The 57,671-nt window shown below is 35.7% G+C and carries 58 protein-coding genes, 1 pseudogene, 1 riboswitch and 1 other annotated feature (1 of these 61 running past the window's edge); of the genes and pseudogenes, 34 read left to right on the top strand and 25 right to left on the bottom strand.

All coding sequences use genetic code 11. The annotated features are described in order from the left end of the window. The 5 genes from B5V89_RS12980 to B5V89_RS12960 form a co-directional block, all read left to right on the top strand. On the top strand, positions 1-758 hold the 3' portion of the coding sequence (locus B5V89_RS12980) for an NAD-dependent succinate-semialdehyde dehydrogenase (RefSeq protein WP_108072365.1). 694 nt of this gene lie to the left of the window's left edge; 758 of the gene's 1,452 nt are visible here — the last part of the coding sequence; its start codon lies off the left edge, out of view; it ends in the stop codon at positions 756-758. 117 nt (positions 759-875) lie between these two features. Beyond that, positions 876-1,736, top strand: a complete 861-nt coding sequence (locus tag B5V89_RS12975) for an AraC family transcriptional regulator (protein ID WP_066228017.1) — start codon at positions 876-878, stop codon at positions 1,734-1,736. 112 nt (positions 1,737-1,848) lie between these two features. Beyond that, complete coding sequence (locus tag B5V89_RS12970; RefSeq protein WP_066228020.1) at positions 1,849-2,331, top strand: MarR family winged helix-turn-helix transcriptional regulator; 483 nt, start codon at positions 1,849-1,851, stop codon at positions 2,329-2,331. A gap of 4 nt (positions 2,332-2,335) precedes the next feature. Continuing rightward, complete coding sequence (locus B5V89_RS12965; protein ID WP_108072361.1) at positions 2,336-4,060, top strand: ABC transporter ATP-binding protein; 1,725 nt, start codon at positions 2,336-2,338, stop codon at positions 4,058-4,060. Beyond that, positions 4,057-5,913: an ABC transporter ATP-binding protein gene (locus tag B5V89_RS12960; protein ID WP_108072359.1), complete on the top strand. Its 1,857-nt coding sequence runs from the start codon at positions 4,057-4,059 to the stop codon at positions 5,911-5,913. The genes B5V89_RS12965 and B5V89_RS12960 overlap by 4 nt, the downstream gene beginning before the upstream one ends. Positions 5,914-5,997: 84 nt before the next feature. Here the strand turns inward: B5V89_RS12960 and B5V89_RS12955 are convergent, their stop codons facing one another. After that, entirely contained in the window at positions 5,998-6,531 is a 534-nt protein-coding gene (locus tag B5V89_RS12955) for a flavodoxin family protein (RefSeq protein WP_108072358.1), read from the bottom strand. 137 nt (positions 6,532-6,668) lie between these two features. On the opposite strand from B5V89_RS12955, the gene B5V89_RS12950 reads away from it, so the two are divergent. Beyond that, entirely contained in the window at positions 6,669-7,145 is a 477-nt protein-coding gene (locus B5V89_RS12950; RefSeq protein ID WP_108072357.1) for an SRPBCC family protein, read from the top strand. Positions 7,146-7,544: 399 nt separating this feature from the next. On the opposite strand, the gene pcp is transcribed toward B5V89_RS12950, so the two are convergent. Then, positions 7,545-8,192, bottom strand: a complete 648-nt coding sequence (gene pcp, locus B5V89_RS12945; protein WP_066228037.1) for a pyroglutamyl-peptidase I — start codon at positions 8,190-8,192, stop codon at positions 7,545-7,547. Positions 8,193-8,325: 133 nt separating this feature from the next. Between pcp and B5V89_RS12940 the strand changes: the two genes are divergently transcribed. From B5V89_RS12940 to B5V89_RS12925, 3 genes are all read left to right on the top strand, one after another. After that, entirely contained in the window at positions 8,326-9,141 is an 816-nt protein-coding gene (locus tag B5V89_RS12940) for a hypothetical protein (RefSeq protein ID WP_066228038.1), read from the top strand. A gap of 492 nt (positions 9,142-9,633) precedes the next feature. Further along, positions 9,634-10,368, top strand: a complete 735-nt coding sequence (locus B5V89_RS12930) for an AzlC family ABC transporter permease (protein WP_108072355.1) — start codon at positions 9,634-9,636, stop codon at positions 10,366-10,368. Continuing rightward, positions 10,359-10,685 (top strand): AzlD domain-containing protein, encoded by a 327-nt coding sequence (locus B5V89_RS12925; RefSeq protein ID WP_066228046.1) that lies wholly within the window; start codon positions 10,359-10,361, stop codon positions 10,683-10,685. Before B5V89_RS12930 ends, B5V89_RS12925 begins: the two co-directional genes overlap by 10 nt. Before the next feature lie 518 nt (positions 10,686-11,203). Here B5V89_RS12925 and B5V89_RS12920 read toward each other — a convergent pair. Next, positions 11,204-11,689, bottom strand: coding sequence for a peptide ABC transporter substrate-binding protein (locus tag B5V89_RS12920; protein WP_066228049.1), 486 nt, complete (start codon positions 11,687-11,689; stop codon positions 11,204-11,206). A gap of 349 nt (positions 11,690-12,038) precedes the next feature. Here B5V89_RS12920 and B5V89_RS12915 point away from each other — a divergent pair, with 349 nt between their 5' ends. Beyond that, entirely contained in the window at positions 12,039-12,359 is a 321-nt protein-coding gene (locus tag B5V89_RS12915) for a hypothetical protein (protein ID WP_108072354.1), read from the top strand. Between the two features lie 28 nt (positions 12,360-12,387). Here B5V89_RS12915 and istB read toward each other — a convergent pair whose 3' ends face one another. From istB to istA, 3 genes are all read right to left on the bottom strand, one after another. Then, positions 12,388-13,143, bottom strand: coding sequence for an IS21-like element helper ATPase IstB (gene istB / locus B5V89_RS12910; protein ID WP_066232043.1), 756 nt, complete (start codon positions 13,141-13,143; stop codon positions 12,388-12,390). Then, positions 13,140-13,304 (bottom strand): hypothetical protein, encoded by a 165-nt coding sequence (locus tag B5V89_RS20465; RefSeq protein ID WP_244913496.1) that lies wholly within the window; start codon positions 13,302-13,304, stop codon positions 13,140-13,142. Before B5V89_RS20465 ends, istB begins: the two co-directional genes overlap by 4 nt. 123 nt (positions 13,305-13,427) lie before the next feature. Then, positions 13,428-14,708 (bottom strand): IS21 family transposase, encoded by a 1,281-nt coding sequence (gene istA / locus B5V89_RS12905; protein WP_244913495.1) that lies wholly within the window; start codon positions 14,706-14,708, stop codon positions 13,428-13,430. Positions 14,709-14,980: 272 nt separating this feature from the next. On the opposite strand from istA, the gene B5V89_RS12900 reads away from it, so the two are divergent. Both B5V89_RS12900 and B5V89_RS12895 read left to right on the top strand, forming a co-directional pair. After that, positions 14,981-15,151 (top strand): matrixin family metalloprotease, encoded by a 171-nt coding sequence (locus tag B5V89_RS12900; RefSeq protein WP_244913494.1) that lies wholly within the window; start codon positions 14,981-14,983, stop codon positions 15,149-15,151. 20 nt (positions 15,152-15,171) lie between these two features. After that, complete coding sequence (locus B5V89_RS12895; protein ID WP_107920156.1) at positions 15,172-15,744, top strand: hypothetical protein; 573 nt, start codon at positions 15,172-15,174, stop codon at positions 15,742-15,744. Between the two features lie 914 nt (positions 15,745-16,658). Here B5V89_RS12895 and B5V89_RS12890 read toward each other — a convergent pair. Continuing rightward, positions 16,659-17,879, bottom strand: coding sequence for a CynX/NimT family MFS transporter (locus B5V89_RS12890; protein ID WP_066225811.1), 1,221 nt, complete (start codon positions 17,877-17,879; stop codon positions 16,659-16,661). A 16-nt stretch (positions 17,880-17,895) separates the two neighbouring features. Further along, positions 17,896-18,573 carry a FadR/GntR family transcriptional regulator gene (locus B5V89_RS12885; RefSeq protein WP_108072351.1) on the bottom strand — a complete coding sequence of 226 codons (678 nt, stop codon included), beginning with the start codon at positions 18,571-18,573 and terminating at the stop codon, positions 17,896-17,898. A gap of 437 nt (positions 18,574-19,010) precedes the next feature. Here B5V89_RS12885 and B5V89_RS12880 point away from each other — a divergent pair, with 437 nt between their 5' ends. Together B5V89_RS12880 and B5V89_RS12875 are read left to right on the top strand one after the other, a co-directional pair. After that, positions 19,011-20,000, top strand: coding sequence for a DUF3231 family protein (locus tag B5V89_RS12880; RefSeq protein ID WP_107920155.1), 990 nt, complete (start codon positions 19,011-19,013; stop codon positions 19,998-20,000). Positions 20,001-20,271: 271 nt separating this feature from the next. Further along, entirely contained in the window at positions 20,272-21,984 is a 1,713-nt protein-coding gene (locus tag B5V89_RS12875) for a methyl-accepting chemotaxis protein (RefSeq protein ID WP_108072349.1), read from the top strand. Between the two features lie 38 nt (positions 21,985-22,022). Here B5V89_RS12875 and B5V89_RS12870 read toward each other — a convergent pair whose 3' ends face one another. Then, on the bottom strand, positions 22,023-22,442 hold the full coding sequence (locus tag B5V89_RS12870; protein ID WP_066225814.1) for an acyl-CoA thioesterase: 420 nt from the start codon (positions 22,440-22,442) through the stop codon (positions 22,023-22,025). Positions 22,443-22,603: 161 nt separating this feature from the next. Here B5V89_RS12870 and B5V89_RS12865 point away from each other — a divergent pair, with 161 nt between their 5' ends. Next, positions 22,604-23,170, top strand: coding sequence for a P-loop NTPase family protein (locus B5V89_RS12865; RefSeq protein ID WP_066225817.1), 567 nt, complete (start codon positions 22,604-22,606; stop codon positions 23,168-23,170). Between the two features lie 27 nt (positions 23,171-23,197). Here the strand turns inward: B5V89_RS12865 and B5V89_RS12860 are convergent, their stop codons facing one another. Continuing rightward, entirely contained in the window at positions 23,198-24,163 is a 966-nt protein-coding gene (locus B5V89_RS12860) for a LacI family DNA-binding transcriptional regulator (protein ID WP_108072348.1), read from the bottom strand. 93 nt (positions 24,164-24,256) lie between these two features. Here B5V89_RS12860 and B5V89_RS20110 point away from each other — a divergent pair, with 93 nt between their 5' ends. Both B5V89_RS20110 and B5V89_RS12855 read left to right on the top strand, forming a co-directional pair. Beyond that, entirely contained in the window at positions 24,257-24,394 is a 138-nt protein-coding gene (locus B5V89_RS20110; RefSeq protein ID WP_160331394.1) for a hypothetical protein, read from the top strand. Positions 24,395-24,425: 31 nt separating this feature from the next. Beyond that, positions 24,426-25,133: a DNA alkylation repair protein gene (locus tag B5V89_RS12855; protein ID WP_108072346.1), complete on the top strand. Its 708-nt coding sequence runs from the start codon at positions 24,426-24,428 to the stop codon at positions 25,131-25,133. Positions 25,134-25,188: 55 nt separating this feature from the next. Here the strand turns inward: B5V89_RS12855 and B5V89_RS12850 are convergent, their stop codons facing one another. Together B5V89_RS12850 and B5V89_RS12845 are read right to left on the bottom strand one after the other, a co-directional pair. Further along, a complete protein-coding gene (locus B5V89_RS12850) occupies positions 25,189-25,869 on the bottom strand; it encodes an amino acid ABC transporter permease (protein ID WP_108072345.1) in 681 nt (226 codons plus the stop codon). 12 nt (positions 25,870-25,881) lie between these two features. After that, positions 25,882-26,736: a transporter substrate-binding domain-containing protein gene (locus tag B5V89_RS12845; RefSeq protein ID WP_108072343.1), complete on the bottom strand. Its 855-nt coding sequence runs from the start codon at positions 26,734-26,736 to the stop codon at positions 25,882-25,884. Between the two features lie 254 nt (positions 26,737-26,990). Here B5V89_RS12845 and B5V89_RS12840 point away from each other — a divergent pair, with 254 nt between their 5' ends. The 6 genes from B5V89_RS12840 to B5V89_RS12815 all read left to right on the top strand — a co-directional run bounded on the left by B5V89_RS12840 (position 26,991) and on the right by B5V89_RS12815 (position 32,344). Next, complete coding sequence (locus B5V89_RS12840; RefSeq protein WP_108072342.1) at positions 26,991-27,533, top strand: helix-turn-helix domain-containing protein; 543 nt, start codon at positions 26,991-26,993, stop codon at positions 27,531-27,533. A gap of 21 nt (positions 27,534-27,554) precedes the next feature. Next, a complete protein-coding gene (locus tag B5V89_RS12835; protein ID WP_107921186.1) occupies positions 27,555-28,661 on the top strand; it encodes an ABC transporter ATP-binding protein in 1,107 nt (368 codons plus the stop codon). Continuing rightward, a complete protein-coding gene (locus B5V89_RS12830; RefSeq protein ID WP_108072341.1) occupies positions 28,651-29,442 on the top strand; it encodes an ABC transporter permease in 792 nt (263 codons plus the stop codon). Before B5V89_RS12835 ends, B5V89_RS12830 begins: the two co-directional genes overlap by 11 nt. 10 nt (positions 29,443-29,452) lie before the next feature. Beyond that, positions 29,453-30,256: an ABC transporter permease gene (locus B5V89_RS12825; protein ID WP_108072339.1), complete on the top strand. Its 804-nt coding sequence runs from the start codon at positions 29,453-29,455 to the stop codon at positions 30,254-30,256. Beyond that, positions 30,253-31,326, top strand: a complete 1,074-nt coding sequence (locus tag B5V89_RS12820; RefSeq protein WP_108072338.1) for an ABC transporter substrate-binding protein — start codon at positions 30,253-30,255, stop codon at positions 31,324-31,326. The genes B5V89_RS12825 and B5V89_RS12820 overlap by 4 nt, the downstream gene beginning before the upstream one ends. A gap of 91 nt (positions 31,327-31,417) precedes the next feature. Beyond that, complete coding sequence (locus tag B5V89_RS12815) at positions 31,418-32,344, top strand: helix-turn-helix transcriptional regulator (RefSeq protein ID WP_108072336.1); 927 nt, start codon at positions 31,418-31,420, stop codon at positions 32,342-32,344. A gap of 10 nt (positions 32,345-32,354) precedes the next feature. Here the strand turns inward: B5V89_RS12815 and B5V89_RS12810 are convergent, their stop codons facing one another. After that, positions 32,355-33,539 carry a hypothetical protein gene (locus tag B5V89_RS12810; RefSeq protein WP_108072335.1) on the bottom strand — a complete coding sequence of 395 codons (1,185 nt, stop codon included), beginning with the start codon at positions 33,537-33,539 and terminating at the stop codon, positions 32,355-32,357. 133 nt (positions 33,540-33,672) lie between these two features. Between B5V89_RS12810 and B5V89_RS12805 the strand changes: the two genes are divergently transcribed. Together B5V89_RS12805 and B5V89_RS12795 are read left to right on the top strand one after the other, a co-directional pair. Next, complete coding sequence (locus B5V89_RS12805; RefSeq protein WP_108072334.1) at positions 33,673-34,425, top strand: effector binding domain-containing protein; 753 nt, start codon at positions 33,673-33,675, stop codon at positions 34,423-34,425. Positions 34,426-34,691: 266 nt separating this feature from the next. After that, complete coding sequence (locus tag B5V89_RS12795; protein WP_108072331.1) at positions 34,692-34,886, top strand: hypothetical protein; 195 nt, start codon at positions 34,692-34,694, stop codon at positions 34,884-34,886. Positions 34,887-34,897: 11 nt separating this feature from the next. Here B5V89_RS12795 and B5V89_RS12790 read toward each other — a convergent pair whose 3' ends face one another. The 8 genes from B5V89_RS12790 to B5V89_RS12755 form a co-directional block, all read right to left on the bottom strand. Then, positions 34,898-35,500 (bottom strand): response regulator transcription factor, encoded by a 603-nt coding sequence (locus B5V89_RS12790; RefSeq protein ID WP_108072329.1) that lies wholly within the window; start codon positions 35,498-35,500, stop codon positions 34,898-34,900. Beyond that, entirely contained in the window at positions 35,497-36,639 is a 1,143-nt protein-coding gene (locus tag B5V89_RS12785) for a sensor histidine kinase (RefSeq protein ID WP_108072327.1), read from the bottom strand. The genes B5V89_RS12790 and B5V89_RS12785 overlap by 4 nt, the downstream gene beginning before the upstream one ends. 6 nt (positions 36,640-36,645) lie before the next feature. Beyond that, the gene (locus tag B5V89_RS12780) at positions 36,646-37,383 is read right to left on the bottom strand and encodes an ABC transporter permease (RefSeq protein WP_108072325.1); all 738 of its coding nucleotides are present in this window, start codon (positions 37,381-37,383) and stop codon (positions 36,646-36,648) included. Beyond that, positions 37,384-38,283: an ABC transporter ATP-binding protein gene (locus tag B5V89_RS12775; RefSeq protein ID WP_108072323.1), complete on the bottom strand. Its 900-nt coding sequence runs from the start codon at positions 38,281-38,283 to the stop codon at positions 37,384-37,386. 170 nt (positions 38,284-38,453) lie between these two features. Next, positions 38,454-39,791, bottom strand: a complete 1,338-nt coding sequence (locus B5V89_RS12770) for an MFS transporter (protein ID WP_244913493.1) — start codon at positions 39,789-39,791, stop codon at positions 38,454-38,456. Positions 39,792-39,891: 100 nt separating this feature from the next. Then, complete coding sequence (locus tag B5V89_RS12765; protein ID WP_181294670.1) at positions 39,892-40,800, bottom strand: cation diffusion facilitator family transporter; 909 nt, start codon at positions 40,798-40,800, stop codon at positions 39,892-39,894. Between the two features lie 219 nt (positions 40,801-41,019). Beyond that, complete coding sequence (locus B5V89_RS12760) at positions 41,020-41,703, bottom strand: DsbA family protein (protein WP_108072318.1); 684 nt, start codon at positions 41,701-41,703, stop codon at positions 41,020-41,022. Between the two features lie 135 nt (positions 41,704-41,838). Then, positions 41,839-42,375: a YceI family protein gene (locus tag B5V89_RS12755; protein WP_108072316.1), complete on the bottom strand. Its 537-nt coding sequence runs from the start codon at positions 42,373-42,375 to the stop codon at positions 41,839-41,841. A 464-nt stretch (positions 42,376-42,839) separates the two neighbouring features. Here B5V89_RS12755 and B5V89_RS12750 point away from each other — a divergent pair, with 464 nt between their 5' ends. After that, complete coding sequence (locus B5V89_RS12750; protein WP_108072314.1) at positions 42,840-44,222, top strand: glycine--tRNA ligase; 1,383 nt, start codon at positions 42,840-42,842, stop codon at positions 44,220-44,222. Between the two features lie 49 nt (positions 44,223-44,271). Here B5V89_RS12750 and B5V89_RS12745 read toward each other — a convergent pair whose 3' ends face one another. The 3 genes and pseudogenes from B5V89_RS12745 to B5V89_RS12735 form a co-directional block, all read right to left on the bottom strand. Beyond that, positions 44,272-45,270 (bottom strand): DUF3231 family protein, encoded by a 999-nt coding sequence (locus tag B5V89_RS12745; protein ID WP_066225886.1) that lies wholly within the window; start codon positions 45,268-45,270, stop codon positions 44,272-44,274. Between the two features lie 86 nt (positions 45,271-45,356). Next, positions 45,357-46,814 (bottom strand): amino acid permease, encoded by a 1,458-nt coding sequence (locus B5V89_RS12740; RefSeq protein WP_108072312.1) that lies wholly within the window; start codon positions 46,812-46,814, stop codon positions 45,357-45,359. 100 nt (positions 46,815-46,914) lie between these two features. After that, positions 46,915-47,106: riboswitch (Lysine riboswitch) on the bottom strand. An 89-nt stretch (positions 47,107-47,195) separates the two neighbouring features. Beyond that, positions 47,196-48,233, bottom strand: a pseudogene (locus B5V89_RS12735) (amino acid permease); the annotation flags it as partial. Between the two features lie 168 nt (positions 48,234-48,401). Here B5V89_RS12735 and B5V89_RS12730 point away from each other — a divergent pair. Together B5V89_RS12730 and B5V89_RS12725 are read left to right on the top strand one after the other, a co-directional pair. Then, a complete protein-coding gene (locus B5V89_RS12730) occupies positions 48,402-48,569 on the top strand; it encodes a twin-arginine translocase TatA/TatE family subunit (RefSeq protein WP_181294311.1) in 168 nt (55 codons plus the stop codon). A gap of 141 nt (positions 48,570-48,710) precedes the next feature. Further along, positions 48,711-49,784 (top strand): AI-2E family transporter, encoded by a 1,074-nt coding sequence (locus tag B5V89_RS12725; RefSeq protein ID WP_235598306.1) that lies wholly within the window; start codon positions 48,711-48,713, stop codon positions 49,782-49,784. Positions 49,785-49,832: 48 nt separating this feature from the next. Here the strand turns inward: B5V89_RS12725 and B5V89_RS12720 are convergent, their stop codons facing one another. Further along, entirely contained in the window at positions 49,833-50,981 is a 1,149-nt protein-coding gene (locus tag B5V89_RS12720; RefSeq protein WP_244913492.1) for a 3D domain-containing protein, read from the bottom strand. A 274-nt stretch (positions 50,982-51,255) separates the two neighbouring features. Between B5V89_RS12720 and B5V89_RS12715 the strand changes: the two genes are divergently transcribed. From B5V89_RS12715 to proS, 6 genes are all read left to right on the top strand, one after another. Continuing rightward, on the top strand, positions 51,256-51,984 hold the full coding sequence (locus tag B5V89_RS12715; RefSeq protein WP_066231104.1) for an amino acid ABC transporter ATP-binding protein: 729 nt from the start codon (positions 51,256-51,258) through the stop codon (positions 51,982-51,984). A gap of 21 nt (positions 51,985-52,005) precedes the next feature. Further along, complete coding sequence (locus B5V89_RS12710; protein ID WP_066231107.1) at positions 52,006-52,809, top strand: transporter substrate-binding domain-containing protein; 804 nt, start codon at positions 52,006-52,008, stop codon at positions 52,807-52,809. 72 nt (positions 52,810-52,881) lie between these two features. Next, positions 52,882-53,532, top strand: a complete 651-nt coding sequence (locus tag B5V89_RS12705; RefSeq protein ID WP_066231112.1) for an amino acid ABC transporter permease — start codon at positions 52,882-52,884, stop codon at positions 53,530-53,532. Positions 53,533-53,549: 17 nt separating this feature from the next. Then, positions 53,550-54,281 (top strand): amino acid ABC transporter permease, encoded by a 732-nt coding sequence (locus B5V89_RS12700; RefSeq protein ID WP_084347608.1) that lies wholly within the window; start codon positions 53,550-53,552, stop codon positions 54,279-54,281. A gap of 220 nt (positions 54,282-54,501) precedes the next feature. Beyond that, positions 54,502-55,524 (top strand): AI-2E family transporter, encoded by a 1,023-nt coding sequence (locus tag B5V89_RS12695; protein ID WP_066231115.1) that lies wholly within the window; start codon positions 54,502-54,504, stop codon positions 55,522-55,524. Between the two features lie 58 nt (positions 55,525-55,582). After that, positions 55,583-55,795 (top strand) — a binding site (T-box leader). Positions 55,796-55,884: 89 nt separating this feature from the next. Continuing rightward, positions 55,885-57,282 carry a proline--tRNA ligase gene (proS, locus tag B5V89_RS12690; protein WP_213087603.1) on the top strand — a complete coding sequence of 466 codons (1,398 nt, stop codon included), beginning with the start codon at positions 55,885-55,887 and terminating at the stop codon, positions 57,280-57,282. The last annotated feature ends 389 nt before the right edge of the window (positions 57,283-57,671 follow it).

The following is a 57,671-nucleotide window of genomic DNA, read 5'->3' as shown; positions in this document are numbered from 1 at the left end:
CAGAAGTGGGAAGAGACCTAATGAAAAATAGTGCCCAGCATATTAAAAAATTATCACTAGAGTTAGGTGGACACGCACCAATTCTAGTTCTAGAAGATGCAAATCTTGAAACAGCTGTCGATTTAACAATCGCAAGTAAATTTAGAAACTGTGGTCAAACATGCATTTGTGCGAACAGAGTTTATGTACATCAGAATATAGCAGAAGAATTTATCGAAAAACTATCGGCAAAAGTAAGGAACCTTAAAATCGGTAATGGAAATGAGGATTCAACAGTTATCGGTCCAATGATTGACCGAAATGCTGTGGAAAAAGTAACAGAACATGTCGAGGATGCTTTGAAACATGGTGCGTCGATTGTAGCTGGGGGGAAGGAATGGAATGGAGGATTAGGCGGTCATTTCTATGAACCTACTGTCCTTGTAGATGTAAATGATCAAATGAAGGTTATGAACGAAGAAACATTCGGACCCGTTTTGCCGATTGAAACATTTGACTTATTAGAGGAAGTTATTGAAAAAGCGAATCAGCTTCCATATGGTTTAGCTGCTTATGTTATGACGGAAAGTACGAACCGTCTATTTCAACTCACAGAAGCATTAGAATACGGAATAATTGGAGTAAATGATGTTTTTCCAGCAACAGCCGAGGCGCCATTTGGGGGAATAAAGGAATCAGGATTTGGAAAAGAAGGTGGAAAGGAAGGAATACTAGAGTTTGTTGAAATGAAGTATGTTTCGATAGGTATAACGAAATAAACATTTCAGGCTAAAGCAGGAAAAAAAGCTAGCGATAGAGAATCTGTCTTAACAAAGCATAAAATGACAGGATAGAAAGTCATTCCCCTTTTAGAATGTTAGTAAGGAGTGAGCGATATGGCATGGGTGGAATCATTACAAAAGGCGATTAACTACATGGAAGAGCATTTGCTTGAGGAGATAACAATTGATGATATAGCTAACCAAGCTAACGCTTCAACATTTCACTTTCAGCGAACATTTTCAGTGCTAACTGATGTCTCCGTAGGTGAATATCTTCGTCGGAGACGCTTAACACTAGCAGCTGAAGAATTAGCAAAAACAAATGCTAAAATTATTGAGCTCGCCTATAAGTATGGCTACGACACTCCCGAGGCTTTCGCCAAAGCTTTTCGTAAGCAACACGGGGTTACTCCAAGTGAAGCACGTAAAGGCATTGGAAAGCTGAAATCTTATAACCGCCTGATGATACAGGTGAATCTGAAAGGGGTAGAACCAATGAAGTACAGTATTGTTAAGAAAGATGCATTTCAAATCGTCGGGATTAAGCGAGAATTTTCATATGCAAACGGTGAAAATCTTGTCGGTATTCCGAAGTTTTGGGACGAAGTAAATGCAAATGGAACAGATGACGAGCTATTCAAGGTAAACAATGGTCCGGTTAATGGGGTGCTAGGTGTCTGCGTCGATAATGGTTCAACGCGACCACAACAAATGGAATATTGGATCGCTGCTGCCCATGATGGCGATGTTCCTGATAAATTTGAAAAACTGGAGATTCCTGCTTCTAAATGGGCTGTATTTGAGGTTCACGGTCCAATGCCTGATGCCATGCAAAAAGTGTGGAAACAGATCTTTTCGGAATGGTTCCCATCCAGTGGCTATCAACATGCCGGGACTCCGGAATTGGAAGTATATCCAAATGAAGACGCATTTAGTCCAGATTCCTATTCTGAAATTTGGATTCCGGTAAAATAAGATCTGCAAAAAATCCTTTCAAAACGAAAGGATTTTTTTCTTGACTATGGCTATTTATCAGAGTAAATTAATATTTATCATTGTGAATAGTTCATAATGGAACAATTCTAAATTGGACAAAAGGAGCGATAAAGATCAATTGAATCAGCTTTCATTAGAAATCCTTCGTGCATTTGATCGTGTACAACAAAATGCGAGGAAAATTTTTCAAAAAACAGCTTCCGATCATAACCTCTCAATCCCGCAATTGGTATTACTAACGAAATTGGCACCACAAATTGAAATGACACAAAAGGAGCTAGGTAAGGAAACTCAGCTCCCGAAAAGTACATTAAGTCAGGCCGTTGACGGTCTTGTTTTAGCAGGGTTGATTCATAGGCACCCTGTTGAAGACAATCGAAGGGAAATGCAATTGATATTGAGTGAGAAAGGCAAGGAATTTTTTGATACGATTTGGGTTCAAAAGGGAAGTATTCATCATGCTTTTGAATGTGCACTTCAAACATTTACTGAAAAGCAATCAGAAGATTTCCTTGCCGCACTTCTCCAAATAGCACTATTTTTAGAAAAAGAAATAACTGAACAAGGAGAATGATCGAATGGCTAAGCTATTGAAAAATTTATCATTTTATAAATGGATCGTTCTAGCAGTATTTGGACTTGTTTTCCTACAATCGATGTCAGATCTTTATTTACCGACATTAATGGCGGATATTATCGATAAAGGTGTGGTCGTAGGGGATACGCCATATATTTGGAAAATTGGCGGAATCATGTTGCTAGTTTCTGCTTTTGGTGCATTAGCATCTGTTGCTGCAAGCTATTTTTCATCAAAGGCCGCTATGGGGTTCGGAAGGGATATTCGCCGAAAAGTCTTTAGTCATGTGGAGAAGTTTTCACTTCAAGATTTTGATGAAGTAGGTACGGCATCATTAATTACGAGAACGACAAATGATATTACTCAAGTACAGCAAGTGGTCATTATGATGCTTCGTATGGTAGTTAGTGCGCCAATTATGTTTGTAGGTGGACTGATTATGGCACTGTCTAAGGATGCAAAATTATCATTAATTATCGTTGTCACCATTCCGTTATTGGTCGGTTCGATCTTATTAATTATGAATAAAGGGATTCCGCTGTTCAAAACAGTTCAGGCAAGATTGGATCGTTTGAATTTAGTATTGCGTGAAAATTTGACTGGAATTCGGGTTATTCGTGCCTTTAATCGTGAAAAACAAGAAAAGGTTCGGCTTCAAAAGGCGAATAAAGATTTAACGGACGTTTCCATTAAAGTAAATAAGGTAATGGCACTTTTAATGCCTGTTATGATGCTTGTGATGAATTTAACAGTTGTAGGCGTCATATGGTTTGGCGGGATTCGGATTGATAATGGTGCAATGCAAGTAGGGGATCTTATGGCTTTTATTCAATACGTGATGCAAATTATGTTTGCACTTGTGATGGCGTCGATGATGTTTGTGATGGTGCCTCGTGCTGCAGTCTCGGCAAAACGGATTAATGAAGTTCTAGAAATGGAACCAACGTTTTTGGATGAGGGAAAACAAACAGCCGATAAGAATCGTGGCACGCTTGAATTTGAACATGTATCATTCAGCTATCCTGGTGCAGAAGAACCTGCATTATCAGATATCCATTTTAAAGCCAATTCAGGTGAAGTGACGGCGATTATTGGTGGAACAGGAGCAGGGAAATCAACTTTAGTGAATTTGATTCCAAGGTTTTTTGATGTGACTAGCGGGACGATTCGGGTAAATGGTGTCGATGTTAGTGACGCTTCGCAAGATGAAGTCCGTTCAAAAATTGGTTTTGTACCTCAGAAAGCACTGCTTTTTTCAGGAACAATTGCGGAAAATATTCGTTTTGGAAAAGAGGACGCCACTCAAGAAGAAATTGTCCATGCTGCAAAAGTCGCTCAAGCTGATGATTTTATTGGTAAAATGGACGCCGGTTACGATTCGGTCATTTCACAAGGTGGGGCAAATATATCCGGTGGCCAAAAGCAACGTCTTTCGATAGCGAGGGCACTTGTAAGAAAGCCTGATATTTATATTTTTGATGATAGTTTTTCAGCACTTGATTATAAAACGGATGCAAAATTACGTGCTGCACTAAAAAATGAAACAGAAGAGGCAACGGTTATTCTCGTTGCACAACGGGTGAGTACCGTTATCGATGCGGATCGAATTATCGTCTTAGATAAAGGAAAAATTGCTGGGATAGGAACACATAAAGAATTACTAGAAACAAATGAAGTTTATCGTGAAATCGTTGAATCACAGCTTTCAGAGGAGGAGATTGCATGAGTAAGCATAAAAAATCGCATCCTCACGGCGGTGGACCAGGACACGGCGGCGGTCATATGATGATGGCTGGACAGAAGGCTAAAAATTTTAAAGGAACCTTCAAGCGTCTGCTTTCGTATTTAAAACCTCTTCGCAATCAATTAATCGTAGTGTTTGTTGCGGCAACCATGAGTACGATTTTTACTATTGCAGGTCCAAAAATTATGGGAAACGCCATTACAGAAGTATTTAAAGGGGCATATGCAAAATTTAAAGGCGTACCAGGTGCCGAAATAGACTTTGGTGCCATTGGCCAGCTTCTCCTCCTTTTAGCAGGTCTATATGTCATTAGTAGTTTATTTACGTACATTCAGCAATACATTATGTCAAGCGTAGCGCAGAAAACGGTATATCATTTGAGGGAAGATGTGAATGAAAAGCTAGAGAAGCTGCCGCTTAAATATTATGATAGTCGTCCAAACGGAGAGACATTAAGTCGGGTGACAAATGATATTGATTTAATAGGGAGTACATTACAGCAAAGTGTTACCCAGTTTATTACATCGATTGTTATGATTGTTGGTATCATTATTATGATGTTGACGATCAGTCCTCTCCTCACATTGATATCAATCGTTAGCTTGCCCGTGTCTATCTTTGTGATTAAACCAATTTTAAAAAGATCACAAAAACATTTTGCTGATCAACAACGAACACTAGGACAGTTAAACGGACATATTGAGGAAATGTATACAGGACATCAAGTGGTAAAAGCATTTGGACATGAGAAGAAAGCACTTGAACAGTTTGATGAAGTAAATGAAGAATTATACCAAGCAGGACGTAAAGCACAATTTATCTCAGGAATCATTATGCCGATGATGTTTTTCGTTGGAAATTTAAGCTATGTTTTAATCAGTGTTATTGGCGGAATTTTAGTGACAAAAAGAGCTATTTCGATAGGTGATATTCAAGCATTTATTACCTATACAAAGCAATTCACACAACCAATTACACAAACAGCGAACATCGCCAATATTATACAATCAACGGTTGCTGCCGCGGAACGTGTTTTTGAACTTCTTGATGAGGAAGAGGAAATTCAAGAAAAGAATACATCAACTTTAACTCATGCAAAAGGTGCTGTTACATTCGAGCATGTTGATTTCGGCTATGATAAGGATTTATTAATAGAAGATATGAATATTGATGTTCATCCTGGTCAAACAGTCGCCATTGTCGGGCCAACAGGTGCCGGGAAGACGACATTGATAAATTTATTAATGAGATTTTATGAACTAAATGGTGGTGCGATTAAAATTGATGGCATCGATACGAGGGAAATATCACGTGAAGATCTACGGACAACATTCGGAATGGTGCTTCAAGATACGTGGTTATTTAATGGAACGATAAAAGAAAATTTAGCGTATGGGAAAAATGGTGCGACGGATGAAGAAATCTTCCAAGCAGCTAAAGCAGCTCGGGCTGATCATTTTATCCGTACACTTCCAGATGGATATGATACCGTATTGAATGAAGAAGCATCGAATATCTCTCAAGGGCAAAAGCAGTTACTAACAATTGCTCGGGCGATTTTAGCCGACCCTCCGATTATGATTTTGGATGAAGCAACATCAAGTGTTGATACACGTACAGAATTATTGATTCAACAGGCAATGAATCGATTAATGGAAGGAAGAACAAGCTTCGTCATTGCTCACCGCCTTTCAACAATTAGAGATGCCGATTTAATTTTAGTAATGAACCAAGGAAAAGTAATTGAACAGGGCTCTCACCAAGAATTATTGGAAGTGGATGGGTTTTATGCAGATCTTTATAACAGTCAGTTTTCGAAACAGGTAGCTGGATGATTTAATATGTTATAGAAATCAAGAAATAAGAAAATACCCTTTGCTAAGGGTATCTTCTTATTTCAGAATTAAAACGATAATTATTTACCTTCTTAATAATTCGGTAGCAGCATATACAGCCTTTTTGTCATTCAAAATATCTCCCGGCTTATTTCCTTCTCCAAGAACATATCCCTCAAACGACATACCCATAAAATCAAAGATATGCTGAAATTGTTGAATCATTGGTAATCCCTTCATATAAGGCTCATCCCCACCAACAGCAATCACATATGCTTTTTTCTTAGACATTTGCGTTTTAAATTCAGGATAGTTTGTGTCTCTCATTGTTTGTGACCAACGATCGATAAAGTTTTTCATGATTCCTGACATACTGTACCAATAAATAGGGGTGGAAAAAATCCATGTATCATGTGGTAACAGACGGTTGATAATGGAGTTGTAATCGTCACTTACTTCTTGAAATCCTTCTTCTGAATGCCTTCCATCTTTGATTGGTTGAATGAGATATTCACCTAAGTATATTTTTTCTACTTCTAATCCGTTAATGGCTAGATCTGTTAATGTTTCTGCATTTCCATTCGGGCGGGTTCCCCCATAAATAACTGCTATTGTCATTGTAACTTCTCTCCTTTTATTTAAATTAGTCTAATCTTATAATAATCTTATTAATCGATAAAGAAAAAAGAGATGGTTGATATTAGGACTGGTTATTAATACAATGAAAGCAAATTACATTGTGAGAAGGTGGAATAATGTTAGCTTCAATACAAAAGGTCGAGGATCATTATTTTGCGAGATTTGAACGTCAATTACAGCATTCCGTTGAAGAGGTATGGGCGATGTTAACGGACAATGAAAAGCTTTCGAAATGGTTTTCAGAGTTACGAGTGAAAGATCTTCGTAAAGGTGGGATCATTTTGTTTGATATGCAGGATGGCACTTTTGAGGAGATGGAAATTACCGAACTTGAAATGTATTCTGTATTGGAATTTACTTGGGCGGAAGATAAAGTGCGTTTTGAACTGTATAAAGAGAATGATGGATGCTTATTAATTTTAAATGAAACGATAAATAAAATGACAAATCATACCCCAAAGGATCTGGCTGGATGGCATGTTTGTCTAGATGTTATAAGTGCCTTATTAGATGGTAGAACAATTGAATCAAGAAAAGAAGAATGGGAAAAGTGGTACGAAAAATATATCCAATTAACAGAAAGATATATGTAATTGAAAAAGATGATTAATAATGGACTGGTTTCTAGTGCCAGTCTGATAAGAAAAACTTTTCTTGCTTATGAGCTGTGAATTGAGCGAAGCGGATCAATCCGATGATAGAGCGCCCCTGCTATAATGGTTCTGGGAAAGAGGAAGGCGGTCTGATGTCGGCGCCAATCCTGCTGAAATGGTACTGGAAAAGGGAGAAGCGGTCCGATAGCAGCGCGAATCCCGCTGAATGGTACTAGAAAAGAAAGAGGCGGTCCGATGACAGAGCCGATTCCGCTGAAATGGAACCGGAAAAGGGGAAATCGGTCCGATAGCAACGCGAATCCCGCTGAAACGGTCCCTCAAAGGTAAGAACCGTGCTGCAAACACCTCCATAAGATCCGAAACTCCCTGTCCGTTTCTTTAATGTATAGTGCCCCCGACTTCTCGAATGTCCTTTCCCTCATTAGCAGAAGTGATAATTGCTATTTCAAGTCCGCGTACGATGACATCTAGACTTAAACTTGGCGCGTTATTATTGATTGTTTGCTCCGGAATGAATGGAATATGGATAAAGCCTCCACGAATATGTGGGGTATTTTTTTCAATATAATTCATGACACCATAAAATAGGTGATTACAAACAAAAGTTCCTGCAGAATTTGAAACAGCTGATGGTATGCCAGCCTTTTTCATATTATGAACGATTCTTTTAATCGGTAAGGTTGACCAGTAGGCAACAGGGCCATTTTCAACAATTGCTTCATCGATCGGCTGTTTTTGATGATTATCCGGGATGCGTGCATCATCAATATTAATTGCGACCCGTTCAGGTGTTATTTGTGTTCTACCGCCCGCTTGTCCTACACAAATGACTACATCAGGCTGGTGTAGTTCGATCGCTTTTATCACCACTTTGATTGATTCATGAAATACAGTGGGAACTTCTAATGTAACAACTTCAACTTCTTCTATGATTCTACCTTTAAATCGTTTAACTGCCTCCAATGCAGGGTTGATTTGATCTTGTCCGAATGGGTCAAAGCCCGTGATTAAAACTTTTTTTCTCATCAATTATCCCTCCTACAATAAGTATAAAATATAGGAGCGAATATGACTAAGTAGAAACATACAATAAAAAAGAGGTAAGTTTCAATGCCTACTCGTAAGGGAAACATGTGTAAAAGAGGAAAGGAAGGTAGCCATGAAGCTAAACATAATATTTGCACCGATTATTGCTGTTCTTTTGCTAAGTGCCTGTGCACCAAAGAGCGAGGATATAAAGGGTAATGATAAGGAGAAATCCCAAGCTCCGGCCCAAGACCAAACGAATCACAATAGTAATAACGAACATAAGGGCGAGTCTAACAATGAATCGAAAAACCCAAATCAGACTATGTCACAGGCTGAAGTAATGGAAGCGATAAAAAACCAGTTGAAAACAAATATTTCCATTGTACTTCCCAATAAACTTCCTATATCAGAAGGAAAGCATTTAACCGCAACAACTAAATCGGATGCTAACCACTATGAAGTTGTTTTTTATGAAAGCGTTCAACCGATACCAATAAATCATAATACGCTTGGAAAAGATCAAACAGCAAAAGCAATCATGCGTTTAAATGTGAAAAAATATAATAGCTTAAAAGAAGCTAATGAGCAAATTGGATATCAAGATTATAGTAAGCTAGGCGGTAATCCAATCGATCTTGGCCATGGTATAAAAGGATACCAAGATGCCGGGGCAGGTTCGCAGTGGACGAGTTGGAATGAAGGGCGCTGGGCACTTGTTTCCCGTGCAAAAACGACGGAAGGTGACAAAGGGAAAAACCTAGCTAAAAATGCGGTAAATTACTTAGAAACACATACATTACCAATTCCAAAACCACACGGCATGGTTCATATCGATGTTGATCAATCAGATAACAGAATTATGTGGCAGAAGGAAACCATCGTATATACGATAGATCAAGTAAAGGATCCAATGGTTGCTCTTGAAATTGCTACATCTTTTGAATAAGCACATTTCGCAAATTTTATTTTAAAGAAAAAGGGGTTTCTCCTAGGCACAGCAATTAGGAAAAATTCCTTTTTCTTATGTTTTTTGCTTCTATATCCTCTTTTTTGGACATACTGTTTTTCTAAGTACGTTCATTGAGGTGAAGTGGTTTGAAGAAATTAAATAAACTAGCTGATCTATGTTGGGAAGGGCTTACTTTACAGCATGTTACTCATAGGGAAATTATCATTCCATATATGTGGTTTACATTTACAGCAATATTGTTTGAATTTTTTTTAGCGATATTAATTTGTGTATCTAGTTTTTTCTTTATTATATATGATTTCTTGCCTAACTTTGAATATTTTATCGCGGCAGGAATCGTATTTTTCTTACTGATTTTACACATCACTATTTATATTACTCTTTTAAAGAAGAGAAAATTCACTTTTCCGAAAAAGAAACCTCTGATATATTAGAAAATAAAAACAATCATCAAGAGGGGGAGGAGAAGTGAATCAAGAGATACTTAAGTTAAAGACGAATACATATTCCAACACGGAAGAAAGCTTTTGGAAAGGTGTAAAAGACTGTGTTCCGACATTACTTGGATATTTAAGTATTGGGTTTGCGGCGGGTGTTGTGGAAAAAACAGCGGGATTAAGTATTATGGAGATTGCACTTCTCAGTATTTTTGTTTATGCGGGATCAGCCCAATTTATTGCAGCAGGCATGATTGCTATGGGTAGTCCGGTTTCAGCAATTATTTTTACGATTCTCTTTGTAAATCTTCGTCATTTTTTACTCAGCGCCGCCTTATCGCCTTATTTTCGACATTTATCTCCGTGGAAAAATGTGTATGTAGGTAGCTTGTTAACGGATGAAACATTTGGTGTAGCCATCAATCAACTCTCAAATAAAAAGTTTGGTAGCTATAAATGGATGGTCGGCTTAAATCTAACCGCCTATTTAAATTGGATCGTAGCTAATATTGCAGGTGGATTCTTTGGGAATTGGATCCCCAATCCGGAAAAGTTCGGTTTAGATTTTGCCTTGCCTGCTATGTTTATCGGTTTACTTGTGCTTCAAATTTTAAGTCAAAAAAAATACTTTGTAGATATCATGGTTATTCTTAGTGCCGTGATTATTGTAGTAGCCGTAAGCTTTATTTTTTCAGGAAGTGTAGGTGTTATAGTTGCTACAATTCTAGGAGCAACGATTGGGATGGTGATTGAAAAATGGAAATAAGATATACCATTTTATTAGTCATTTTTGGATGCGCACTAGTCACATTTATTCCGAGGGTTCTTCCTTTAATGGTTTTGAGTCGTATCCAGCTTCCGGACTGGGCGATTAGTTGGTTAAAGCATGTCCCAGTAGCCGTCATGGCTGCGTTACTTGCACAATCCCTTTTATTTTCAAATGACAAACTAGCACTCTATGAAAATAGTCTTAATTTAGTCGTATCGTTGCCCGTTTTTTTAGTGGCTATTTTTACGAGGAGTTTATTAGGTACCGTTTTGACAGGGATTATATGTATGATGTTATTTCGTTTTATATTTTAGGCTATTTTCGTATATTTTGTTAATTTTGAGGGAAAAATATTTAACATTACTCGATCTGAGATATTAACAAAAAATTATGCCCGTAGTTAAACAAAATTTAGGATTTGCAACTAGTACGAAATTGTAACAGGTAATAACAGGCATTCGATTATTTCAATCTTTTAGAAAGTGCACTTATATTAGATTAGTCTTAGCCCTTTAAAATATTTGAATTTGGAGGGTTTTCCAAGTGTTGCCTTTTACCTGAATACTTTTCACACAAATTCTTAACACACAATTTTGTTTACTTTAATGACAACAGCCTTTTAATTGCAATTCAAAAAATAAATTATACTATTAAACTGTTTTTATACGGAACTTTTTAAAGCTACTAAGCTAGCGATCCAAACGAAAAACCCCGAAATTTGACTCAATTTGGTCGAATTTCGGGGATTCGTTGTTTTATTACTTTCTCTGTATGATTGTCATGTTAAATAAATAGATAATCCATATTAAAATTAACGGTCAGTAAGTAAATATTAACTTTTCTGAGTTTCTTTTGACTCTTTAACTTTCCATTCCCCATCTTTAAAATGAATTTTTGTTTCCACAACAGTAGAACCTTTGCCAGAACGATATTTGGACCCTTCAAATAAAACATTATTAAAAGGTTTATAATCAACCTTTTTAATTCTTAATAATACTCCATCTAAAGACATGGTATTAGAATTGAATAAACCTTTTTCTTTTAATTCGTCTAATGACATATCAATAACTTCAACTTTATACTTTTCCTTAAAATAACTTAATATTTCGCTTTTATCCTGTTTTGTTAATTCATCAAAATTCTTCATATCAATAGCTATATATTTCATATCACTACTCAATTCTTTATCTTTTTCCATTATAGAGTCTAATGCAATTTTATATATTTCTACTAAATGTTCCTTAGGATTTTCCTTTTTAGAACAAGCAGCAAGAGATAAAAATAGAGTAAATATTATAATAGATTGTATGATCTTCATTCGATTCGCTCCTTCATTGTAATTATTTTGTTTTTATTTTCTATTCGTTTCTCCTTTAGTTAGTAAGTCCAAACCCTAGTTGTAAAATTTTTATGAAACTGAAAGCCTTTTTAATAACTCCTCTCTTCTTATATTCTATATAAAATAAAAAAATCCTAGTGCTAAACCTTCTTTATTTTTAAACACTTACATATCCCATATATACCTTTGACATTAGGATACTAAAACAGTCTTTGAAATAATGGTTACTTGAATTTTTTTGAATAGATAAAATATTATGATTTACAACTCACTCTATTAAAGGTTATAATTTGGTAAAATGTATAAAAATATATTAGGAGTGATGATTATGAAAAAAAGGAATATTATGATCATGTTAACTGTTTTAATTATTTGTTTGCCTATAATTCTTAGTAATAATGTTGCAAATGCTTATGTTATAAGCGATTGGAAAAAACAGTCTCGTCCAAAAGGTCTATTATATAATATACACAGTTCAGTGAGTGATGCTGGTTTTTCAAGTTATGCTTCTAATGGTGCCAAGGCGTGGAACGCCTCAAGCAAAATAGAATTTGTTGGTACTTCATCTCAACCTGGACTTTCAGATGTGTACTTTACTTTTAGTAATGTAACTACTGACGATTACGCAACTGCTGTGACCGTCAAGTAGAATGTTACAATTTTCGATAATTTATTTTTTACACTTTTTCAGTAAAAATAGTAGCTCGATGTTTCATTCGATAGCTATCACCATTTAAGTGAATGACTTCTGCCCGATGGATAAGCCTATCCAAAATGGCTGTCGTTATCGCTGGATCCCCTAATAACTCACCCCACTCCTTTGGAGCTTTATTGGAGGTCAAGATTATAGAGGATCGGTTGTATAAGTCATTGATTAAATGGAAAAATAGGTTCGCTTCATGCTGATCCATTGCCATAAACATAAGATCATCAATGATGACTAAGTCCGCAGTACGGATTCTTTTCATTTTGGTCTGTGCTTTCCTTGAAATTTCCTGCGTTTTTAAGGCATGAACCAACTCTCCCATGGTGATAAACATAACCTTATGACCTTGATTGATTGCTTCTAATCCTAATCCAACTGATAAGTGTGTTTTGCCTATGCCTGGCGGTCCAAGCAGAATAATATTATATAATTGTTCAATCCATGTTAATTCTCTCAGATGATTCAATTGCTTTTGACTTAATGATTGTTGTTCTTCTAAATGAAATTCATCCAGTGTTTTTTGAAAAGGGAAGGCTGCCCATTTCAGCCTTTTTTCCAATTGTTTTTCCTCTCTTCGTTTTTGCTCATATTCCAAAATGCTGTAAAGAAAGGAAAGATAGGTTGATTCGTTTGTCTCAGCTTGTTTGACAAACTGAGACAAAGAATGGGCTGCTTCTGATAAATGGAGGGTTTTTAAAAGCTCTTCCGATTTCTTTAATGGGCTCATTTTTCTCCCTCCAATACAGCTATATATTCATTTACATCTCTTTTTTGGGCATAGGTTTGAATAATAAACGCATTTTGACCATGGAATGGTTTAATTTTACCCTCTTCATTACGGACATCTGTAACATTTAATGGTCGTTGCCGTTTGATATACTGAATCATATCGACAAAATCTGTTGCACAAAAAAGCCTTTTATCTACACACTCCTCCAAGGCCTGGTTAGATATTTCTTGCGGCGTCCTTTTTAGCTGATTCATGATGATCTGTAATTGATCACGTATATATCAAGGATATCGATCCCTGATTTCCTTCAGAAAACATTGTGCCAGATGGGAATCGGTAAAATAACTGGCTACTGTATCCATGTAGGCGTCGATTCCTTTTGATCTATCTCTAGTATGTTGCCGGTCTTGAATCAATTGACCTTTCCCATGACAAATTTTATGTTCGGCCATTAACGGGCCATTGGGAGATGCATATATAAGCAGATGTTCTTCGGTTCTTTGTATATATACCTTTTCTTGTTTATTAAATGTACCTAGAGGAACAGAATATCGGTTGGACTGATATCGGATTGTATTGTCCCGGCGAACCGTTCTTGTTATACTAGATACAGGTTTTACATTACTGAATTCTAACGGGTTAGGGACTGGTCTTAAATGGTGTTTTTCTTCTTGAAACACTTCGACCGGTCTTTTTTTTGTAGTCTGATGAATTTTATAGTTCCCTGTACGATTAAGCCATTTCCACGAATCTTCATTCCAGCGATCGATATTGGTAAATATCCGATGCTTGGCGAAATTTTTCTTGATATATCCGACTACATTTTCAATTCTCCCTTTGCTTTCTGGATCTGCTTTGCGACAAATCCTTACCTTTAAACCACGCTGTTGGCGGTACACTTCAAATTCCTTTGTGTAAATAAGGTTTCCCCCATTTTCACTGACGACAATGACTGAATCCTGGTCATATACCATTTCATGTGGAATCCCTTCAAACCACTTAAATGCATTTTCATGGGCATTTATCAAATCTCTTGTTGTAAAAGGCCTATCTAGCCATTCTACATACTTATAACGTGAATGCGATAAGACAAAAGCTATGAAATAAAGTTTTGCTTTCTTCCTTTCAGGGGTCTCCTGTATGGTTTCTCCAAAATCCACTTGTGCTTGTTCCCCCATGGCCATTTCTGGAACAGCTTCATAGTCACGAACACGAATTTCTTTTGGAAGATCATAATCTTCTCGAAGTTTCCTGACATAGCCCCTGACAGTGCTCTCCGATATCTCCAAGGAAGAATCTCTCTCTCTTAACCAATCTTCCACTTGGGCAGCCGACATGTCTGGATTCTCTTTGAGCCAGGATAAAATCTTATCCTTATATGGATCCAATTTTTTCGACCTGACTTGGAGGGAATCTACCCAGTCTGCCATTTCTTTCGGATCCTTTTGAAGGTATCGATACAGAGTAGGTCGGGAAATTCCTAACTTTTTGGCTATTTTTGCTTTACTGAACCCTTGCTTTAATAATTGACGAATGTCTACATACACTTCAAACTTGTCCACCTTTCATGTCCTCCATCACTGTAAATCATCATCAACGAATAAAATATAACAGTGATAGAGAAATATTTTAATAGGAACGGATGTTAGTAAGTTCTGATTTTTCTTTGTCCTCCTGCCCTAGGGCAGGAGGACAAAGAATCTAACCATCCAAGTTTAAAAGTGTAAAATATTATTTATCGGAAACTGTTAAATCTAGTTTATCAGTCACAACTGCTTATGGAAGTAAGAGTAGTTCTCAAGTAAGAATTACCTTTTGGAAGGATTTTAAAGGATTGAGTGCTACTCGTAAGACAGAAACTGCAGTCCATGAAGTTGGACATGCTTTAGGTTTAGATCATACTCAAAAAGCTAATAATTCAATATCTGTTATGAGAAAAACTGGATTTAATGATAAAAAAACACCACTGTCCGATGATTGGGCCGGAATTAATAAAATTTATTAATAAAAGGGGTGACAGAAACAATGAAAAAAAAGACATTACTAATTATTCCAGGTATATTAATAGTTTTTATGGCTTCAATATTCTTTTATATGAAAATAGAAGCTTCTAAAATTCAAACACCTAAAGATTCATTTGCAGAAGCAAAAACTGATGGCTTTAAAGATTTAAATGAACTTGCAGAAAAAACACCAGTAATCGTGAAAGGAAAAAAAATCAACGAGGAACAGGTAGTTGATTATATTGGTGGAATTGCTAGTGGTTATACTCGTACTGAATTTAAAATCAGTGAAATTATTAAAAATGAAACTTCAAAAGAATTAAATAATAATGATATTATTACTGTAATTGAAAGTGCATTCTACGATGCTAAAAACAATACTAATGTTCATGTTAATGGTTATCAATTAATGAATATCGATGATGAATACCTCTTGTATATGATATATGATAGTGAAAATGATACGTATGCACCAAGAGGAGTGACCTTTGGGAAGATTCCTTTAGAAACAAATCAAACCGAAATTTTAAATAATGGTTCTAATATGGACTCTATTAATGTTATTAAGGAAGGTCAAAAAAAATATCAAAAATAAAAAATCGCTTTTAAGGAAAAGTTATCCTCAATTAGATATTAAAAATTTCAAAACGTTGATATATTCATGTTTTTAACATTTTCTATCATGTATAATTTAATTAAAATCGGTAGTTCGAAAAAGCCAGTGATCACAATATTTCACTGACTTTCGGAACTACCGATAATTTTTGATTATGTTAACTAATTGAGAACTGTATAAGCAAATATACAATCTTTCCTTCTTTACAAAAAAATCCTCCACATATACTGGGACCCTACTGCATCATCACATTTTTTACAACGAACTTATTAATAATTATCTTATCAAATCTTTCACCTGTCTATAGGCATGTTCATATGATATACTAACTAGAAATTCTGAAATTAGTTTTTCGATTTCATTAAATTTATTTTTTACCAGAAACCAAGATACATTACGTGTATTTTTTAACTCTACTATAAGTTTTATCTAACTATGATGAGCCTTTCTCAGTTCATTTAATAACTTCTTTATGATTTTTGACTGATAAATTATTGACTTTATAAAGAGGTGTTTATGCAACTTAAAACTCAATTGGGGAATATGTAAAGTAGTAAAAAACTAGATTTTATAAACTAGATTTCGGTTTTAAAAGTAAATCTATTATTTGAGGTTGCTAGACCTTAAAATTTATAATACACTTGTACGGAAAAATGAAAAGAACTTTGACGTGTTTAAGTGATGTTCGTAGCATATTTAAACCTAGGCAGGAAAAACGCTTGTCAAAGTTCTTTAGATTAACATAATTATACGATATTTCTAATGTATAATCCCATTCAATTCAAGAAGGAAATGTTTCCAAACGAGAAAACATTTAGAAAAGGGAGATAAAAATTGTTGATTAAAGGAAGCGTGACGGTAATCCGCTTCGCCCACTTCTTTCATTTTTTAAATTAATTCGTTGAAACATATCCTTTTTTTCCAGCACTTATACCTGTTACAAGAATAAGGAAGGAAACGATAATTAACATCCATAGAGGCATTGTCCAGCTATGAAATGTATCATGTAGAATTCCGAACAATGTTGGTCCAGCTGCCGCAAGAAGGTAACCAAATGATTGGGCCATTCCGGATAATTCTGCGGCTTCATGTGTACTTCTTGTACGAAGACTGAAGAACATCATAGCCAAACTAAATGCAAATCCTCCTGCAATACCTATCATTATCACCCATAATGGAATCAGCGCCTCACTGCCGTAAAGAATTCCGAACATACCAGCGATGAATAGCACTCCTGTTATTGCCACTAATAAAAGCTGGTTCTTCATTCGTCCAGCTAAAATTGGAACGATAAAGGTAAATGGAATGACAGCAAACTGCATTAATGAGAGCATCCATCCTGCTGAATTAGAACTAACCCCTTGCTGTACGAGTATTTCTGGCAACCAAGCGACAATCGTGTAGAAGATAAGTGATTGCAGTCCCATAAAGATGGTTACTTGCCAGGCGAGTTTAGATTTCCACAAGTTAATAGATTGCTTTTTTTCTGATTCCTTTTTCATTGGCTTTTGTCTTGAACGAATTTGTGGAATCCAAAAAAGAATAGAAATGAGTGCAAATAGGCCCCAGTAACCAAGAGCTCCATGCCATCCTATTTTTAAAGAAATAGGGGTACTTAATCCCGATGCAATAGCCCCACAAAGGTTCATTGAAACTGCATAAATGCCGGTCATGACACCAAGATTTTGAGGAAATTTATGCTTGATCACACTTGGTAACAAGACATTACAAATAGCAATGCCTAAGCCAACTAAGACGGTCCCTGCAAATAACGTACCGACGCCCGGAATGGTTCTTAAAACAATGCCAGCAGTCAATAAAATTAGTGAAACGAACAGCGTACCTTCCATGCCATATTTACGAGATAATTTTGGTGCGAATGGGGAAAGTAAGGCAAAAGCAAGTAATGGAACGGTTGTCAAAGTACCTGCTAGTATATTAGATATTCCTAAACTGTCACGAATCGATGAAATTAATGGTCCCACAGCTGTTATTGGTGCTCTTAAGTTTGCCCCAATAAAAATAATACCGATTATTAGTAATAATGTTTTTGATTTTACACTAATTTTAGTTTGCTGATGCTCTTGGTGAATAGATACTTGATGTAATCCCATGATGAACCTCCATTTTTTATTTCAATGTTTCTTTAAATTGAGCAATATACTCATTAACTGAGTCAGTCGCTTGACTAGAGTTTTGTTCTAAAATAGCCTCAATAAGCTTTTCATGGATTCCTATATGAAAATCGGTGTGTGTAGTAATGTCCGCTAAGTTTTGGATCGATGTTTGGAGAGGGATTGTCATATGTTCATATAAATCGATCAAAATACTATTATGAGATGCCTCTACAATCGATTTGTGTAACTCGAAATCTGCTTCTACATATAATTTGCTATTCCCTTGTTCAGCTGCAATTTGGCAAGCCTTTAATTTTTCTTGCAATCGATTAATATCTTCTTTGTCCCTTCGCATTGCTGCTAATTGTGCGGCTTCCCTTTCAAGCGCATGCCTAACTTCTAAGGTTTCTAATAGATTTGCTTTTTGAATTCTTTTTTCGAGAGCAGCTCCAAGGACACTCGATGAACAGACAAATGTACCGCTCCCTTGCTTCGTCTGAAGAAGTCCTGCATGTACGAGAGCTCGAATAGCCTCTCTCAATGTATTGCGACTTACATCAAATTGTTGCATTAATTCTAATTCAGGTGGAATTTTACTCCCAACTGGCCATGAATTCGACTCAATTAAAGTTTCCATTTGGGAAACGATTTGCTCTACTAATGATAAACGGTTAGTTTTGGATATATCCAAGAATTCACACCTCTAATTTGTAGGATGATTGGTTCATTGGGTAATTTAACATGTTTTTATGAAAAAGTAAATGGATTAAATTTTTCTCCTAAAAAAAAGGAGTGCACAATCTCATCTGTGCGCTCCTTTTACTAACTTTTAAATGGCATTTTTATGAAAGAATAGAGATGTTCATTAACCCATTAAATCTATGAAGGATCTGTTGTACAAGTCTCCTCAAATTATATATGAGTAATTGTAAAATTGTCTCAAGATTTCTCATAGGTTACCCCTCCAAATAAAAGTTAGTTTGGTGATATCACCGTATTTATTGTTTGTATTTTCCATTGAATATATGTATAAGACTAGGGATGTTTCTACTGGTTGTACAACTGAATGAATAATAAAAGTGGCTTTGGAAAATCTAGTAAAAAGATTTAAAACTGAGGTGAGCGAATATGCCGAATCAACCTACTATTTCTTCAAGCGAAGTGGGTACATTATGGTTAACATATCAGGAAAAGACATTTATTCTTCGTTTATTAGAATATTTAATTCCTAAGGCAGATGATCATAAATCCGAAAAAATTATGACTGATTTATATAAGGATTTAGATAAAAATGTGGAAAGAATTAAACATATTTTTGAAAAAGCAGGATCTGCATTGCCGGTCGGGTTTACTTCTCAAGACGTAAATGTTGAAGCACCGAGACTATTTGAAAATGGACTGGATATTATGTTTCTTCGGATGATAAAAGAAGTTAGTATGGGGCTGTATACACTTAATATGGGAAAGGCCTATCGTGAGGATATCATTAATCTCTATAAGGATTTAACAGCAATTACTCAAGGATGTTATAATAAATGTACGCAATATTTGTTAGAAAAAGGAATGCTTACTCGCCCTCCTTTTGTACCTATGCCTAAGACAAATGAATTTATAAACGATATGAAGTATTTAAGCGGGTTAAATTTACTAAGTAATGCAAGGCATATAAATACGATTGAACTTTCATCACTATTTCATGGCATGGAATCGAATAATTTGGGTATGACGTTAATGTTTGCTTTTACACAGGTAGCTGAAGCAAAAGAGGTAAAACAGTACTTTCATAAAGGTATGGAGATTTCCAAGAAAATTCTTAAGCAATTTGGTGAAATTCTTTTAGAAGATGATATTACCCCTACTATTTCATCCGTAGGAAACGTATCAAGTTCGAAGATAAGCCCATTTTCAGATAAGTTCATGCTGTATTGTAATAGCTTACTTTGTAATCTTAGTCTCGGGGGAAATGCATTCGGATTTGCCTTTAGTCTACGAAATGATTTACAGTTGAAGGCCTTATTGGCTGCAAAGGATGTTGCTGATTACGCGAATGATGGAAATAAACTTATGGTGAAAAATGGATGGCTGGAAAAGCCGCCAGCGACTAATTTAGAACGTTAAAATAAGCATAGTTATCGAAATAAAAAGATTGCAATGGCATGATCTTTACCCATTGCATTCTTTTTTTTAATTTGTGTGTTGATCATTTAGTGAGTCCGAACGTTCAAACCCAAGTAAGCGGGTTCCTTTTTGGATCGTCATATTTTGTAGAAAAATGTCGAAACTCTATAAAACATTACTGTTTTTTGTCGATACATAAAATGTATAAATAAAATAATTTGAAAATCTAGCAATGGAGAGCGTTTAATTTCAATCATAAGGAGAATGTTTTGTGGGTTTACTAAGAAATTTAAAAACAGCTAAGAAATTAGCATTATTAATTGCTATAGAAATTTTAGCATTAGTACTAGTTGGAGTAATGAGCCTTATCTTCATGAAAAATATTGCGAACGAAACAGAAAAAATGTTTACCCATCGGTTTATTCCAAACCAATGGCTAGGAAAAGTAATTGAAGATAATCGTGCAATTGATGAAGATATTTTGGAGTTAATGATTACAAAAAATTCAATTCGAAATAAAGAGATGATTGATGATATTGTAACATTGCAAAAAGAAATAAATGACGTGATGGAAAAGCTATTTTCAGCAAAACTTACACCTGCAGAAATGGAAAAACTTGAGGCTTACAAAAAAAGTGATATAGACTTACAAAAATTACAAGAAAAAGTGATTCAATTAGCGCGGAATAATCAAAATACAGAAGCTTATCAGCTATATACCGCTGAATTACTGCCACAAGTAGAATTAGTGAATACGACGCTTAAGGATTTACAAAAATTAAATGAAAAAGTGGCAGATCAATTAAACGATAATAATAAACAAACAATTAATAATGCAATCCTTCTAGTTATCTTAATAAGTGCAATTTCTATAATAGTATTAATCTTGATTGGATTGTTTATTACAAAAATGATCGTTAAGCCTACCAATCATATTGCTAAACTACTATCCAAAGCTGAGAATGGAGATTTTACAGTAAAAGGAACGTACCAATCTAAAGATGAGATTGGAAAATTAACAGCTTCTTTCAATAATATGATTAGCGGCCTACAAGGTATAATCAAGACCGTAAGAGATACTTCACAACAAGTGGCTGCGGCATCTGAAGAACTAACTGCCAGTGCAGATCAAACAACAGCCGCAACGGAACATGTCGCAACGGCTATTCAAGAAATTGCAAGTGGTGCGGAACAATCTTCTGTGAAAATAGAGGAAAACTCGAATTCACTAAATGAAATTTTACACGGAGTTACACGTATTGCTGAAAGCTCAACGAATGTTTCCGAATTATCAAGAGAGACATCGATAGAGGCTGAAGAAGGCGGTAATTCGGTAGAAGGTACATTATCACAGATAAAATTCATTCATGAATCAGTGAGTAACCTAAATGAAGTAATTCAAACACTTTCGAATCGTTCAAATGAAATAGGTAAGATTCTCGATGTAATTAGTGGTATTTCAGATCAAACAAATCTCCTTGCACTTAACGCAGCGATCGAAGCAGCCCGCGCCGGCGAACATGGGAAAGGCTTTGCGGTGGTTGCAGATGAGGTAAAAAAACTGGCTGAGCAGTCTCAAACCTCAACTCAATCCATCGCCAATATTATTAATAGCATTCAAATGGATATTAAAAATTCACTAGAAATGATGAATGAAGTAACAAACAATGCAGAGCAAGGTGTTACAGTCACTATTGAAACATCCCAAAAGTTTAAGGCAATAATTGATCAAACAAAAAATATTGCCCCACAAATTGAGGAAATTACTGCAACAGTACAACAAATATCAGCTAGTGTAGAAGAAGTTTCCACATCCGCTAAAGAGGTATCGATGCATTCACAAGAAAACGCATCAAGCTCTGAAGAAGTTGCTGCATCTACAGAACAGCAACTAGCTTCAATGGAGGAAATAAACTCTTCTGCAAGAGCCCTTGCTTCTACAGCAGAAGAATTAAAAGAGTTAGTGAATAAATTTATTGTTTAAAAGCATTCGAAAGCGAGCCGACAAACGATCGGCTCGCTTTATTTTCTCTTAATTTCTTCATATTTTTGAAACCATTCAGGAAATACCTTTTTGAATTGGACTGGTTTAAAGTCTTCTTTTCTCACAACAATATGTGTTGTTGTTCCTTCCGCACATATTTCATCTTCTCCGTTTACAATCGTAAATCCATAGATTGTCCTCAAATTTTTGTTTTCTTCCACCCAGGTTTTTACAATTACTTTATCGCCGTATTTAATAGATTTTTTATAAGTTATTTCTAGATTATATACGGGTGCATAATAACCCGACTTTTCCATATCGAGATAATTATAACCGACATCCTCGATAAGTTTTGTCCTGCCAAGCTCGATCCACTTTACATAATTCCCATGGTAGATAACTCCCATCATATCTGTATCTGCGTAAGACAGTTGGATTTCAATCGATGAAATGTACATATTTGAAACTCCTTTAATAGTAAATTTGATTCTAAAATATAGTATATATTTTTTTCGCGTTTTTGAAAAAAAGACCGAGCAGCCACTTGCACCAAGAAATGGATTTTGGTAAGATGTTTGTCTTGAATAAAATGAATATTATGATAAAAGGAGGTGTATGAATGAAACGTATAATGATTATGGGAGTATCTGCAGGAGTTGGAAAGTCTACTTTTGCTAGAAAGCTAGGTGATATTTTGCAAATTGATGTTTACCATTTGGATGCACATTATTGGAAGCCGGGTTGGGTTGAAGCAACAGTAGATGAGTTTCGTGGAGCTCAAGAAGAAGTTGTGAAAAAAGAACAATGGATTATTGAGGGGAACTACACAGGTACATACGACATTCGAGCTTCCCGTGCAGACACGATTATCTACTTGGAGCTTCCTCTATCCGTTTGTTTATTTCGGGTGATAAAGAGATTCCTCATGAATATCGGAAGAACCCGTCCCGACATGGGAAAAGGATGCAAAGAAAAAATAGACTACCAGTTTATTAAATTTATTATTTCCACTTATTATCCACGGAAGAATAAAATGGCGGACCGTTTTAATGCCTTCCAATCTTCAGCAGCAGAAAGAAAAGTCATCATGTTAAAAAACAAACGGGCAATAAATGATTACTTGCACGAGACTAGATTAAAATATTCGTCGAAAAAAGAAATATTTCCCGAGAAATTTATCGAATAATGTGGAAGCGGCAAAAAATTTGTTCGTTTAAACAGAATCACGTTCAATTAATTTAAAAGGTAAGATAAGTCTATTAGATTCATTTTCATATTTTTTAATTGATTGAACGGCTAGTCGTCCGATTTCTTTAGTCTGGATTTCGATTGTTGAAATCCCCATTATTTCAGAGATGGGCTGGTTATCAAAGCTTAAAATAGCGAAGTCTTTTGGAATACTTAAGCGATAATTTTTTGATGCTAATATTAACCCTGCGGCAACTTGGTCATTACCTACGAGAAACGCAGTTGGTTTTTCCGTTAATTGGATATATTTCAACAGGACCTCGCGTCCATCTTCAATCGTTAAACAGCGATCAAAAAGCCACTCATCTCGAACTTTTTGATTTAGTTTCTTCATCATAGTTTCGTACGCTCTTATTCTTTTTAAACTATTAGGACCTTCTTTTCTGCCAAGACAATAAGCAATTCGAGTATGCCCTTTGGAAACTAAATATTGAAGCCCAAATTGAAAGGCTTTTTCATGTGGGATACTAATTGAAGGAAATATAGCTTGATCAGAATCTTCACATAGAATGATAGGACCATATTCCTTGTATTCCTTTACTACTTCAAGAGATATGGCACGGGAGCAAAATACGAGTCCATCAATTAAATTCCCTCTTAGCATTTCAAGAGCGTCTAACTCTTTCGTTGTTTCATAATTTGTTTGAAACAGAATAAGCTGCTGATTATCTTTCATCGCTTCCTCGGCTATGCCATCTACGATACTACTGAAATAGGGATGATTGATGGTAGGGAGAACGACACCAATCATATTAGAAGTCCCTTTTGACAAATGAACGGCGTTTATATTCCTTTTATAATTTAATGCTTCCATTGCTTTTCGCACGGAATTCCTTTTTTCTTCACTCACATATGGGTGATTGTTGAGTACCCTTGAAACCGTTGTAACGGATACACCGGCAAGCTTTGCAATTTCACGAATATTTGCCATAAAAAAATTCCTTTCAGTAAAAAAATCAATCTTGACCTGAAACGCGTTTCATAAATTACCTTTTCCTTAATGAAGAAAAGGAGTGACTATGTCATGATTGAAGGGATTATTCTATTAATAGCATTGTGCATTTTTGAACTAATCTTAGCAAACATAGCATTGAAAGACAAAAAAGAGCATTTGATGGATTTTTATGAGTTTTTTGATATTAGTAAGAAGGATGGGTTATAATTTAAAAAATTAAATGCTGTGAGGTGAAAATATGACTTTACAAGAAATAATGGAAAAGTTAAAAGAACTGGGAACAGAGCAAACAAAGAAAACGTTCATTCGACATGGGGCAACGGAGCCGATTTTTGGGGTCAAAGTAGGTGATCTGAAAAAACTTGTTAAACACGTGAAAAAGGATCAAGAATTAGCTCTTTCATTATACGAAACTGGAAATTATGATGCGATGTATCTAGCAGGACTTACGGTAAATCCTAAATTTGTATCGAAAGAATTGCTGCAAAAATGGGTGAAACAGGCATATTGTTACGGATTAGCTGAATACTCGGTGGCGGGAGTGGCGGCGGAAACTAATTATGCCATTGATTTAGCTAGGGAATGGATTGAATCTGAGAATGAAACGATCGCTACTTGTGGATGGAGTACTTATACAAATTATCTTTCTATTACACCTGATGAGAATCTTGATATCGAAGAAGTTCGCCAATTATTAAATAGAATCGAGACAACGATTCACCAAGAAAAGAATCGAGTTCGATATACAATGAACAATTTTGTGATTGCGGTTGGAACGTTTGTAAAAGTGTTACACAAAGAGGCTTATGAAGTTGGAGAAAACATTGGGAAAGTTCAAGTAAATATCGGAGAAACCGCCTGCAAGGTTCCATTAGCAACAGAGTATATAAAAAAGGTAGAAGCACGAGGGAAAATTGGTTCTAAGAAAAAGACTTGTATATGCTAGGCAAGTATGAGCCACAAACCGAAAAAAAAAGATGGCTTCACTAATGCCATCTTTTTTAACTGCTTTGCATTTCATATCTTTTTTCAAGGTGATTTTGCATTACTGCTATGATTGAACAGATTCCCCAATAGATGAGCGCGACTAAAATATACATTGTCATATAATCTAATTCCCTTCCTCCAACAATTTTTGCTTTTTGAAGTAGTTCAGGGACAGTGATCATCGCAGCTAGCGAAGTACCTTTGACTAAATCCAGTAATACATTTGATAGTGGCGGTATGGCGATTTTGACAGCCTGTGGAAGAATAATCTTTCGCATCGTTTGCCAATAGGAAAGTCCAAGGGATGCAGATGCTTCCCATTGGCCTTTATCAACAGAGGCGATGGCTGAACGATTGATTTCTGCCATATACGCAGCACTATTTAGGCTAAAGCCGATAATCGCAGCCGTTACTGCTGTAAAAGTAATTCCAATCATCGGAAAGCCGAAATAAAGAATAAACAAGAGAACAATAATTGGGACACCACGCATAAAAGAGATATAAGTACGCGCTGGAAGCTGAAAAATATAATTTTTTGACATTCGACCAAGTGCAAGAAAAAATCCTAGCAATAACCCGAAGAACATACTGACTATAGAAATGAGTAAAGTATAGCCAATCCCTTTAATGACATAAGGAAAGGATTCAATGGCCAATTTTGTATTAAAGATATATTCCCATTGAATTGTTCCCATGTTTCTCTCTCCCTAGTATTTAAGATCTGGCTTTTTCGTTACATCATCGCCATCAAAAAATTGTTTAGAAATTTTCGTGATGGTCCCGTCATCAAGCATTTCCTGAATCGTTTTATTAATATGTTTCTTTAATTCTGTATTATCTTTTTTCATAATCATTCCGACACCTTCATCACGCGTATTAAATTTAAGATCAGGATGAATGGTGATATTTAATTTCGGAAATGCAGCAAGTGCAAGCTTTTGTAAATAGTAGTCATTAATAATGATATCTGTACGTCCAGAAGAAACATCACGTAAATATTGTTCATTTGTAGCATTATCATATGTGACTTCTTTTGCACCGTATTTACGAGCAATTTTCATATAAGTTGTTGTTGCTTCACCAGCAGCCGTTTTTCCTTTAATATCTTCGACTGTTTTTATTCCAGATAAATCATCTTTTCTCACAATAGCTGTTGCAAAAGAAAACTTATACGGTGTTGAAAAAGAAAATTTCTCTTTTCGTTCATCTGTAATAGCGATATCGTTTGCAGCGACATCGACTTTTCCACTATTAATAGAAGTGAGCATTCCGTCAAAGGCCATTTCGACAAAGTCCACTTTAAGTCCCATTCTTTTGGCCATTTCACGAACTACTTCAACCTCAAAGCCCGTTAATTTATCTGTTTTGGATTCATGGAAAGAAGCAGGATAAAGGGTCCCTGCAGTGGCAACAGTTATTTTTCCGTCTTTTTTTATTTTATCCCATGCGGTTTCTTTCTTTTCCTTGGAACTATCTGAATTCCCGCATGCGGCTGTTACAAAGGCTAAAGCCATTACTAATAAAACCATAATTCTGTGTTTAAAACGATGTGATTTCCGCATTATGTAACCCCCATATTTAACTTTAATCAGTAAAAACATAGCACTGAAGTGGGGATTATGCAAAGGAATTTTGCATAGAGAAAATTAGGCGGAATTTTCGATAAATATGACAAGTACTTCAAGATATTTTTATATTTCAATTGAATTTTTATAACAATTATGTATAATGGTCTAGGAAGTAAACTTAAAGTTTAGTATTAATAAACTTTATTTATTGGTAGTTTACTAATAGTAAACAGACTTGAGGTTATACGATGCAAATCGGAAAAAAGATCAAAAACTTACGATTGAAAAAAGGGCTAACACAGGAAGAACTTGGCGAGAGAACAGATTTGAGTAAAGGATATATTTCGCAAATTGAACGGGATTTAAGTTCTCCTTCCATAGAAACGTTTTTTGATATTTTAGAAGTTCTAGGATGTGCACCGAAGGATTTTTTTGATGAGCAAGAACTAGAACAGAAGGTTGTTTATGGTGATGAAGATCAAACGGAATACGTCGATGAAGAACGTGGATATCAGATTCAATGGCTCGTTCCAGAATCAAATGAAAAAGAAATGGAACCGATCATTCTAACTCTTGAAGAGAAGGGTGAATTCAAGGAATTTGAACCATCTTTATCAGAGACTTTTGCCTATGTATTAACTGGAAAAATCAGCGTCCGCTTAGGAAGGCGGGTTTATTCAGCTAGAGCGGGGGAAGTCATTTATTATCACGCTGCTGAAAGACATCAAATTACGAATGATTATCCTGGTACATCACAAATACTTCTCGTTGCAACGGAATCATACTTATAAATTTAAAAGGGGGAAGCCACTATGACAGATAATACAATCATTCGTTTTGAAGGTGTAACAAAACAATACGATGATGACCCTGCTGTCTTAGATAGTGTTAGTTTTGAAATTGAAAGAGGGAAATTTTATACATTACTTGGTCCATCGGGGTGCGGAAAGACGACAATATTACGACTTATTGCTGGTTTTACTGAGGCGAGTCAAGGGGAAATTTACTTCAATGGGAAAATGATTAATCATGTTCCGGCAAATGAACGACAAGTAAATACGGTTTTCCAAGATTATGCACTCTTTCCTCATTTAAACGTATTTGAAAATGTCGCATTTGGACTGCGAATCAAAAAGATGAAAAATGCTCAGATTCAACAAAAAGTGAAAGAAGCATTAAAATTTGTCAATTTAGAAGGCTATGAAACACGTGAAATAAAAGAGATGTCGGGTGGACAACGGCAGCGGGTCGCAATTGCTAGGGCCATTGTCAATGAACCGGAAGTGATTCTTCTAGATGAACCACTATCGGCACTTGATTTAAAGCTTCGTACGGAAATGCAGTATGAGCTTCGTGAATTACAGCGTCGACTTGGAATTACCTTTATCTTTGTTACTCATGACCAAGAAGAAGCACTCGCGATGTCAGATGAAATTTTTGTCTTAAATAAAGGAAAAATTCAACAAAGCGGGACGCCAACGGATATTTACGATGAGCCAATCAATCGGTTTGTGGCGGATTTTATCGGGGAGTCCAATATCGTTCCTGGTAAAATGATTCAAGACTTTAAAGTAGAGTTTGTAGGAAAGCAATTTGAATGTGTGGACCGCGGATTTAATCCAAATGAGTCGGTTGAAATAGTTATCCGTCCTGAGGATTTAGAAATTACGAAAAAAGATCAGGGCAAACTGAAAGTACGTGTGGATTCGCAATTATTTCGTGGAGTTCATTATGAGATTTGCTGTTATGATGAGGCGGGTAATGAGTGGTTAGTTCATTCGACGAAAAAAGCTGTTGTAGGTGATGAGATAGGTCTATATTTTGATCCAGAAGCGATTCATGTCATGAGATTTGGTGAGACAGAAGAGGAATTTGATAAACGATTAGAAGCATATAATGAGGACGGCCATGCAAACTAAATCCCGCAATATCTATCTTATTCCTTATGTATTATGGATCATTCTTTTTATCGTCGCACCTATTCTACTCATTCTTTATTATTCTTTCTTTAATATCGATGGGGATTTCTCTTTTGAGAATTACAAAAACTTTTTTACACACGTTTATTTAAAGATGACACTTAGCTCGTTTTGGTATGCATTTTTGATTACCGCGATTTCGCTTATAATTGCCTACCCAACGGCCTATTTATTAACAAAAACAAAGCATAAACAACTATGGTTATTATTAATTATTTTACCAACATGGATCAATTTATTGCTGAAAGCCTATGCTTTTATCGGGATATTCGGAACGTATGGAGCAGCTAATTCATTTTTAGAATGGATTGGGATTGGGACAAAACAAATTTTGTTCACTGACTTTAGTTTCTTATTTGTCGCTGTGTATATTTTTATTCCGTTTATGATTATGCCGATATTCAATTCGCTGGAAGAGTTGAATCCAACACTTATTGATGCTTCAAGAGATTTAGGCGCGTCTGCGTGGACGACCTTTAAACGAGTGATTTTTCCATTAACGATTGATGGTGTAAAATCTGGATGCCAAGTTGTCTTTATTCCGGCATTGTCCTTATTTATGATTACCCGTTTAATTGCTGGAAATCGAGTCATCACACTAGGTACGGCGATTGAACAACATTTTCTTGTAACCCAAGATTGGGGAATGGGTTCAACGATAGCTGTCTTTTTAATCATTGCGATGGCATTATTCATGATCGTAACAGGTAATAGAAAGTGAGGGGATACGAATGAAACGAAAGGGAAAGATTTTTAATATTTATTTAGTTATTATTTTTATCATTCTTTATGCCCCGATCTTCTATTTAATGTTTTACTCCTTTAATAGTGGAGGAGCGATGCATGATTTTGAAGGCTTTACACTTGAGTGGTACAAGGAAGTATTTCACGATACCCGTCTATTAATTATTGTATTAAACACAGTTGTTATTGCCCTTTTATCGGCGGCACTTTCAACAATTCTCGGCGTAATTGGCGCTCTTGCCATTTATTTTGTAAAAAGAAGACGAACAAAAAATACATTACTTACACTAAATAATGTATTGATTGTTAGTCCGGATGTCATTATCGGTGCTTCATTTTTAATATTATTTACGATTATTGGGATTAAACTTGGTTTCATTTCGGTTCTACTCTCACATATCGCCTTCAGTGTACCGATTGTTGTATTAATGGTCATTCCGAAGCTGCAAGAAATGAGTCCTACTCTGCTTGATGCGGCACGTGATTTGGGGGCTAGCCGTTGGAACGTCCTTACAAAGGTTGTTCTTCCATTTATCACACCCGGAATTTTTGCCGGTTTCTTTATGGCATTGACTTATTCTTTAGATGATTTTGCGGTGACCTTTTTCGTAACAGGGAACGGATTCTCCACGTTGTCTGTAGAAATTTATTCACGCGCAAGACAAGGAATCTCATTATCTATTAATGCTTTGTCTACACTTATTTTCTTGTTCACGATCATTCTTGTTATCGGTTATTACTTTATTAATCAACGTAATAACCGTCCGAACGGAATGGGGGTAAGAAAATGAAACAGCTAGTTCGTGTGTTTGTAACGATTTTTATCGTGTCATTTGCGATTCTCTTTTTCATTAATCGATTGAATTCGTCCCAAGGATTATCCGGTGGGAATACATTAACTGTTTATAACTGGGGAGATTATATCGAGCCGAAACTGATTAAAAAATTTGAGAAGGAAACAGGGATTAAAGTTATCTATCAAACATTTGATTCAAATGAAGCGATGATGACAAAAATTGAACAGGGTGGCACGACATTTGATGTGGTAGTACCATCTGAGTATGCGATTGAAAAAATGAAGGAAGAAAAGTTGCTTATTCCAATTGATCATTCCAAGTTGCCGAATTTAAAATATATTAATCCTCGTTTTCTAGATTTACCTTTTGATGAAAAAAATAAATATTCGATTCCTTATTTTTGGGGAACAGTTGGAATCGTTTATAATCCATCGTTATTGAATGGGAAAAAGATTACGAGTTGGAATGATTTATGGGACAAAGATTTGCGCAATTCCATTTTACTTGCTGACGGTGCGCGTGAGGTAATGGGAATGGGGTTAAATAGTCTTCATTATTCATTAAATGATACAAACGAAGCACATCTTCAAGAAGCAAAAAGAAAGCTAGATAAACTTACACCAAATGTAAAGGCGATTGTTGGTGATGAAATTAAATTGCTTCTTGCTAATGAGGAAGCGGCAGTTGGTGTCGTTTGGTCCGGTGATGCGTCAGAGATTATCGATGAAAATGAAAAGTTGGACTATGTCGTTCCAAAGGAAGGTTCCAACCTATGGTTTGATAATATGGTCATTCCAAAAACGGCGAAGAATATCGATGGCGCGCATAAGTTTATTAATTTCATGCTTGATCCAAAAAATGCAGCGGCCAATGCTGACTATGTCGGCTACTCCACACCGAATGAAAAAGCATTAAGCTATTTAGATAAAGAAGTATCTGGTGATAAGCGATTCTACCCGGATTTAGACAAGGCGGAAGGTCTTGAAGTGTATGAGAATCTCGGAAAAAGAATGCTTGCACATTACAATGAGCTGTTCTTAGAATTTAAGATGCATCGGAAATAATGATTAGAAAAACCGATTTTTAGCACGTGCTAAAAATCGGTTTTTCTTTTATCATGTAATCAATATATAAATTGAAGAAGGGAATTATCCTATGAAATTGGATCGTTTGTTGGCAATTACGATGATCTTGATCAATCAAAGAAGAGTACAGGCACAGGAGCTTGCGGACATGTTTGATGTTTCAGTGAGGACAATTTACAGAGATATTGATTCATTAAATCTGGCAGGTATTCCGATTGTTACGTATCAAGGTCAAAACGGCGGAATTGGTTTAATTGATGGTTTTCGAATGGATAAAAACCTTTTAACGCGGGATGAGATAGGAGCTATTACAACTGCCTTAAAGAGTGTCTCGACATCTTATCGAGATGCACATGTTACTTCAGTATTAGAAAAGATAAAAGGAATATCAAATGGACAGCAGCCCCCTGAGACAATATTTATTGATTTTAGTCCATGGGGAGGAAGCCCTGTGCTGATAGAAAAAGTAACAATGTTAAAAAAAGCAATCGAATCGAATGTTTGTGTTCAGTTCTTTTATTCAAACAGTTCAGGTAAAGAATCGAATCGTGAAGTTGAACCGCATACGATTGTACTAAAGGGCCAATCCTGGTATTTATATGCCTTTTGCCTGCAAAAGGAGCAATTTCGTTTATTTAAGATTGCAAGAATGAAGGAATTAAATGTTCTAAAGAAAAAATTTGTAAGGAAAGAGATTCAAATTGACGATTCTCCATGGGATAAAGAATGGTATCATCCGGAACGGACCACAGAATTAACCCTTTCATTCAATTCTAGTGATCTTGCACTAATGGAAGAAATGTTTGGAGTAGAAAATGTCATCAAAGGCGAAAAAGATCAACTTCTTGTAACGATAGATATGCCTGAAGACGAGGGCATGTACCGATTTTTATTTAGTCTTATGGATCGAATCGAAGTAATGAAACCAGAGCATGTGAGACGGAAATTAAAGAATTTACTTCAAAAGATGAATGATCTATACAAGGAAAAAGGATAAACACAGAGGATTATCCTTTTTCTGACACCTTTAATACATGTGTATCTTCCTCATAAGAGCCTTCAATTTTTCCAATTCCATCAATCTCAATATGATTGTTTAAGATAGTAGGTTCCTTTTCTAAAATGAGATGAAGATGATTAATTGTTTGAATCTTTTCGGTAAACCTCGTAAGGACAGGTTGTGTAATATAGTAGTCTTTCCCAGTTATTTTTAACTTGATAAAATTTTGATGCAGTAAATGATTATTGGAGGATACAATATTCATTGGGTCAAAAGCAGTAACCGTCATATTTCCTTCTATAAAAAGATGGAAGCCTATAGTATTAATAAAGGATTCAATGACCTTTTCTTTTTCACCTTTTACATAATTATAAATAATCATTGATTTTTCATTAGGTGAAAGCTCCAATGGATAGGGAGGTTGAATGACAATATACTCCTTAAAAAATTCATATAAGGTCTTCGTCGATTGGGTAAACGCCTCTTTCCATTCCTCGGTAAGCTGATCAAGTAAAAGGCAAAGAAACATACCGGAGCCATAACAACTTACACGAATTTGTAAATTTGATCTATATTCATCCAAAAATTTCGAACTATATGTTTTCAATATTTCATCAAATGGAAGAATACTAGCTTTTTGTAATGCTTTTGATTCTACATACCATGCAGGACCTTCCACACTTTCTATAAGAAATTCGTACTGAGCATATTCTCCAATTATTTCTTTTCTTTTTTCCCTCATAAAAATAAATGCATTCAATAATTGATTTCTAGCTTCTGCGTTTGACTCTAATAAAGCTTGATAGAGTAATCTTCTTTCCTTATTTCTTAACTCAATATTTTCTAGAAGTATAGGATACTGAACACCGAGCAATTCGTTTGGAAATCTCGACTCGTTATATAAGTATTGATATCCATGAAACAATTCATGAACGATTAGTGAATAGATCGTTTCACTATCGTTGTAACGATCAATGTTAACAATTGCGGTAGGAAAATCTTCATATAATATTAGCGAGTCAGCACTAAACAGTTCATTCCATGGAAAAATATTATCAGACGGATAGTTCGGGTGGTTATAAAGATAGACGGTTTCACTGTTATACAGACAATAGGCAACGGATTTAAAATTCGGCCAGTAATATTCTAAATTAATATTTTTCATCATATCTCTTACTTTTACTTCGTGCATACAATCCCTCCTAAAAGTAACTATTCACTTTATAAATAAAAATTTCCTTCAAATTCGTAAAATAAAAAATCAAACATGACAGATAGATGTCATGTTCGGTTTTTTATAATAAGGAAAAAAGGAGGTAAGGGAAATGAATCAAGTTTTTTGCCAAAGCTGTGGAATGCCGATTAAGGAGAGTTCTCTTTTCGGGACAGAGAGTTCAGGTAGTAAGAATGATGATTATTGTATTTATTGCTATGAAGGAGGTGCGTTTAAACAACCGAATTTAACCGTGGCGGAAATGATTGAAATTTGTGTTCCATACATGGTGGAGGATGGTATGGAAAAAGAAGAGGCGTTATCTATTCTACAAAAAACGATGCCATTTTTAAAACGCTGGAGAGATGAAGAAGAACTGATGCAGCCAATATTCAAAACATTAGACGGATTTACTTTTACTGGAATAAGCACACGCACAAACAATGCAAATGAGTCTAAGCCCAATGGAAAAATTCCAATGATGTGGAGCAAATATTATGATCAGGGAGTTTCCGGTAAAATTCCAAACCAATTGGACTCAAAAGAAACGATTGCACTATACTCAGACTACGAGAGCGATGTTACAGGGGATTATGATTTTTCGATTGGAGCAATGGTCAAACATGGAGAAAAAATTCCTGATGGGCTGGTGGTGAAAACAGTCCCAGCTTCTCACTATGCTGTGTTTACTACTAAGGTAGGGAAAATTACAGATATCGTCCAGATGGCGTGGTTGGATATTTGGAAGTGGTTTGAAACAACAGGGGTGAGGCGTACGTATAGTGGCGACTTTGAACTTTATGATGAGCGTTGTTCGGACCCGGGCCATTCACAAGTTGACATATATATTGCTATACAACGATGAAATTTTAAGTGGCCGATCCAACGAAATTCAGAGGCAATCCTAGAAGGGGCATACGGGCACTTGGTGAGAAATAACATTTATCAAATGCCCGAAAGACTCCGATTCGGGAAGATGAGCATGGAGCATTGGTCACGAAATTCTCTAAAGGGAGGGTTGCTGGAAGATGAGAGAAAGGTCTTGCCACAAAGTGCCCGAAAGAGTCGGATGCGGGAACTTGAACAAGACCCATCAATCGCGAAGTGCCCGAAAGAGTCGGATGCGAGAACTTGAACAAGAACCATCAATCTCAAAGTGCCCGAAAGCGCCACATGCAGGAACTTGAGCAAGAACCATCAATCCCGAAATACCCAAAAGGCCGGATTAAAGCAATTGAACATCAAAATTCTGTTACAAGTGTTTACAAACCAAATAATGATGGGGCATCCCATACACTTTGGCTAAGTGTATGCAATCTTGTTTGAAAATTTCCTCTCTATATCCATCCTTTATTTTGTGCGATGCTTATTGCTTCCATACGATTTTTTGCATCTAGTTTTTGAATAATTTCAGAAACATAGTTTCTTACGGTCCCTGATGAAAGAAATAGGATGGCTGTTATTTCTTTCGTTGTTTTACCTGAAGCTACGAGTCTTAAAATTTCTTGTTCACGAGGGGTCAACGGATTTTCTTCCCTAATAATATCAAACATTAATTCTTGACTAAACACACGTTTGCCGGACATGACTTTGTGTATCGCATCAGATAAATCTTCGATCGAACCGTCTTTTAATAAGTATCCATCTACCCCGATTTTCACCGCGCGTTCGAAATATCCAGGTCGTGCAAAGGTAGTAAGAATAATAATTTTGGATGCAATATTTAACTTTTTGAGGGCTGAAGCGACATCTAATCCATTTTTTACAGGCATTTCAATATCCATTAGACAAACATCGGGATCGAGCTTGAGTATTGAAGCAAGTGCTTCCTCTCCATTTGTTGCTTGACCAACAACTTCCATATCCTCCTCAAGATTTAGTAATGATCCAAGTGCCCCAAGCAACATCCGTTGATCCTCGGCGATAAAAATCCGTATCATATGGCGGCACCTTCTTTCTTTATTTTTTGAATGATAGGTATTTTCATTTCTAAATGTGTGCCTTTTTGAGTTGAAAGTGTGAGTACGCCATCAATAAGTGAGAGTCGTTCCTCCATCCCTTTCAAACCATTCCCGTCTAATCCTTTATTTTTCAAGCCGATACCATCATCTTTTACGACGAGATGTAGGCTTTCAGTAGAAGTTAAAATAGTAATAGAACAGTTTTTTGCTTTACTATGTTTTACAACATTTGTAACCGCTTCACGTAAGCACATGCTGAGAATATTTTGTGAAAGGGGAGGAATATCAGACACGTCATTTATCCCTTGGTGATGATAAGCAACTCCTGCCGCTTCCAAAATTTCTTGAACATGTATGAGTTCTTCTGCAATAGTAATGGCCCGCATATTCGAAACGAGTTCACGAACTTGCTTTAAGGCAGATCTTGATGTTCTTTCAATTTCCTTCGCCTCGATCTGTGCTCTTTCCGGGTCGATTTTGGTTAATCTTTCAACGAGCTGACTTTTTAACGTAATGAGAGAAAGTGTATGACCAAGAGTATCATGTAAATCCCGTGCAATCCGTGTCCGTTCCTCTCTTTTTACTAACTCTTTAATTGTTTCATTGGCTAGATCTAGTTGCTTTTCAAGTTCCATTCGTTGATTCATTGAACGAATCCCAAAGGGTGTTAAAATCATGATGGCTAAAAATGGCAAAAAGTGTAGAGAGCTAGATGAAACAAAGAGGCCATGATAAAGTGCAGGGACTAACTCCATGAGCGCAAAGCAAATTAACATGAGATTGAACTTTTTCTTATCACAATACCAGCCGATAAAATTAGCAGGAAAGAAGCCCATAAATAATATATTGGGATCGTAGAATAAACTAAAGCAAAAAACGATTCCCATTTGTAAAACTAGCCAATAGGTAAAGACAACTACTTTTCTGGAGGTGGCGTATAATTGGCGGTAAGTAATTAGAAATAGGCATAGTAAAGCAAAACCAATGATTTTCTTTATACCTGACGAATTAACCAAATAGGGAACAGGAAGAGCTAAATACACTAAAAATATATAGGGAAAAAATCCATAACGTTTAGGGAACACGTGAAATTTCTTATTTTTAAGAAAGCCGATCACTCATCATCACACCGCTTCTTGTTTACGTCTTATATATTTTGATAGTAGCATGAAAATTATTAAATAACAGAGTAAAATAATAATATTTTTCCAATTTGGTAAATTACCTCGAACGATTTCCCATGCGCCATTCCCAAAATTGTAGGATGGAAGCCATTTTCCGATGGATTGCATGATTTTCGGCATGACTTCTATAGGCATCCACATCCCGCCTGAAATTGCTAAGATCATATATAGGACATTACTCACACCTGCAGCTGTTTCTACTTTTCGCATCGCACCGATAATTGTACCTAGTGCAAGAAACGGAATGGAACCAATTAATATCCAAAGTCCACTCAGTAACCATTCAGAGGCAGATAAGGCAATCCCATTAATAAGTGCACCGGCTACGAAGATAACGATGATTGAAAGAACATGAATCACCGTTTGACCAATCATTTGACCTAAAAAGTAGACCGAATCGGGCAGGGGAGTCAATCTCATAAAAGTTGACCATCCGTGGGCTCTTTCTTGAACGATGCGAATACCGAGCGTCATGATGGAGGAGCCCATCACGCTAAATGTGGTCATCGACATTAAATAATGGGCATGCCATGCACTTTGATCACCAGCACCTGTATTAACGACTTTTGTAAAAATAAAATAGAAAACGATCGGCATGAGAAGGGACCAGAACACGAAATAAGGATTTCGTAATACTCGTAGTATTTCAGCTTTACATTGTAACCGTATTAATTTCAATTAAATAACCTCCTTATGTTCAGTAGTCAATTGTTCAAATGCTTCTTCCAATTTTCCACGTTCAATCTGAATATTATAGGCATCAATATTTTCTTTAAAAATTAAAGCTAATACCGCATCTGTATCCTCTGTTTGTAGGAAGACTCTGTCATTTTTTTCGAATATATGTGTAATGATTGAATGCTCATAAAGTTTAGCCATCGAACCGGAGTTTGTCTGAAACGATACAAATTGCTTAGTTAAACTTGCTTTTATTTCTGAAGGTGTTCCATCCGCAATAACGCTCCCTTTATTAAATAAAATAATTCTTTGTGCCACATCATCTGCTTCTTGAAGGTAATGTGTGGTAAAAATAATCGTTTTCCCACTATCAGCTAAAAGTTGTACCGTTTTCCAAAATCGATTGCGGGAAGTAATATCCATTCCCACTGTCGGTTCATCTAAGATGACTAACTCAGGATTTCCCGCAAGAGCTAACGCAAAGCTAAGTCTTCGTTTTTGCCCACCGGATAGTTTTTCAGCAAGAGTTTTTAAATCGTTGTCGGTTAAACCTGTAAACGATATTAATTCTTCCATGGACAAAGGGTTTGGATAGTATTGTCGGATTAATTCCAGTAATTCTCGCACCTTTAAACCATTCATCACACTTACCTCTTGTAGCATGATTCCGAGCTGTTCACGTACCTTTATTTCATTCGGATGCTGATTGAATAACCGGACTTCGCCAGCTGTCGGTTTTAATAATCCTAGCATCATTGAGATAGTCGTAGTTTTTCCTGCACCATTTGGTCCAAGAATCGCTACAACCTCACCCCTATTTATTGAAAAAGAAACATCCTTAACCGCATGTTTATGATGAAAAGACTTTGACACATTTTTAACGCTCACAATTTCATTCATTATTCGCGACACCTCCATAACTTATAATCTTAGTTTATTAAGATTGGCGAGTGAGTAGTAGTAGAGGATGTCATGATCGTAAGATGACAATTGTCATATTGAAAAAGGAATGGGCAGGTAACATCTAGAATTAAATCGCACAAAAAAGACCACTTGAAATTCCCAAGTGGTCAACCATTCGCTTCATTTCTCGAACTTTTCACCTTCAAAAGGACCAATATTCCGATGAGTGTCATGATAATAAGTGATCCCATAGCTAGACGGCTAGCTATATTTCCGTAACTTGCAAAGGCCCAAGTAATCGATCCATATAATAGAGGACCGATAATAGAAGAGACTTTTCCGGAAAAGGCAAATAATCCGAAGAATTGTCCTCGTTTATTTTCGGGACTTAGCTCAACTATATACGTTCTTGATGTCACCCACATGGCGCCGAGGCTAATCCCGAACATACTTCCTGCAATCCAGAACATTGATTTAGCAGTTGCAATGCTGCCGACAAGCAAGGCAAGACACATTAAGAGGCCAACATATAATACCGCCTGCTTTGCACCTTTTGCTTTAGTGATATATCCAAAGATAAAAGAACCGATTATACTGGAAACCGTTGAAACTAAGTAAAGCAAAATAAATTCCCCGGTCGTAAAGCCGACCACTGCCTTCGTATAAATAGCCATCATGGCAATAGCGGTTGCGATCGCATCATTTAGGAAAAAATATGAAATCATGAACGTAAAAACAGCCCGATATTTTTTCATTTCTTTAAAGGTTGCTAAGATATCCTTATATCCAGATGAAAAACTCCCCGCCACCCTTGTTTGAACTTTTCTTTTCTCCTTAGTAAAAAAGAAAAAGGGAAGGGCGAAAATCAAGAACAAAATTCCGGTAGCTAGAAAAGCAATATAGTATTTATTATCCCCGACAAGTGGGTATACACATAATCCAAGTAATGTTCCAACATATCCAACAGCTACACCAAATCCGGAGATTAAAGGTATATATGATTTATGAGCTAAATCGGAAATCATCGTATCATAAAAAACAAGACTGGAGTGGTAAAAGAATTTAGCAATAACAAATGAAATGATGACGAGAACAAGCGAAATAGGAAGGTTAAACCATTTTCCGGGTACTTGGAAATATGCGAAAATTCCCATGGAGAGAGTGCCTAAAACTGTAATTAATGTAAACCAGAAAATCCAAATTTTCTTTTTTCCTGTCCGGTCAATCGTTGTTCCAAAAAGCGGTGAAAAGATGACTAAGAAGAAGCTGGCCACGGCATTGGCATACGAAATAAATGTGCTAGCAATTTGATTTGTGACGGGATTTCCGCCAACTGTATGTTCTAAAAATAAAGGAAAGAAAATCGTATTGATGTTAGAGGAAAAAATCGTATTCGCAAAGTCATATAAGGCCCATGACAGAATGGGTAGTGAAAAAAATAGCTTCCAAGCTGAAAAACCTTGTTCCTTATGATTACCTAATTGTTTAACAGAATTACTGGACATTCGCTCACCTACTTTCTTTAATAATGTTTTCATTCCATGTATATAAGAAAATCTCCTTTTTCTTTACATAAATTTTACAAAAATAAAAACAAGACTAAATTTAGTCTTGTTTCTCTTCTTGAGAATAGTAAGGATTCAAATGAATAAGTACTTCCTGAATATTATCATATTTACTCATTAGTGAATGTTTGATTTCATGGGAAAGATCGTGGCCTTCTTTTATCGTTTTATCATGATCAATGGAGATTCTTAAATCAACGAGTATGTAATGCCCATGATCTCTCGCACGAATTTTATCTATCCTCCTTACGTCATGAAACTCTGAAATGATGGAGACAAAATCTTGAAGTGTTTCAACATCAATATTACGTTCAAGAAGAATGTTAAATGCTTCGCTGAGCATTTCTTTAGAAATTTTAAATATTAAAATGGCAACAAAAATACTAGCTACTTTATCTCCGTATAATAAAATGTCAAGTCCGAGTTTATCTCCGAGAATCGATAATATTACTCCGGCCGCTGCTGCAAAAGAAGCGACAATATCTGCTTTATGATCTAAAGCAATGGCTTCAATCGCTTTACTATTATTTGCTTTAGCAACTTTCATGGAAGATCGATATAAAAAATCCTTGAAAATAAAGGAAAAAATTGCAACCCACATAGCTAACATATTCGGTGTTTCAATAGGGTGGAAGAAACCGGCAATGCCTTCGTAAACGATATAAATAGCAACTAAAAATAATAAGATACCAACAATTCCTGAAACGATTACTTCTGCCTTTCCGTGGCCATAGGGGTGCTCTTTATCGGCCGGTTTATTGGCAATTTTTATGACTAATAAGACGATAACGGAGGCAAAAACATCCGCTGCAGAGTGAATCCCGTCAGCGAATACTGCATCACTGTGAGCAAACCATCCGATAACCATCTTTCCAATCGTTAATAAAATATTACTCCAAACACTGATCCAAGCAATTTTTTTCGCAATCGACTCTCTTGTCCCCAATATATATCACTCCAATCGAAGAAAGTCTAAAACACCCTTGTAATCATAACAAACCTAGTATTGGTGGGTCTAGAGCAAGATAGTTGTTCCCATCAATCGTTTTAAAGTTTAACTAAAAATGTTTCCTCTATGAAAAATATAAGAACTAAATTAGTATTCACGTTTTTTCCAGAAATTATAAAAAACAGGTTAGTTTATACTAACCTGTTTTAAACGAATTGTTTATTTAGCCGCATCCTGTACTTGTTGAATAAATTCTTCATAGCTTTTTCCGGTAAATTCCTTACCATTAATAAATAGGGTTGGCGTTGAATTAATCCCTAACTCAGTCACATAGGATTTGTCTTTGTTTATAGCATCTTTGTACACCTTATTATTAAAGGCTTCTTCAACTTTTTTAACGTCTTTGTCACTTGAAATCTCCGCTAATGTCTTTTTAAGGAAGTCTAGTTTAAAGTAATCCACTTTTTCGTACTTCTCATCTTTTGGTTGTTTGCTGTAAAGAAGATGATGGAACTTCCAAAATGTTTCATTGCCTAGTACTTTGTAGACCGTTTCTGCAAACTCCGCGGAGCGATGGGAATCCGTATTAATAAAAGGAAAGTTCATAAAGTAAAATTTAGCTTTTCCTGTATCAACAAATTCCTTTTGAATAACCGGGTAAACACTTTCATTAAATTGTTTACATACCGGACATTTATAGTCACCGAATTCAACAATTTCGACGGGAGCTTTTTCATCACCTTCGAAAGGTTGGTTGCTGTAATCAAAATTAAATGCTTCGCTTTTTTCAGGTTTGTCCGAAGATTTACTTAAAAATATAATTAATGCAAGCAAAGCAACTGCAATGATGACTACAATCCCAAAAAATGAACTACTGGATTTGTTCGTATTTGTTTTCGACATATTTGCACACCTTTATAAAATATTGGTTTTGTAATTAGAGATAGTTTTACATAAGATGAATAAGGACGTCAAGAAAATACCTATTATGTCACTATTTTGTAAAATATAAAAAAGGTGCCCGAAGACACCTTTTTATTACGCTTCTTTAGCAGCTTCGATTTCAATCGCCACTTTTATTTCATCACCAACTAAAACACCGCCAGTTTCTAGAGCCGCATTCCATGTTAAGCCATAGTCACTACGTTTTAGTTTTCCTGTTGCACTGAAACCTACTTTTTCTGCACCGCTCATCGGATCTTTAGCTAGGCCTTCAAATGTAACAGAGAATGTTTCTGAACGTGTAACTCCATGAAGAGTAACATCACCGGTTACTTTATATTCATCATCATCCGTTTTTGTAATGTTTGTTGATTTAAATGTCATTGTTGGATAGTTTTCAACATCAAAGAAATCTGCTGAACGCAAATGGTTATCACGATCGCTATTGCGAGTATCAATACTTGCTACATCGATGTTGAAGTCAATAGTTGCTGTTGTTAAATCAGTTGGATCGGCTTCAACACTTGCGTTGAATTGTTGGAAAGCGCCTTTCACTTTAGATACCATCATATGTTTTACAGAAAAATCAATACTACTATGTGCTGTATCAACTGCCCATTTAGAAATTGTCATTTTTCATTCCTCCATTTATTTAATAACTTAATGTAAGTCGCTATATAAAATATACTTAATGATTTAAATTAATTATATTTTTTTCTATGGTATTTGTCAATTCATTTTTATATAAAAATGAAATTAAATTACTTTTTTATAGTTAGTTAAGTGAAGGGACTCTAATTAAATTCACCGTCCATTGACTTCTTCCCTTCCTTTATGTAATATAATCATAAAAAAACATAGACGACGTTGAAGGATCTATAGTAGCTAAAAATTGTCTTCTAAAGCGAATCAGGGATGGTGTAAGCCTGATAAGATGTTTTAGTGAAACGGCAATCTGGAGTCGTGTCTTGAAAGTGGATGTGCTTGTTTTGTACATCAACTGGGGTGGAACCGCGTGAGTACAGCTCTCGTCCCCAGGCAATCATTGCCTGAGGATGGGAGCTTTTTGATTTTTATAATAAAGGAGAGAATCGACTATGTCAGTAAATATGGAACAAATCGTTTCACATGCGAAGCATCGCGGATTTGTATTTCCAGGTTCAGAAATATATGGAGGACTTGCAAACACATGGGATTATGGTCCTCTTGGAACAGAATTGAAAAACAATATTAAAAAGGCTTGGATGAAAAAGTTTGTTCAGGAATCCCCATATAATGTCGGTCTTGACTCTGCTATTTTAATGAACCCAAGAACATGGGAAGCATCAGGTCATATTGGAAACTTCAACGACCCAATGATTGATTGTAAAAAGTGTAAAGCAAGACACCGTGCAGATAAATTAATCGAAAACGCAGCAGAAGAAAAAGGTGAAGAAATTATCGTAGACGGCCTCCCATTTGAAAAAATGGAAGAACTAATGAAAGAATATGACATTGCTTGTCCTGAATGTGGCAGCAAGGACTTCACTGGAATTCGTCAATTTAACTTAATGTTTAAAACTTTCCAAGGCGTAACTGAAACAAGTACGAATGAACTATTCCTTCGTCCTGAAACAGCACAAGGTATTTTCGTAAACTTTAAAAATGTTCAACGTACGATGCGTAAAAAGCTACCGTTTGGTATTGCCCAAATTGGTAAAAGCTTCCGTAATGAAATTACACCAGGTAACTTTACATTCCGAACACGTGAATTTGAACAAATGGAGCTAGAATTCTTCTGTAAACCTGGCGAAGAATTAAAGTGGTTTGATTATTGGAAAGAGTTTGCGAAGAAATGGTTGCTTTCATTAGGAATAAAAGAAGAAAATCTTCGTCTTCGTGATCACTCTGAAGATGAGCTATCACACTATAGTAATGCAACGACTGATTTTGAATATAAATTCCCATTTGGCTGGGGAGAATTATGGGGTATTGCATCTAGAACAGATTATGACTTAAAACAACATATGCAATTCTCAGGTGAGGATTTCACTTATTTAGATCAAGAGACTAATGAAAGATTTGTACCTTATTGTATTGAACCATCACTTGGAGCTGATCGGGTGACACTTGCTTATTTAATCGATTCTTACGAAGAAGAAGCATTAGAAGATGGTACATCAAGAACAGTGATGCATTTACATCCGGCTCTTGCACCATACAAAGCAGCTATCTTGCCATTATCGAAAAAGCTATCTGATGAAGCGCGCGAAATTTTTGCTGATCTTGCAAAACAATTCATGGTAGATTTCGATGAGACAGGCTCAATCGGTAAACGTTATCGTCGTCAAGATGAAATTGGTACACCGTTCTGTATCACCTATGATTTTGACTCGAAGGAAGACCATATGGTAACCGTTCGTGATCGCGATACAATGGAACAAACACGATTGCCAATTTCGGAATTAAAAAGCTTCTTAGAAGAAAAAATTCAATTTTAATAAAAAAGAAGGGCCCCAACTGATGAAATTTTGGAGCCCTCTTTTTAATTTACTTTTCAAGTTTTTTCCTATTAGGAACGGAAGGAGGTTCTTCCAACCATTTTCGTTCTACCGCTAGCTTAAATCCTTTTTTCAAATATAATAAAATTTCTCCAATTAGCTTGCTATATTCTCCTGATAAATCGGTTCGTAATGAACCGGATAATGCATGGCCAATTAAAGTAATATCAATAGCATTTAATACATTAAACAAATTCATAATTAGCTTATTTGAAAAAGGGGAAATCTTAGAATCGGTCACTTCCATGTTAACCGATACAATTCCGAGAAGATCTTCAGCCTTTAATAATTCATTAAAATAATCGATTTGTTTTAATGAGATATCCTTGCCTTTTTTAATATAGTTTTTAATTTCTTTATCCTTAACTACCTGTAATAGCCCTGTACATAGCACTATTGAAAAGTAATTTCGTTCAATATTGTAGAAAATTTCCGTTAGTTCATTTACGTTTAACGGTCTGTCTTTATACAGTAACCCGCTTATGTATGATGAAGTTTCAATATAATTTACTTCTGTCGGGTATGGAATATTCGGCGGTCTGTCATAAAGCCCTTTCGACAACAATAAAGCTGTTGAATCCCCGTACAGTTTAGAGGCCCCCTGGAGGGAATCAGTAAAGAATGCAATCATGTCTTTTCTTGATAAATTCACAAGTGCAAACGAATAAAAAATCATATCCATTCTCGCCAAATTATATAAAAAGCTTAAAGCGAAAGGATCGTAGAAAAGGGGTGGAGCGGTTAAGTCAATATCCTTATCGGTAAACCCGTTTGGAACAGGTAGTTTTTCTTGAGAAAAGATAGAGTTGAGTCTCTTTATCCGTAAATTAGTGGAATCTAATGTATTTTGAAGCATATCTTTCATCTCTTGGTCTTTTATATGATGCAGAAAATAAATAAGAAGACAGCGAGTCATTGTACTGTTCATGTAAGTAGACCAAAGGCTACCGATTTCGGCGCTAGTTAATCGTATATGTTTTTCCGCCATTAGGTCATCACTCCTTTTCCTTATATTTTGATGTCATATCTCTTTTTATACTTGAAATAAGAAAGACCGTCTAAAGACGGTCTGATTTAATTAATATATTTTTCAGTACTGAAATCACACTGTTCAAGTGGAACGATTCTTGTTTTTTTAATAAATTTGTAGCTCAACCATACAATAATAAATAGTGGTAATCCAATATACGATACTAAAACACTTGTCCAATCAATTTTATCTCCTAAAAAGGCAGAATAGTTTTGACCAAGGATGACAAACGCGCAGAGAACGAAGGCGAAAATAGGACCAAATGGAAACAACTTAGATTTATATGGTAAATCATTTAAGTCCTTTCCTTGAGCTACATATGCTTTACGGAATCTGTAATGACTAATGGCAATGCCGAGCCATGCAATAAAGCCGGACATCCCCGATGCATTTAATAACCAAACATAGACGACTCCATCACCAAAGAAGGATGCTAAGAACGCTAAAGTTCCAACTAAAGCTGTGACAATTAATGCATTCGCAGGTACACCATTCTTATTTAATTTTGCTAAAAACTTCGGTGCTTTTCCGTCACGAGCTAAATCCCAAAGCATCCGGGTCGATGCATACATTCCTGAATTTCCGGCCGATAATACAGCTGTTAAAATAATGGCATTCATGACAGAAGCCGCAAAGGCAATTCCCGCTTTATCAAAAATAATTGTAAATGGACTCATTGCGACATCATCGGTTGCTAAGTTCTTATCTGTATACGGAATAAGTAAACCAATGACTAAAATGGCTAACACATAAAACAATAGGATACGCCAGAATACTTGACGAACGGCTTTTGGAATATTTTTTTCAGGATCGTCACTTTCTCCGGCTGCAACGCCAAGAAGCTCAGTCCCTTGGAAGGAAAACCCCGCAGCCATAAATATCCCAAGCGTAGACATAAATCCACCATGGAATGGTGCATCACCAATCGTAAAGTTTTTAAAACCAACTGGTTCGCCGCCCATAATTCCAAATATCATCAAAAATCCTGTAATAATAAATACGATGACCGTAATGACTTTAATAAGGGAAAACCAAAATTCGGCTTCTCCAAAACCTTTAACAGATAGATAATTTAATAGAAACATAATTACTAAACAAATACTGCTCCAAATAAGTGATGGTGTATGAGGAAACCAAAACTTCATGATAATCGTGACAGCAGATAATTCCGCGGCGATTGTAATCGCCCAGTTATACCAGTAGTTCCAGCCAAGAGCAAATCCAAGTGATGGATCGACAAATTTTGAAGCATACGTACTAAACGTTCCGGAAACAGGCATAAAGGCAGCCATCTCTGCAAGGCTAGTCATTAAAAAGTAAACCATAATACCAATTAATAAGTAGGATACAATAACTCCACCAGGACCAGCTGTGTGAATGGCACCGCCGCTGGCCAAAAATAGACCGGTCCCAATTGTACCGCCAAGGGAGATCATTGATAAATGTCGGGATTTTAATTTGCGTTTAAGCTGTTGTGTGCTGTTTTCTATTGATGTTTGCATGTGGTTGTTACACTCCCTTAAAAAATATTGGAAGGAGTGGGGAAAATAAAAATGCCGTCAAAAAAGGTTTGACGACATTGTAACACCCCGCATCATACCTTCCGAAGATAGCTCAACACGTTTAGTTGGAATCAATAAACGTGACAGTTCTGTTCCTATTTGGAGACAGCCCCAGCCGATAAATCCAAAAGAGAAGTATCAGCTTCGGCAGCTATTCCTTTCAAGCGGAGTCATCGAAATCTTTTGTTTCTCGTCCGTCCTACTCTTAATAGCCGCGACCTCTACCCCATCGGTTTGATGAGGATTTTTAATTATTAAGTTATACAATTTACTATTATAAAATAATTTTACGATTTTGCAATAGAGAAATTTGGTAATCGCTTATTTCTTAAATTTATACGGAAGTGTAGCAACGACAATATCTTTTCTCCATAAAAGTCTCGCGCGAATTAATAATGCTGATTGATTGTGTAAAATATTGTGCCATCTTTTTTTCGGTATAAATTGAGGAACAAGGACTGTAACCATATAATGATTTTTAATAGCTTTAGCCTGAACAGTTTCTAAAAACTTATTTAATGGATAGATGATGCTTCGATAGGATGAATATAATGTCACTAATCGAACCCCATTGTTTAGCTCTTCCCATTTTTTCTCCATTTTCTTCTCATCTTCTTTATCAAAAGCAACATAAACGGCAATTACTTGATCTGTCAACGATTTTGCATAATTAATGGATCGTTCAACAACAGTTGTGACTCCAGCGATAGGAACAATAAACACGTTTCCTTCAATATCTTGGGCAATTGGTTGGGATACACGTAATTGCTCACCAACTGCTTCATAATGACGTTTAATTTTATGAAAGATGAAGACAACAATTGGTAAGAAAATCACGACAGCCCACACATGATGAAACTTTGTTACAAAAAGAATCGTTAATACGAGAAATGAAATTAGCGCACCGACTAAATTCGTAATTAACTTAATCACCCATCCCTCAGGCTTTTGTCTTATCCATTTCAAGATCATTCCTGTTTGGGAAAGTGTAAAAGGAATGAATACACCTACCGCATATAAAGGAATTAAATGCTCTGTTTTCCCTTTAAAAGCAATAATAAGAATAATCGAAGCAATACTTAAGAAAATGATCCCGTTTGAATAACCTAAACGATCTCCTCTTATTGAGAACATGCGGGGCATGTATTTATCTTTTGCTAAACTATAAGCTAACATCGGAAATGCTGAAAATCCTGTATTCGCTGCGAGAACTAAAATTAAGGCAGTTGTCCCTTGGACGAAATAATAAAGGAAATTACGCCCAAATGTTTGTGCAGCAATTTGTGAAACGACCGTCTCGTTTCCTTTTGGAGCAATTCCAAACCAATAGGCTAAAAATGTTATCCCTGTAAAAAGAATTTCTTAGCTTTTTACTATTTTTTCTATTCAAAACAACATGGAGAAAGCAATGTTCACCATACGTCCATTTTTTGTTGCTTGAAAATTAAAGTATTTAGGATTAAAATAGCCCTAGAACTTATTGTGATTGTAATTATGAATGATTAATTACATTTAGGAGATGAAATAATGGGTAACTTAGGATTCGGAGAAATTCTGTTAATTGTTGTTGTTGCTCTGTTAATTTTCGGACCATCTAAATTGCCAAAGCTAGGAAAAGCTGCTGGTGAAACATTAAGAGAATTTAAAAAGGGTATGAGAGGAATTATGGAAGACGATCCAAGCGAAAAGAAATAATTCCGGCGATCATTTCTTCATACTCCATTCGTTAACCACAGGGAAACTACCTGTGGTTTTTTGCTTTTTTTATTTATAGTGAAATATTTCTTTTATATGAGAGGGAAATTGATTATTATAGTAGAAAAGCAGGTAATAGGGGTGTTTAAAATAAAAAAGAAGTTTTTGAATATTGGAATTGGGATGATTATCGTTCTGGTTATCATTTGGCTATTAAATCAAGTTAGTTTTGTATTTACCCCGCTAGTTATTTTTATCCAAACTTTGTTTATTCCTTTTCTCATTTCGGGGATTTTATATTATTTGGCAAGACCAGTTGTGAGGCTGTTAGAAGGATGGAAAGTTCCAAGAAAACTTGCGATTATGCTCATATTTGTTGCGCTAATTGGGATTGTTGTTACGGTAGTTGAATTAGTCGGTCCATTATTACAAGATCAATTTAAACGTTTAATAGATAATGTACCAGATATGGTAAAGGCAGCGCAGGACGCATTAAATTATTGGCAAAAAAATCAGGAATACATTCCTCAATTTGCAAAGGACATTATTGCCAGTGTAACGACTAAATTACAAACGAACGCTTTATCAACGGGTGCAGTTGTCGCAAAGGTTCTAAGTAACGTATTCGGTTTCCTTTTCTCACTCGTCATTGTTCCGTTCATTTTGTTCTATATGTTAAGTGATCGTGATAAATTCGTGCCGAATGTGACTCGCTTTTTTCCAAAGTCGAAAGAAAAGGAAATTCGTTCTGTTTTACACGATATGGATAAGGCATTGGGCGGTTATATTCAAGGACAATTAATTGTGAGCTCTGTTGTAGGGATTCTCTTATTAATTGGCTATTTAATTATTGGATTGGATTATGCGTTGATTCTTGCATTATTTGGAATGGCGACGAATGTTATCCCGTTTCTCGGTCCATTTATTGCGGCAACACCAGCAGTTATTGTCGCTTTCTTCCAAAATCCGATTATGGCGGTTTACGTTATTATAGTAATGTTTGTTGCCCAACAAATTGAAAGCAATCTCGTTTCACCGCAAGTAATGGGAAAAACGTTGAATGTCCATCCACTAACGATTATATTGCTTATTTTAGTAGGGGGAAATCTTGCAGGGGTATTAGGAATGATTTTGATTATTCCAACATACGCTGTGTTAAAAGTTGTTGTTTTACATATTTATCAATTAATTCGCTTAAGAAAAATAGAAGAATAATAAAGAAAGAGCGGTCCCACTATAAGGGAAACGCTCTTTCTTTTAGTATTAATTTAAGATAATGATTTTTACGGTTTTCCGTCCCCAAGCTTTGGCTTCTTTGCTAGAGGGTTTGAGTACATCAATTCTATGTCCAATGATGGCACTTCCCGTATCGCCCGCGATCGCAACACCATAACCTTCAACCCAAACTTTTTTGCCAAGAGGAATAACTGAAGGATCGACTGCAATTAATTTCATATTAGGATTTTCCTTAATGTTATAACCTGATGCAGTAATATTTCCTTTCGTATCTTCATGGCTATAAGCAGTTGCTGTTACGTATAGCTCTTTCCCTTTTTTGGGCTTGTCATTATTTCTTCTTTGGGGAGTAGGTGTACTCGAACTTGAACTTGAACTTGTTTGTTTAGTAATACTCACTACTCTTTTCTTAGCTGCTTCCTGCTCTTTTTTAATCGTGTTTTGAATAGTAGTTATCTGTGATTGAAGCGACTCATTATTTTTCTTAGATTGTTTTATATCTTTTTCAATTGAAGCATACTTAGATTGAAGATTTGTTATAGAATCCTGTTTTTCTTGTAAACTATTTTCTAGTTTTATCTGAGCAGAAGCTAATGCTTCCTGATCCTTTTTTAAATCCGCTTCTTTTTTGGCAATTTCTTTTTTATCTTTTTCAATTTGATCGAGATCATCTTGTTGTTGTTCCAATATTTGATTATCAGCCTTTAATAAAACGGCTACGGCGCTTACTCGATCAAGAAAGTCACCGATACTTTCAGAATTTAATAATGTATCAATAATGATATTCGTACGATCATTTTCCTGTAAAGCAACGAGTCGTTTTTTAATAACATCCTCTCTTGCCAGTACTTGATCTTCCAATTTCACTATTTCCTCTTTTTTCTTTTCAATCTCTTCATTTGTTTCCTTTATTTTACCTTCTAAACTACTTAACTCTTTTTTATTTGTAGTAATCTCTGATTGTAATGATTGCCATTGTTGCTGTAAAGTAGTCAGTTCCGTGCCTAAGGCTTCTTTTTCCTTTTCCTTTTCTTGGACGGCTTTCTTATTTTGTTGCATTTGTTTTTTAACATTATGCAAGCTTTCTTGACTTGTTTCTGCTTGGGCTTTTATTGTCATTGGAATAAAAATAACGCTCATCATAAGTATGACAATAGCTCGCCTAATTTTTTGCATAATACAACCCCTTTCTGCTGTATATATAGTTATAACATAAAAAGTAGTATAGAAGATTACAAAACTATTAAATCGTTAATCGGATCAAAATTGTCGTAAGTAAAGCTATTTAAAAATAATAGAAAAAATTTTTTACCATAAAGAAGGGATTTTAGAGAATTAAGTCTAATATTAGATTATTATGGGGATTTAGAAGATTGTATAAAATAGATGAAACTAACATAGTTTAGGGAGAAGAAGGTTCCCTATTTCTTAATTTATTGGGGGGGTTCGATTGATAACATTTCGAAATGTTAATAAGCATTATGGGTCATTTCATGTTTTAAAAGATATTAATCTTGAAGTCAATCAAGGTGAAGTAGTGGTTGTCATTGGTCCATCTGGATCAGGGAAAAGCACGATGCTACGCTGCATTAACCGACTGGAAACAATTTCAGACGGCGAGCTCATCGTAAGTGGGATTAAAGTAAATGACAAGCAAACCGATATAAATAAATTACGCCGAAATATAGGGATGGTATTTCAACATTTTAATCTATATCCTCATAAGACTGTTTTACAAAATATCACTTTAGCCCCTATAAAAGTCCTCGGCGAAGATAAGAAAAAGGCTGAAGAAACAGCTATGTATTATTTAGAAAAGGTAGGAATCCCTGATAAAGCAAATTCCTATCCTTCTCAATTATCAGGTGGTCAGCAACAAAGGGTAGCAATTGCTAGAGGATTGGCAATGAAACCACAAGTAATGTTGTTCGATGAGCCAACTTCAGCATTAGATCCGGAAATGATTGGGGAAGTGCTTGAAGTAATGAAATCCTTAGCACAAGAGGGGATGACAATGGTTGTAGTCACACATGAAATGGGATTTGCTAAAGAAGTGGCCAATCGTGTCGTTTTCATGGATGAAGGGCGAATTGTGGAGGAAGGCAAGCCTGCTGACTTTTTTGCCAATCCACAAGCTGAACGAGCTCAGCTCTTTTTAAAACGTGTGTTAAATCATTAAATATATAAGGGGGAAAAGTAAATGAAGAAAATGAAAAAGTGGTTGTTTTTGGGGGTAGTGTTTACATTAATTGCTGCATTAATGGCAGGTTGTGGAAAGTCTTCGTCAGGAGATTCGAGTAAAAGCACACTAGAAAAGATTAAAGATCGTGGGAAATTTGTTGTTGGTGTTAAATATGATACGTATTTATTTGGTTACAAAGATCCTAAAAGTGGTGATGTAACAGGATTCGATATTGATATTGCTAAGGCGCTTGCAAAGAAAATCTTTGGTGATGAAAACAAAATAGAATTAGTTGAAATTACGTCTAAAACTCGTATTCCTAAGCTTAAAAATGGCGACATCGATGCCATCATCGCGACAATGACCATTTCAGAGGAACGCAAAAAAGAGGTAAACTTCTCCGATGTTTATTTTGACGCTGGTCAATCATTGCTTGTGAAAAAGGGAAGCCCAATTAAAAGTGTGGAAGATTTGAAAAAAGGAACAAAAGTTTTAGCTGTTAAAGGTGCTACTTCCGGAGAGAACGTGAAAAAGGTTGCTCCTGATACTGAACTGTTAGAATTTGAAAACTATGCAGAAGCATTCACAGCATTAAAGTCCGGTAAAGGTGATGCCCTTACAACTGACAACTCTATTCTTTATGGTATGGCTGCACAAGACAGCAACTATGAAGTAGTTGGCGGTACTTTTACAGAAGAGCCTTACGGAATTGCTGTTAAAAAGGGTGATAAAGAATTCACTGATTATATCAACAAATTTTTAAAAGAACTTAAAGACAGTGGAGAATACGACAAAATTAAAGAGAAGTGGATTAAAGAATAACTTTTCTTAGGAGGATGGGCTGAGGCTTGTCCTCTTAAAATATTAGCCTTGTTTTAAAAAGGGAGGGAGATTATGCTTGATTTCTCCGTATTAACTAATTATTTTGATTTGTATATGGATGGATTTCTTCAAACGATTAAAGTGAGCCTCATCGGCCTTGTTTGTAGTTTTGTATTAGGGGTAATTGTAGCAATCATGCGTATTGCCCCGTTTAAAATACTAAATTTCTTTGGTGCATGCTTTGTCGAGTTTATTAGAAATATTCCACTAATCGTTATTTTATTTTTCTTTTATCACGGATTGAGTTCAATATTTAATTTTAGTGGATTTGTAGCCGGAACGATTGCCCTTACAATTTATACTGCAGCCTTTATAGCAGAAGCTGTCCGTGCCGGAATTCAATCTGTTGATAAAGGACAAATGGAAGCGGCACGTTCATCGGGCCTTAATTATATCCAAACAATGAGGTACATTATTTTGCCTCAAGCAGTTAAAATTGTCATACCTCCAATAGGTAATCAATTTATAAATCTTGTTAAAAATTCATCCATACTTGGAGTAGCAGCAGGTTTAGAATTAATGTATTTTGGCGACTATATCGCACAAAAAAACTATGCCATTTTTGATACGTATATATTTGTTGGATTATTTTATTTAATATTAACCATCCCGTTAAGTTTATTTGTCAATTATTTAGAAAGAAGATTGGCAAAAAGCTATTAAAAGAGGGGGGATAAATGATGGATTTTGTAGGCGCGTACTCCAGTGGAAACATTAGCTACTTACTTAAAGGTTTTTTAGTTACATTAGAAGTTGCTTTTATATCAATTATTTTAAGTTTTGTTATAGGAAGCCTTCTTGGAATATTTAGATATGCAAAAATACCTGTTTTTTCAAAAATAGTCGCTGTTCTTGTTGAAGCAATACGTAATCTTCCCTTAATATTAATTATCTTTTTTACTTATTTCGCACTGCCTGAAGTAGGAATTAAAATGGGGGTTATGACAGCAGCTATTGCTGCATTAACGATTTTCGAATCGGCAATGATATCTGAAATCGTCCGAAGCGGTTTAAACTCTATTGAAAAAGGACAAATTGAGGCATCAAGGTCTTCCGGATTAAATTACGTACAAACGATGTGGCATATCATTCTTCCACAAGCATTAAAAAGAATGATACCTCCATTAGTTAGTCAATTTATTTCATTGTTAAAAGATACCTCCTTAGCAGTAATTATTGCTTTACCGGAACTTCTTCATAATGCACAAGGTATCTATAGCGGCCCAAAAGGCGGAAATCAAATCATTCCGATTATCATTATGGTAGCCCTAATGTATTTTGTTGTTAATTATGCATTATCACTTCTTTCTCGGGCATTAGAGAAACGTTTAGATACAACTCATAAGAAGGATAAAGGAAGGAATAAATTTCAAGGGAATAATCAAGAGGTATTGCCAAGTAATTTATCATAAAGAGCTGCCCTCGCAGGCAGTTTTTTATATTATCCGTCAATTTTCCCAACAATTAAAAACAAAAATTTAAGGATAAAAAGTATGAGACAAATTATTAGAAACATAAAATTATAAAAAAACATAAATTTTTTTGATAATATAGTATGAAAGTATGAGAAAATAAAGTAATATGTGAGGTGTAAGTTGTTTAAATTCAAGAGCTTGGGAGGAAAGCGATAAGATGGCAGAGTTTGTTAGCGGTTTTTTTCAAAAAAGAAGTGTAAAGCGTTTCATTATATTTGCTTTACTTGCACTTATAATATATTTTTTGAGAAGTATGATGAATTTAATACTGCTAACATTTATTTTTGCGTTTTTAATGGACCGTCTATCAGTATTTGTTTCTAGACGATTACATGTAAATCGCAAATTAACGGTTGTTGTCCTATATGTTGCCAGTGTCGGCCTATTATCGCTCGGTATTAGTAAATATTTACCGGTACTCATCAATGAAATAACCCAACTAATCAAGCAACTGATTGAATTCTATTCCCAGCCGCAAGATAATGTAGTGGTGAACTATATTGTTGAGAAGATAATAGAAAAAAATGAAATAACCAACTTTTTAAAACAAGGATTTACGTTCCTGCTTGGATATTTCACTAATATAGGAAAATTGAGCATAGATGTATTTTTATCTCTCATACTAAGTATATTTTACCTTTTGGAAAAAGAGAGACTCATTGACTTTACAAAGAAATTTAAAACAAGCAAAGTATCTCCGTTTTATGATGAGATTGAGTTTTTTAGCAAAAAATTCGCATTAACTTTTGGTAAGGTAATTGAAGCGCAATTTATTATAGCGATTGTAAATACGGTATTAACAACGATTGCCCTTTCCATTATGGGATTTCCGCAATTGTTTGGCTTAGCAATTATGATTTTCTTCCTAGGATTAATACCGGTAGCAGGAGTAATTATCTCACTAATTCCGCTTTGCTTCATAGCATATAGTATAGGCGGTTTTATTCAAGTATTATATGTAGTGATTATCGTAGTGATTGTTCATGCGGTTGAAGCATATGTATTAAATCCAAAATTAATGTCTTCAAAGACAAACCTTCCAGTATTTTATACATTTATTGTATTAATCTTTTCGGAGCATTTCTTCGGTGTCTGGGGCTTAATATTAGGAATCCCAGTTTTCGTATTCCTTTTAGATGTTCTAGATGTTCAAAATGAAAAGAATAAAAAGATAAAATAGTATAAAGTCGCTTGACATTGGATAAAAAAATTAGTATATTTTTTAAAAAATTATATATAAAAAAACGTTGAAAAGGACTAGTAGAGTGTGTCCGTCTTTTCTAGAGAGGAAACAATTGGTGAAAAGTTTCTAAAGACAGCATTTGAACCTGCCTTGGAGTTCTGTATCGATCTTACTTAAGATACAAGCGGTTTACACGAACCGTTATCAATAATGAAGTGTACAGCAATGCTGTAAATAAGGGTGGTACCACCAGACCTCGGTCCCTTTTAAGGAATCGAGGTCTTTTTGCGTTTAAAAAAATAGAAGGGAAGATGTATTGTGGCAAAGGATAAAAAGTTTGTTGAAGAGATTACCGCAATGGAAGATGATTTTGCACAATGGTATACAGATGTTGTAAAAAAGGCTGATTTAGTTGATTACTCATCAGTAAGAGGGTCAATGATTATCCGCCCATACGGTTTTGCCATTTGGGAAAATATCCGTGACATACTAGACGGAAAAATTAAAGAAACAGGTCATGAAAATATTTACATGCCTTTACTTATTCCTGAAAGTCTATTACAAAAGGAAAAAGATCATATTGAAGGTTTTGCACCTGAAGTTGCTTGGGTCACACATGGGGGTTCAGAAGAATTAGCAGAACGCTTAGTTATCCGTCCAACATCGGAAGTTCTATTTGGTGAACATTATGCGAATATCATACACTCCTATCGTGATCTACCTAAATTATATAATCAATGGGCGAATGTCGTTCGCTGGGAAAAAACAACAAGACCATTCTTACGCTCATTAGAGTTCTTATGGCAAGAAGGGCACACATGTCATGCTACAAGCGAGGATGCCCAGGAAGAAACGGCAAGAATGCTTGATATGTATGCTGAAGTATGTGAAAAATATCTTGCAATACCTGTACTTCGCGGTCGTAAAACGGATAAGGAAAAATTCGCCGGTGCAGTTCATACGTTAACGATTGAAAGCTTAATGCATGACGGAAAAGCATTGCAATCAGGTACCTCCCACTATTTAGGAACCGGCTTTGCCGAAGCATTCGGTATCCAATTTACCGACAAAAATGGTGAACTTCAAACTGTACACCAAACTTCATGGGGAATTACTACAAGAATAATCGGTGCGTTAATTATGGTCCATGGTGACAATCGCGGCCTTGTAGTACCGCCAAAAGTTGCTCCAAAACAAGTGATGATCGTACCGATTGCACAGCATAAAGAGGGCGTCCTTGATAAAGCATATGAGCTAAGAGATCAATTGAAGAAAGTTGCAAGAGTCGATATCGATGCAAGCGACAAAATGCCTGGCTGGAAGTTCAATGAATCTGAAATGAAGGGAATCCCAGTTCGTCTAGAAGTGGGTCCTAAAGACATCGAAAAAGGTCAAGTCGTCCTAGTTCGCCGTGATACAGGTGAAAAAATCTTCGTTCCAATGGCTGAACTCGAAACGAAGGTTGTAGAACTTCTTGAAGATATTCAAAACAATCTATTTGAAAAAGCAAAGGCACACCGTGAAGAAAAAACAAGTATTGCACGCAATATGGACGAATTCAAACAAGTACTTGTTGAAAATCCAGGCTTTATTAAAGCAATGTGGTGCGGCGATGTAGCTTGTGAAAACTTCATTAAAGATGAAACATCCGCAACATCCCGTTGCATTCCTTTTGAAGGTGAACCAGTTTCTGATACATGTGTCTGCTGCGGCGGCGAAGCGAAACACTTAGTCTACTGGGCAAAAGCATATTAATTTTATAAAAAATACAGATGAATGGGTCATCTGTATTTTTTTGTTTGTTTAGAAAACTATAAAATTCTAGACATGTGGATAACTGTTCGATAAAATGTTCGTATTAATAGTAGGAGTATCGGTATGAGTAAGCAAGTCGCAGAGGTATTTCAATATCATTATCAAAAGAGAAGCAAAAAACGAAATTTGACCGTTAGGGTTATTACCGTTATTCATTACATTAGGTTATGTAAATTATTTTGTGTAAATGATTTTGTTACCATATTTTTGACTATACTAAAATATATGTTCTTACCTGCTAGGGGGATAGGGCAATGCTGGGGAGCAACCCGAGCACCTAGTAGGGTTCTGCACAAAAGGAGATGGGGTTTCCCCATCTTTTTCTCCTT

The organism is Heyndrickxia sporothermodurans, assembly GCF_003055045.1.
GTDB lineage: Bacteria > Bacillota > Bacilli > Bacillales > Bacillaceae_C > Heyndrickxia > Heyndrickxia sporothermodurans.
This window is presented reverse-complemented; position numbering and strand designations above follow the sequence as displayed.

What these genes read in the sequence shown, in the direction of transcription:
- B5V89_RS12975 (WP_066228017.1), top strand. Translation starts at nt 876, where the DNA reads ATGGCATGGGTGGAATCATTACAAAAGGCGATTAACTACATGGAAGAG.
- B5V89_RS12965 (WP_108072361.1), top strand. Translation starts at nt 2,336, where the DNA reads ATGGCTAAGCTATTGAAAAATTTATCATTTTATAAATGGATCGTTCTA.
- B5V89_RS12960 (WP_108072359.1), top strand. Translation starts at nt 4,057, where the DNA reads ATGAGTAAGCATAAAAAATCGCATCCTCACGGCGGTGGACCAGGACAC.
- B5V89_RS12955 (WP_108072358.1), bottom strand. Translation starts at nt 6,531, where the DNA reads ATGACAATAGCAGTTATTTATGGGGGAACCCGCCCGAATGGAAATGCA.
- B5V89_RS12950 (WP_108072357.1), top strand. Translation starts at nt 6,669, where the DNA reads ATGTTAGCTTCAATACAAAAGGTCGAGGATCATTATTTTGCGAGATTT.
- pcp (WP_066228037.1), bottom strand. Translation starts at nt 8,192, where the DNA reads ATGAGAAAAAAAGTTTTAATCACGGGCTTTGACCCATTCGGACAAGAT.
- B5V89_RS12940 (WP_066228038.1), top strand. Translation starts at nt 8,326, where the DNA reads ATGAAGCTAAACATAATATTTGCACCGATTATTGCTGTTCTTTTGCTA.
- B5V89_RS12925 (WP_066228046.1), top strand. Translation starts at nt 10,359, where the DNA reads ATGGAAATAAGATATACCATTTTATTAGTCATTTTTGGATGCGCACTA.
- B5V89_RS12920 (WP_066228049.1), bottom strand. Translation starts at nt 11,689, where the DNA reads ATGAAGATCATACAATCTATTATAATATTTACTCTATTTTTATCTCTT.
- B5V89_RS12915 (WP_108072354.1), top strand. Translation starts at nt 12,039, where the DNA reads ATGAAAAAAAGGAATATTATGATCATGTTAACTGTTTTAATTATTTGT.
- istB (WP_066232043.1), bottom strand. Translation starts at nt 13,143, where the DNA reads ATGAGCCCATTAAAGAAATCGGAAGAGCTTTTAAAAACCCTCCATTTA.
- B5V89_RS20465 (WP_244913496.1), bottom strand. Translation starts at nt 13,304, where the DNA reads ATGATTCAGTATATCAAACGGCAACGACCATTAAATGTTACAGATGTC.
- B5V89_RS12895 (WP_107920156.1), top strand. Translation starts at nt 15,172, where the DNA reads ATGAAAAAAAAGACATTACTAATTATTCCAGGTATATTAATAGTTTTT.
- B5V89_RS12890 (WP_066225811.1), bottom strand. Translation starts at nt 17,879, where the DNA reads ATGGGATTACATCAAGTATCTATTCACCAAGAGCATCAGCAAACTAAA.
- B5V89_RS12880 (WP_107920155.1), top strand. Translation starts at nt 19,011, where the DNA reads ATGCCGAATCAACCTACTATTTCTTCAAGCGAAGTGGGTACATTATGG.
- B5V89_RS12870 (WP_066225814.1), bottom strand. Translation starts at nt 22,442, where the DNA reads ATGTACATTTCATCGATTGAAATCCAACTGTCTTACGCAGATACAGAT.
- B5V89_RS12865 (WP_066225817.1), top strand. Translation starts at nt 22,604, where the DNA reads ATGAAACGTATAATGATTATGGGAGTATCTGCAGGAGTTGGAAAGTCT.
- B5V89_RS12860 (WP_108072348.1), bottom strand. Translation starts at nt 24,163, where the DNA reads ATGGCAAATATTCGTGAAATTGCAAAGCTTGCCGGTGTATCCGTTACA.
- B5V89_RS20110 (WP_160331394.1), top strand. Translation starts at nt 24,257, where the DNA reads ATGATTGAAGGGATTATTCTATTAATAGCATTGTGCATTTTTGAACTA.
- B5V89_RS12855 (WP_108072346.1), top strand. Translation starts at nt 24,426, where the DNA reads ATGACTTTACAAGAAATAATGGAAAAGTTAAAAGAACTGGGAACAGAG.
- B5V89_RS12850 (WP_108072345.1), bottom strand. Translation starts at nt 25,869, where the DNA reads ATGGGAACAATTCAATGGGAATATATCTTTAATACAAAATTGGCCATT.
- B5V89_RS12845 (WP_108072343.1), bottom strand. Translation starts at nt 26,736, where the DNA reads ATGCGGAAATCACATCGTTTTAAACACAGAATTATGGTTTTATTAGTA.
- B5V89_RS12840 (WP_108072342.1), top strand. Translation starts at nt 26,991, where the DNA reads ATGCAAATCGGAAAAAAGATCAAAAACTTACGATTGAAAAAAGGGCTA.
- B5V89_RS12835 (WP_107921186.1), top strand. Translation starts at nt 27,555, where the DNA reads ATGACAGATAATACAATCATTCGTTTTGAAGGTGTAACAAAACAATAC.
- B5V89_RS12830 (WP_108072341.1), top strand. Translation starts at nt 28,651, where the DNA reads ATGCAAACTAAATCCCGCAATATCTATCTTATTCCTTATGTATTATGG.
- B5V89_RS12825 (WP_108072339.1), top strand. Translation starts at nt 29,453, where the DNA reads ATGAAACGAAAGGGAAAGATTTTTAATATTTATTTAGTTATTATTTTT.
- B5V89_RS12820 (WP_108072338.1), top strand. Translation starts at nt 30,253, where the DNA reads ATGAAACAGCTAGTTCGTGTGTTTGTAACGATTTTTATCGTGTCATTT.
- B5V89_RS12815 (WP_108072336.1), top strand. Translation starts at nt 31,418, where the DNA reads ATGAAATTGGATCGTTTGTTGGCAATTACGATGATCTTGATCAATCAA.
- B5V89_RS12810 (WP_108072335.1), bottom strand. Translation starts at nt 33,539, where the DNA reads ATGCACGAAGTAAAAGTAAGAGATATGATGAAAAATATTAATTTAGAA.
- B5V89_RS12805 (WP_108072334.1), top strand. Translation starts at nt 33,673, where the DNA reads ATGAATCAAGTTTTTTGCCAAAGCTGTGGAATGCCGATTAAGGAGAGT.
- B5V89_RS12790 (WP_108072329.1), bottom strand. Translation starts at nt 35,500, where the DNA reads ATGATACGGATTTTTATCGCCGAGGATCAACGGATGTTGCTTGGGGCA.
- B5V89_RS12775 (WP_108072323.1), bottom strand. Translation starts at nt 38,283, where the DNA reads ATGAATGAAATTGTGAGCGTTAAAAATGTGTCAAAGTCTTTTCATCAT.
- B5V89_RS12770 (WP_244913493.1), bottom strand. Translation starts at nt 39,791, where the DNA reads ATGTCCAGTAATTCTGTTAAACAATTAGGTAATCATAAGGAACAAGGT.
- B5V89_RS12760 (WP_108072318.1), bottom strand. Translation starts at nt 41,703, where the DNA reads ATGTCGAAAACAAATACGAACAAATCCAGTAGTTCATTTTTTGGGATT.
- B5V89_RS12755 (WP_108072316.1), bottom strand. Translation starts at nt 42,375, where the DNA reads ATGACAATTTCTAAATGGGCAGTTGATACAGCACATAGTAGTATTGAT.
- B5V89_RS12750 (WP_108072314.1), top strand. Translation starts at nt 42,840, where the DNA reads ATGTCAGTAAATATGGAACAAATCGTTTCACATGCGAAGCATCGCGGA.
- B5V89_RS12745 (WP_066225886.1), bottom strand. Translation starts at nt 45,270, where the DNA reads ATGGCGGAAAAACATATACGATTAACTAGCGCCGAAATCGGTAGCCTT.
- B5V89_RS12740 (WP_108072312.1), bottom strand. Translation starts at nt 46,814, where the DNA reads ATGCAAACATCAATAGAAAACAGCACACAACAGCTTAAACGCAAATTA.
- B5V89_RS12730 (WP_181294311.1), top strand. Translation starts at nt 48,402, where the DNA reads ATGGGTAACTTAGGATTCGGAGAAATTCTGTTAATTGTTGTTGTTGCT.
- B5V89_RS12720 (WP_244913492.1), bottom strand. Translation starts at nt 50,981, where the DNA reads ATGCAAAAAATTAGGCGAGCTATTGTCATACTTATGATGAGCGTTATT.
- B5V89_RS12710 (WP_066231107.1), top strand. Translation starts at nt 52,006, where the DNA reads ATGAAGAAAATGAAAAAGTGGTTGTTTTTGGGGGTAGTGTTTACATTA.
- B5V89_RS12705 (WP_066231112.1), top strand. Translation starts at nt 52,882, where the DNA reads ATGCTTGATTTCTCCGTATTAACTAATTATTTTGATTTGTATATGGAT.
- B5V89_RS12700 (WP_084347608.1), top strand. Translation starts at nt 53,550, where the DNA reads ATGGATTTTGTAGGCGCGTACTCCAGTGGAAACATTAGCTACTTACTT.
- B5V89_RS12695 (WP_066231115.1), top strand. Translation starts at nt 54,502, where the DNA reads ATGGCAGAGTTTGTTAGCGGTTTTTTTCAAAAAAGAAGTGTAAAGCGT.
- proS (WP_213087603.1), top strand. Translation starts at nt 55,885, where the DNA reads ATGGAAGATGATTTTGCACAATGGTATACAGATGTTGTAAAAAAGGCT.